The organism is Roseibium sp., from assembly GCF_965229775.1.
In the GTDB taxonomy this organism is placed as follows: domain Bacteria; phylum Pseudomonadota; class Alphaproteobacteria; order Rhizobiales; family Stappiaceae; genus Roseibium.
Window position 1 is genome coordinate 3,875,889 of sequence record NZ_OZ245929.1, and the last position, 56,662, is coordinate 3,932,550.

The window sequence follows — 56,662 nt, forward strand, 5'->3', positions numbered from 1 at the left end:
GGTCAGGACGGCCCGTATGCGCACCGGGCCGGATATGACTTCATGATCCAGGGCATGGGCGGGATCATGGACCTGACCGGCGAGCCTGAGGGTGCGCCGCAGAAAATCGGTGTCGCGTTCGCCGATATTTTCACCGGGCTCTACGGTGTCATCGGAATACTTGCCGCGCTGCGCAGGCGTGACCGCACGGGCGAGGGCGAGTGGGTCGACATGGCGCTGCTCGACGCGCAGGTGGCTGTTCTGGCGAACCAGGCGCTCAACTACTTCGTCTCCGGAAAGGCTCCGAAACGGCTTGGCAATGCCCATCCGAACATCGTGCCCTACCAGGTCTTTCCGGCAAAGGACGGTCACCTGATCATTGCAGTCGGCAATGACGGCCAGTTCAAGAGGCTGTGCGGAGTGCTGGGATTGCCGGAACTCGCCGGACAACCGAAATTCGCGACCAATGCCGCGCGGGTCGCCGCAAGAACCGAACTCGTGCCGCTGATCAGTGCGGAGACCTCTGTCCGTGCCAGGGACGACCTGCTGGCCGCGCTGGAAATGGAGGGCGTGCCGGCTGGACCCATCAACTCCGTCGCGGATGTTTTCGGCGACCGGCAGGTCGCGCACCGGAACCTGAAGGTCGACTTGCCCGCCGATGGCGTTGCCGGGGGCAGCGTTCCGTCCGTGCGCACGCCGATCGCTTTCAGGAACGGCACCCTTGTGCTGGACCGCGCTGCGCCGTCACTGGGCGAACACACGCTTGAGATATTGAACGAAATCGGGCTTGCAGCCGACAGCACCACCAAAACCTGAACACGTCAATTCGAGGACGTCTCCTTGCCGAACGACACCGACTACCTGCGCTTCATCGATCAAACGCTCCTGTCCGACAACTGGGGCAAGCTGACCCGCTACAGGTTCGACTACCGGCGCAGCGACGGGTCCTGGCAGGAACAGGTCCGTGAGGCCTACGATCGCGGCAACGGCGTGACCTGCCTGCTGCACAATCCGGAGACGGACTGCGTTCTGCTGACGCGCCAGTTCCGGCTGCCCGTGCTGCTGAACGGTAAGGACCCGTTCCTGATCGAAACGCCTGCTGGTCTGCTGGAAGGGGCCAACCCCGAGGAACGCATGCGGTCCGAACTCGTCGAGGAGACGGGATACGAGGTGTCTGCACTCGAACACCTCTTCGACGTGCATATGAGCCCGGGTTCGGTGACCGAATATCTCTCGTTTTACAGGGGCACCTACCACCTCAACGACAAGGTATCGGACGGCGGTGGTGAGGAAAGCGAGGGCGAGGACATCGAGGTGCTGCACGTCCCGCTGCAAGAGGCGCTGGCGATGATCCGCAGCGGTGACATCAGCGACGGGAAAACGATCCTGTTGCTTCAAGAACTCGCATTGCGGCAGCTCACCGGCCAATCCGGGTAACGCAGGATTGGCGAAACCGCGCCTTTATTCTGTCTCAGCCTTAATTTGACGCAAACAGTCTGGCAGGTAAGCTGCTGAAAGCAACGAGAGGATTTGCGCCGGATGGCCAAGGGCAAGCGCCAGGAACGACGGATGAAGCTCCCGCTGACTTCGATTGTCGGTATGGGCTTCGGCGCGTTTGTGGCTTTGGCCATCGGACTGGTGCTCGGACTTTCGGTCAGCGCGAATTTCAGCAACACCTTTTCCCTTTTGAACGACAAGACGATCCTGAGTACGGATGCGCTGGAATCGCAGTTGCGCACGCATTTCACCTCCGTCGAAAACGCGGTTGTCGGCCTCAAACCTTACTTTGATGACGGCACTTTGCGGATCGACGATCCCGAGCGCACGCTTGAGGATCTGTCGATTGCGCTGAAGTCCAACAGCGACATAACCACGCTCGCCGTTACAGCGCCGGACGGAAAACGCCTCGGCATCTACCGCGCGCCCTCCGGAAAACTGTGGCGTATCGAGACCGACGTGCCGACGCCGGGGATGACCCCGGCCAGCCTGCCGATGCTGGAACCGGAGAGCCCGCCGACCTGGGGCCCGCTCGTCGAACACGAGGTCGGGCTTTTTGCAAATGTGTCCGTACCGCTCGTAAGGGAAGGTGAGTTAATCGGCACGCTGACGGCGGCCAGTTCGATGGAAGACCTGTCGCATATCGTCAGGGCGCAGGATGAGGGCCAGGACAACACCGTGTTCATCCTCGACGGATCCGGCCGTGTCATCATGCATTCGGATGCCGGAAGCCTGCAGACCGGCGGCGCGATCAAGAATAAGCTCCCCGAGGCCTGGCAGAAGATCGGTGATCCCGTGCTTGCCGCGATGGCGAGCGAACAGCCGATAGAAGAGTTTCAGAAGGCCGCCGATCTCGGCATTGACGTGTCGTTCGTCGAGGCGGAAGACGAAGAATACATCATGATGAAGGCATCGCTGGACGGCTTCAGCGATCAGCCCTGGACAATCGGCCAGTACTATCAGAGCGCAACCGTGTCGCGGGAAGTCCGCCGGCTGGCCGGGTCGATGTTCGTCGGTTTCGGGGCGCTGGTGATTTCGGTTCTGATCGCGTTCTGGCTCGGCCGCAGGGTCGCAAGGCCACTGCGCAATCTCGCGGTCCAGTCAGAACGGGTCGGCAGCCTCTCGCTGAACGAGGTGGAACCGATGCCGCGCAGCAGGGTCGCGGAAATCGATCAGGTCGCTCTCGCATTCAATTCCATGGTCGAGGGGCTGAAGGCGATGAACACCTACGTGCCGCGGTCTCTTTTCATCAAGCTGATGCGGCTGGGCGGCGGCGAGGCGGCACAGGCTCGGGAAGCGGAACTGACCATCCTGTTCACCGACATTGTCGGCTTCACGGCCCTGTCAGAGCACCTGAGTGCCGAAGAAACGGCCCGCCTGCTGAATGATCACTTCGCCATCCTGGTGGAAGCCGTTGAATCGGAAGGCGGAACGGTGGACAAGTTCCTTGGCGACGGCATGCTTGCCTTCTGGGGCGCTCCGGATGAACGGCCCGACCATGCCGAGGCGGCCGTCAGGACCGCGCGGCGCATCGCGTGTGCGCTGAAAGAGTCCAATTTGCGGTCCAGATCCGAGGGACGGCCGGTGATCAATACGAGGATCGGCATTCACACGGGACGCGCCGTTGTCGGCAATGTCGGCGCGCTGGACCGCTGGAACTATACGGTCGTGGGGGACACGGTGAATGCGGCGGAACGCCTTCAAACGCTCGGCAAGGAAGTCGACGGTGAACCTGAACTGACGATCCTGGCCAGCGCCGACACGGTCTCCAGGCTGCCACGGGAACACAACAAGCGTCCCGTCGGCGCCCATCATCTGCGCGGGCGCAGCGGGTTGATGGAGGTCTACTGGATCGATCCCTATCCGGAGACGGTCGCGGATACGCCGGCGACCCGAAAGCTTCCCGTTTCGGCAGCCGAATAACCGCGCCAAATCACCTTTTCATTCAGCACTTGCACGCAAGATTCTGAAAAAAAGACAGGATTCTGATCAAAGTGATGAATATCGCAGCGCATTTCGCTGCATTTCTGCATTGCTAATCAACGGCGAATTTGGTTGTCTTTCTATTGCAAAAAAGGCTTATTAAGGCTCTCGCAGACAATCCTTGCCGGGGAGGAAACGCGCGGTGAATGTTCTCTCGATCGAGGGACTGACGGTTGATTTTGATACGGCGGAAGGCCGTGTTCGGGCAGTTGACGACGTTTCCTTTGTCGTCCCCGAAAACCGAACGGTCGCGCTTGTTGGCGAATCCGGCTCCGGAAAGACGGTAATTTCACAGACGATCATGGGTCTGCTGCCCCAGGCAGCGTCGATCTCTTCCGGCAAGGTGATCCTTGCCGACCCGACCGGTGCGGAGCCGCCGGTGGACATTGCCGGGCTTGAACGCAAAGGTCCGGAAATGCGGCATCTGCGCGGCAACAGGGTCGCGATCATCTTCCAGGAACCGATGACGTCCCTGTCCCCCTTGCACACGATCGGGGATCAGATCGGCGAGGCTGCCCTCCTGCACAGAAATGTCTCGGGCGCGGAGGCACGGGAGCTGACCTCGGAAATGCTGCGCCTTGTGCAGTTTCCCGACCCCGAGCGTGCCCTGGATACCTATCCCTTCGAATTGTCGGGCGGTCTTCGTCAGCGCGCCATGATTGCCATGGCGATGATTTGCCATCCGGCTCTTCTGATCGCCGACGAGCCGACCACGGCGCTGGACGTGACGATCCAGGCCGAAATCCTGAAACTCATTCGAGAAGTGCAGTCCGAACTGCGCATGTCCGTCCTGATGATCACGCACGATTTCGGCGTCGTCGCGAACATGGCCGACGAAATCGCTGTCATCTACCATGGCCGGATCATGGAAAAGGGCACGGCCGAGCAGCTCTTCTCAAATCCGCAGCACGACTATCTGAAGGCGCTTCTGAACGCCGTTCCGAGTTTCCACATGGACAAGGACGAGCGCCTCGTCCCCATTCGCCCGATCGAGCTGAAGGCCGAAGACCTGACCAGCAACCGGCCGCATTGCGATGTCGCACCGGGTGAGCCTCTGGTCGAGATGCGCAATGTCACCAAGCAGTTTTCGTTGCGCAAAGGGTCGCTCCTGAGTGCCAAAATCAGGACCATGACCGCGCTCGACAACATCAGCCTGACGATCCGCCGGGGCGAATGCCTTGGCCTCGTGGGCGAGTCCGGCTCCGGCAAGACCACCGCCGCGAAAGCCATATTGCGCGCTCTCAGCATCGAGGGTGGCGAGGTTCTCTACAATCGTGGCAAGGGACTGGAAGACGTCGCCAATCTCAAGGGCGCGGACCTCATGGATTACCGCCGCCGGGTTCAGCTCATCTTCCAGGACCCGTTCTCCTCGCTCAATCCGCGCATGACCATCAACGATACGTTGCTGGAGCCATTTGAAGTGCACGGGATCGGGACGCAGCAGGAGCGCTCGGAACGGGTCCGCAACCTGATGAGCCTGGTTGGTCTCGACCCGAGATTCCTGCGCCGCTATCCGCATTCCTTCTCCGGTGGGCAACGCCAGCGCATCGGCATCGCGCGCGCCCTTGCGCTCAACCCGGAGTTCATCCTGTGCGATGAACCGACATCGGCGCTCGATGTCTCGGTACAGGCGCAGATCCTGAACCTGCTTCAGGATCTGAAACGGGATCTCAATCTGACCTATCTGTTCGTCAGCCATAACCTGGCCGTCGTTGATTACGTCGCCGACCGCATAGCGGTCATGTGCCGTGGCCGCCTCGTGGAGATGGGGGAAACGCGCACCGTCGTCGGCAACCCGCTCCATCCGTACACGAAGGCGCTTCTGTCGGCCGTGCCGGAGCCGGATCTGTCGACACCCTTGGATTTCGCCGCGCTCGACGCCAACAGGGCAAGCGAGCCGCATTTGTGGCCGGAACCGTTCCGGATATCCGACGGCACTGTGCCGTTGCTGGTGGAAATGGAGCCAGATCATTTTGTTTGCGCACCCGGACTGAAGAATCCCGGGGCACTTGAGGGGACTGCAGCATGAAATTGTTACATCTGAAAAGGGCAGGGTTGCTGTTAGGTGCAGCCTTGGCCGCGACGCCGCTGGCGGCGCTGGAACTGAAGGAGACGCCTGGTCTCGACGCTTCGCTTCCGCCGATCGCCGAGCGCATTCCTTCCGAACCGCTCATCGTCGACCTGAAAGCCAAGGGCCGCGAGGTCGGCAAGCACGGCGGGTCTCTGGACACGCTGATCGGCCGCGCCAAGGACGTGCGCCTGATCAACGTGTGGGGATATGCGCGCCTGGTCGGCTACAACGACAAGCTCGAACTGGTTCCGGACATCCTCGCGGCCGTCGACGTCGAAGACGGCAGGATCTTCACGCTGCACACCCGCGAAGGCCACAAGTGGTCCGACGGCGACCCCTTCGACGCCGAAGACATCCGGTATTACTTCGAGGATATCGTCAGCGACGAGAACCTGACCCCGTCCGGCCTGCCGCCGTTTCTTCTGGTCAACGGCAAGGGGCCGAAGTTCGAGGTGATCGACGACACGACCGTGCGCTTCACATGGGAAGAGCCCAATCCGCTGTTCCTGCCGGAACTGGCGAAGTCCCGGCCGCCCTTTATCTACCGGCCGTCCCACTATCTGCGGCAATTCCACGAAAAGTACGGCGATCCTGATTTCATCGCCAAGGAAGCGGAGAAGGTGAAGGCGCGCAGCTGGGCGCCGCTGCACAACAAGAAGGACGACATGTACAACGCACGCAATGTCGACCTGCCGACATTGCAGCCCTGGGTGCGCAAGCGCGACGACAGCGATCTGCGCTTCATCCTGGAACGCAATCCCTACTATCACCGTGTCGACAGCACCGGCCAGCAGCTGCCCTATATCGACGAGGTCATCATGACGGTGGCCGACGGCAAGCTGATCCCGGCAAAGGCGCAGGCCGGTGAAAGCAATCTTCAGGCGCGGAACCTGAGTTTCTCCGACATCACGGTCCTGAAGAAGGGGGAAAAGCAGAACGACTACAAGACGGCGCTCTGGTCCAACAGCAAGGGATCGGAGATCGCGATCAAGCCGAACCTGACGGTCAAGGATCCGGTATGGCGCAAGCTTCTGCGCGACTCGCGTTTCCGTCATGCCCTGTCGCTGGGGATTGACCGCAACCTGCTCAATCGCGTGCTGTTTTTCGGCCTCGGCACGCCGGGCAATGACACCGTCCTCGCGGCCAGCCCGCTCTACAAGCCGGAACTCACGAGCAAGTGGGCGGAATACGATCCGGACAAGGCAAACGCGCTTCTGGACGAAATCGGCCTGACCGAGCGCAACGACAAGGGTATAAGATTGCTCCCGGACGGTCGCCCGCTTGAGATCATCGTCGAGACCGCCGGAGAGGCCCAGGTCCAGGAAGATGCCCTCGAACTGGTGACGGAAATGTGGGCTGAGATCGGCGTCAAGCTGTTTGCCAAGCCGAGCCAGCGGGACAACATGCGCGAGCGCGCCATCTCAGGCGATCTGCTGATGTCCGTCTGGTGGGGCTTTGAAAACGGCATCCCAACATCCGAGATGCCGCCGTCGGACTACGTCCCCGTGCGCGGCGACGAACTGTCCTGGCACTCCTGGGGCGACCACTATGAAACCCGCGGTGAGGGCGGCGAGAAACCGGATTGGGCACCCGCCGAGCGGTTGATGGAACTCTACCGGGCGTGGCTCGTGTCCAAGACGCCGGAAGAGCGCACGAAGATCTGGGACGAGATCCTTCAGATCCACGCCGAAGAGACCATCCATATCGGCCTGGTGTCCGGCGTTCGCCAGCCGGTCGTCATCAAGGATGTCAAGAATGTCCCGCTGGAAGGCATCTACGGCTGGGACCCCGGCGCGCATTTCGGCATTCACCGGATGGATGAGTTCTTTCTGAGTGAATAGGCTGACCGGCATCCTTGGCAAGAACGCGCGGCAAACCGAAAACGGCTCCATCAGGGCACAAATCGGATTGCCGCGCGCATGGTCTTCCGCACGTGTTGACTTGCCATTGCGCGGGAAGACATGCTGAGCTTGCGAGAAACGCGAACCGGTTTTCCGGTTCGTTGCGTTGCGGACGCAACTGGAATGGGATTTGAAGGGACGGGCTGCCGGGGATGTGCCGGATAAGTCCCGGACTGCAGGACGGAAGTCGCCGCCATGCGCGTGAGGTTTAAGTGGCGGCGCTGCGGCGGTCGCGTCGGGGTGAGGGGAGTATAGGTGCTCTATTACATTATTCGCCGGGTTTTCATGATGGTCCCGACCTTGTTGGTGATCAGTCTTCTGACGTTCTTCATCATCGAACTTCCTGCCGGCGACTACATCTCCAATCAGATCGCCGCGTTGAAATCCTCCGGCGAGCAGTCCTCGGTCGCCAAGCTGGAATTCCTGCGCAAGGAGTTCTCGCTCGACAGGCCGTTCTTCGAGCGATACCTCATCTGGATCGGTCTGTGGCCCGGGCCGCATGGATTTGACGGCCTGATCCAGGGGAACTGGGGCTGGTCATTCGAATTCGACAAACCGGTTGAACAGGTCGTCGGGCCGACGCTGCCGCTGACGATCGTGCTCAATTTTGCGACCATTCTCTTCGTCTACGTGGTCTCGTTTCCGATCGGCATCTTTTCGGCGACGCGGCAATATTCCTGGGCCGACTACGGTTTCACGTTTCTGGGCTATATCGGCCTGGCGACACCCAACTTCCTGCTCGCGCTGATCCTGCTTTACCTGTTCAATCAGTGGTTCGGCCTGTCGGTCGGGGGGCTGATGGCGCCCGAGTACATCGACCAGCCCTGGAGCTTCGACAAGGCCATGTCGGTGCTCGCCCACCTGATCGTGCCGACCATCGTGATCGGAACCTCCGGCACCGCTGCCATGATCAGGCGATTGCGAGCGAACCTCCTGGACGAACTGCACAAGCAATATGTTACGACAGGCCGCGCGAAGGGGCTCAAGGAAAACCAGCTTCTGGTCAAGTATCCCCTGCGCATGGCGATCAACCCGTTCATTGCCGACATCGGCAACCTGATCCCTTCCATGGTTTCCGGTTCCGTCATCGTTTCCGTCGTCATGAGCCTGCCGACCGTCGGGCCGATCCTGCTGTCGGCGCTGCAGTCGCAGGACCAGTTCCTGTCCGGGTTCATCCTTCTGTTCGTGGCGGTCCTGACCCTGATCGGGATGCTGATATCCGACCTCCTGCTCGCGGTGCTTGATCCGCGCATTCGGCTTGGCGGGAGGGCATCGTCGTGACCATGGACGCAAGAGACGGGACGCCGCCCCGCAACGTCGAGCATTACGTCGATCCGACGCCGTTCAATCCGGCTGTCACGGAGGAAATGACGGCAGAGCAGGAGCGCTTCTACCAAGCCTCCCAGTGGCAGATCATGTGGTGGAAGTTCAAGCGCCACAAGATCGCCGTCTGGTCCGGCGTCGTGCTTATCCTGTTTTACCTCTGCGTGCCCTTCGCCGAAGTGATCGCGCCCTACGGCCCGAATTCCCGCGACAGCCAGCACCTGTTCGCGCCGCCCCAGTCGGTGCACTTGTTCCACGAGGGCTCCTTCGTCGGCCCGTTCGTCTACGGAATGACCTCCGAGATCGACATGGAGACGCTGCAATGGGTGTTCACCGAGAACACCGAGGATGTTCAGCGCATCCGTTTTTTCTGTCGTGGCGCGTCCTACGAATTCTGGGGGCTCTTTGACGCGGATTTCCACCTGTTCTGCCCTGCGGAAGGCGGCACGCTGTTCCTGATCGGCACCGACCGTCTCGGACGTGACCAGTTTTCCGGTCTTGTCTACGGCGCTCGGCTGTCACTCACGGTCGGTCTTGTCGGCGTCACGATCTCTATCGTGCTCGGTCTTTTCTTCGGTGGGATCGCGGGCTATTTCGGCGGCATTCTGGACAGCATGATCCAGCGCATGATCGAGATCATCCGTTCGCTCCCCGAACTCCCGCTCTGGATGGCCCTGTCGGCGGCTCTCCCCGTTACCTGGGGCCCGATCTGGATCTATTTCGGGCTGACCATCATTCTCGGATTGCTTGACTGGCCCGGGCTTGCACGTGCGGTGCGGTCCAAGCTTCTGTCTCTGCGCGAGGAGGAGTACGCCAAGGCGGCGGTGCTCATGGGAGCCAAGCCGAAACGCGTGATCACGCGGCATCTGCTGCCCGGATTCACCAGTCACATCATTGCCTCCGCCACCCTGTCGATCCCGGCCATGATCCTGGGGGAAACGGCGCTGTCCTTCCTGAACCTCGGACTGCGCCGGCCGGCAATCTCCTGGGGCGTTCTCCTGAACGAGGCGCAGAACATATCCGTGGTCACCGTCTACCCGTGGCTGATGGCGCCGGTCATCCCGATCATTATCGTGGTTCTTGCGTTCAATTTCCTTGGCGATGGTTTGCGCGACGCGGCAGATCCCTATAAGTGATGCTTTGAATTTTGAAACTCTCCGGCGGGCCGTAGCGGCCCGCCTTTGCTGTCAGGAAGCCGTCATGTCGAAAAACGCCACCACCGCCGAGGGCTGGGACGAGGAATACGAAGCCGGGCGCTGGGCCTTTCTGCGCTCGCTTCCGGAAAGCGGCCGCTATGGCATCATCGGTATGTGGCTGTCCCTGACCGGATCCATGGACGAGGTTCTGGACATCGGCTGCGGCGAGGGGCTCCTTTACGAACGCCTCCAGCCGATGGGCATCAAGCGCTATGTCGGCATGGACCTCTCCCCGGCATCGCTGGAGATCGCCAATGTCGATCCCTCGATCGCGTCTCTCAGGGCCGGCGACATGCATTCCTTCGAGCCGCAGGCGGGCGAATCCTTCTCCGCGATCGTCTTCAACGAAGTGCTCCACTTCGCCGACGATCCGGCTGCCGTCGTCAGCCGCTACGTGCCGTTCCTGAAAAAGGACGGCGTCATCGCGCTGTCAATGTATTCGCCGAAGCGGCCGGAATCAGGAGCCAACAGGCTGATCAACAACCTGTGGGCAGCAACTGACGATCCGGCAAAATGGGAAGTCCTCGACGACTACCGCCTCGTCTCCGACAAGAAAGGCGTCTCCTGGCGCATGCGGCTGGTGAAACCGGCGGCTTAGCCGCCAGCCAACCGCGCCGCGTTCCCCCCTCATCCTGAGGCGCGGAGCGCAGCAGAACCTAGAAGGATGGGCGAAGGGTTCGTGCCTCGCCGCCATCCTTCGAGACGGACCATCCGGTCCTCCTCACGATGAGGGAGCGGTTCAAACACCGGGAAATGCTCTAATGGTGCGTCATCCCGGACGCAGCACAGCGGAGATCCTGGATCCACTCATATCCAGAACGGTCGTCGTGCGAACGAGACGTCTCCCAGGTTCCGGTCCTTGGCGCATCCGAGTGGTCAAACGAGGATTGGATCCCCGGTCGAGCAGGGGATAACATTAGAGGGATGTTGCTGGCTGGCGCGACAAGTCAAGGCCGCGCCATTGAGTGCTTCCGGACGAATGGTGCACCAGAGAACGCCGATCCGGATTCCGGACATCAGCGCGAGCGCATCACTGTCGCACGGTTACCCCGGCAGAACCACGATCGTCGACTTGCCGCCCTTGTTGCGAAGGGCATGGATGTCGGCAAGGGACGGATCTTCGCGCCAGGCCTTTGCGGCTTCAACGCTCGGAAAGGACAGCAGTGCGGCGATGTTCGGCGCGTCTCCGGCGGCTTCAAGAACCGTGACCTCCGGGTCTGCGGCCACGACACTGCCACCGTGCTTTGCAAGGGCATCGGCGGCCTTTTCACGGTAGGCCCCGAGGGTCTCCCGGTCGGTCACGGTGATCATGGCAAGGGCTTGTACGGTCATCTGAGGTCTCCCTGTTGAAGTGACGCCGACGCTATCCCGGAATGAAGCCGCGAAAAATTCATCAATTTTCAAACAGGGCTGTGCAAAAATGCACCGCCATGAAAAAATCGTTTGAATCTTGCCGTATGAAAGTGATCGATACCTCATGGACAACTGGGATGACTTGAAATTCGTGCTGGCCATCGCCAGCGCGGGCAACGTGACCAAGGCGGCAAAGGGGCTCGGCGTTACCCATTCCACGGTGTCGCGGCGTTTGTCCGCCCTTGAGGACCGAATGGCGACACGGCTGTTCGAGCGCTTGCCCGAGGGCTTCGTGCCGACGGCGGCCGGGGAGGAAGCCGTGGCCACAGCCAGACGGATGGAAGCCGAAGTGCTGGCGCTGGACACGCGCATCACCGCGCAGGATACCGAACTTGAAGGCCCGCTGCGCGTGACGGCCGCGCAGCTCTTGTTTCAGGTGCAGCTGGCGGAAATCATGCAGCAATTCGCAGAGCGGCATCCGCGTATCGAACTGCAGATGATCGCGGCCAACGAAAAACTCAGCCTGCATCGGCGCGAAGCGGATATTGCGGTGAGAGTGACGGACAATCCGGGAGAAACGCTTTTCGGCCGCCTGGCGACAGGTCAGAACCGCTGCTACTACATGTCCCGTTCCTTCGCGCGCAAGCACCGGCAGGTCATGGAAACGCAACATGGCAGCGTCTCTTTGCCCTGCGTGACTTTCAAGTGGTGGGGCAAGGGCGTTCCGAAGGAAATCAGAGCCCGCTATCCGTCCGCCTTCATCAGTCTCGTCGCCGACGACATGATTGCCCTGCTGGCAGCCGTGAAGGCGGGCATGGGCATTGGCCGGTTGCCGTGCTTCCTCGGCGATCCGGACCCGGATCTGGTCCGGCTGCCGGGCATGGAACCATCCCGCTATCTCGATATCTGGGTCCTGACCCATCCCGACCTGAAAAACGTTGCGCGGATCAGGGCGTTCCTGCGCTTTGCCGCTGATGCCTTCAAGGAACGCGGCGGGCTCTACATGGGCACCTGAATCCCGGCTTCAGACCCACCGGCGAACCTTCTTCATATAGGCTTCGTAGGCGTCTCCGAAGACGCGTTTCAGGCTTTCCTCTTCGGGCTTGATCTGGAATTCCGTCAGGTACCAGATGAAAGCCGGAATGATCAGGATCGACAGGAAACTGCTGAAATAGAGCGATGCGGCGACAAGCAGAAACAGCAGCCCCAGATACATCGGGTTCCGGCTGATGCGGTAGATCCCGTCCGTCACCAGTGTCGTCGACTTGTCCGGGGTCATAGGGTTCACGGTGGTCTTCTTGCGAAAGAAGGTCAGCAGCGCGAGCGCATCCGGTATCAGGCCGAGGAAAAACAGGATCGCCGCCAGGACGAACTGTCCGGGGAATTTGAAGGTCAGCCCCGGGAACCAGGACGCGGCGGCGTATGTCATCGTCACCGCAACGATTAGGACCAGGGGGGGAGGGACCTTCAGCTTCATCTCGGTCTGGTCACCTTTTCAGCTCGATCGGCGCGCCATGCGGGGTCGCCTTCGCAGCTTCGTCCCACGCCTGCCGAAGCTCTCCCAGTTGCCCGGCACCCGCAACGCCCTTCGCATGCAGGATCTTCTCAAAGGCGCTCAGCCAGTGATCGTAGTAACCGGGCGTTTGACCGCTGCCGTCTCCGTCCCCGGCAAGTTCCGCTCCGAGGGTTTCGGCCCACTCGGTCCACTCGAACATCCCGGCCTCATGGGCCTGCAAGGTCATGGCAAAGACCCGTGCCTGCCAAGGCGCTTCGAAAACCGGTCCGTCGTCCTCGTCAAGCGGAAGGCGAGGCGTTGCCTTGAGTGCATCATGCAAGGTCAAGATAAGGCTCCCAGAGATCGAGGCGGAGGGTGAGGGTCGGATCGCTGTCCGCGCCCCAGATATCCGTGCCCTTGAAGACGATGCCGTAAAGCCAGGTCGGCTGCTCGCCGAGACCGCGCGCATTGGTGTCCGGGAAGACGTGGACGCCGTGCACCGTTTCCACCGTGCCGACGGCATCGCGGGCGTAGCGGGGCAGGCGCGTGTGGTGTTCCGGGTTCATGCGCCTGGTCCGGACCCTGTCGCCCACCTTGTAGCGCGCCGGTTGCGTTTCCGGACGGTCGGCGGGGCCGCCCTTTTTCAAGGTCGCTGCAACACTTTCAGCCTTCAGGACACGATTGAGCGGCTGGCTCGGCCCAAGCGGTTTTCCCGCGTCCAGCTCCTCGGCGCTTACGAGGCTATTGTCGACCAGGAGTTTCTCCAGCCCGAGCGTCCAGATCTTGTAATAGCTCGACGTCAGGTAGACCGGCGGTGGCAGGGATTCGCGTGCAAAGCGGGAACTGTCGATATTCCAGGTCCCGGTCGCCCCCATTGCGAGAGTGAGCGCAAAGGCGCGTTCTTCCCATTTGGCATGAAAGTTCGGTTCGTTGTCTTCAAGTTCGAGCGGGCCAAAGCCCATCTGGCCGCCAAGATCCTGTGCCCCGTTCACGCTGCGCTCTCCTTTTGGGCCGGATCAAGCGCCAGTCCCGTTCCGATCATGCTGTCGCGGGTGACGAGGTCGGCCAGGTCTTCTTCGGACCAGCCGTCCGTTCCCCGGGGCCGTTCCGGGACGACCAGGTAACGGACTTCTGCGGTCGAATCCCAGACCTTGATCTCTTTGTCCGCCGGAAGCGTCACACCGAATTCCGCCAGGACGCCGCGCGGGTCGCGCACGGCACGGGACCGGTAGGGCGCCGATTTGTACCAGACGGGAGGCAGGCCGAGCACGGTCCAGGGATAACAGGAGCACAAGGTGCACACGACCATGTTGTGTGCCGTGCCGGTGTTCTCGACGGCCACCATGTGTTCGCCCTGGCGGCCGACAAAGCCGAGCTCGGCGATCGCGGCCGTCGCGTCTGCCATCAGCCGGTCGCGGTAGTCCGGATTGGCCCAGGCTTTGGCCACCACCTTCGCCCCATTCTTCGGACCGACCTTGGTTTCGTAGGTCTCGATCAGCGCGTCGAGTGCCGGCGGGTCGATGTACCCCTTGTCGGTCAGGAGGGTTTCCAGAGCGCGAACACGCAGTTCGATCTCCGATAACTCGGAATGCTCGTGATCGTGATGATGCGGCATGGAGGGCTCCATTGGCGGAAGGATGATGCGATCCTAAATTGCGACGGACGCAACGCCAAGGGGCCGCATCTGAAATTCATGTGAAACTGCTCTGGGGGAATCTCCGCCAAGGCGTTTTCCGGAAAATACATTCTTTGGCAGACTGGAAAGACAAGACATGTCAGTGGAGGCGGAATTGAAAATCGGGCTGGGCGGCGGCTGCCATTGGTGCACCGAAGCGGTCTTTCAGGCGCTTGAAGGCGTCTCGAGCGTGGAGCAGGGCTTCATCCGCTCCGATCCGCCGGAGGATCACTGGTCGGAAGCCGTCATCGTGACCTTCGATCCGGTCGTCCTGCCGCTGGAGAGCCTGATCGAGATCCATCTGCGCACGCATTCCAGCACCTCGCGCCACAAGATGCGCGGCAAGTACCGTTCGGCGATCTATGTCTACGACGCGGGAACCGGCGTCAAGGCCGGCCGTACGCTGCGCGCGCTTCAGGCGCAATTCGAGGAACCTTTGGTGACATGCGTTCTCACGCTTGCCGGCTTCAAGGCCTCCGACGAGCGTTTCCGGAACTACTACGCCAAGGGCCCCGACCGGCCGTTCTGCAAGACCTATATCGACCCGAAGCTGGCGCTGCTCAGAAAACTGTACGGCAAGGTTCTGAAGGAGACTGTTGCGGCGGCGGAGTGAGGGAGCTTGTCCCGTCAACGGGCGGCGATCGCAGCCGGTGACATTTTCTTTACGTCATTCCAGACAAGTAAGGCGAAGCCGAACGCTGATCTGAAATCCAGAAGTCAGCGTGAGCACAGCGAACCCAAACATCGTTGCTACCGAAGGTGCCGCGCCTCCGGCGCGAAAGATGTCTGGTTTCCGGATCGGCGCTCGGCTTTGCCTCCCTTATCCGGAATGACGATTGGCGACAGGTGGATCCGGAACCCGTTACCACCGGACCCGGCCCGTCACTCAGCCGAACAATGCCTTCACGGACGGCCAGTCTGCGCCCTCGTGATGAGCGGCGATGGCGAGGAACTTTTCCAGGAACTCGAAACTCGGCTCGTCATGGGCGAGGTGATGGCTCAGGAGACCGAGCGGTTCTCCGCCCGTGTTGCGCCGCCGGGTCAGCTGCAGGTCGAAGCGCAGGCGCGCGCATTCCCAGCCGATGAAACGGACCGGTTTCTTCCACTTCAGGATGTCGATATGCGACTGGACCTGATGATCGCGCGGGAAATTGTGAAAGGTGAAGGTGGACAGGCCGGGAAGACCGAGACCGGGCAGGCGTCTTGAAATCTCCGGAGCGATCCGGTTCCAGGGCGGCACGATGGCGGGAATGAATTTGTCGCCGAAAAGCGTTTCGAGCCGCGCCTTTCCTGCCTGCAACTGGTCCATGAGCTCGTCGGGGTCCCGGCGCGAGCCCAGCTCGGCAGCCTTTTCGCCCTTTGCCTTGAGCTGGAAATTCTTGTGCTGCCAGCCGTGCTGCAGCACGACGGCATGCGGTTCTTCGGCAAGGCGCCGGGCGAGCGCTTCCGTTGCGTCCTTCGGAATGACCGCAAGGGCAAGATCGACCCGGTGTTCATTGGCAAGCGCAAGCATCCTGTCGAGGGCCGGACTGGGTTCGATCGCATCGTCATCGCGCCACCAGAACGAGACCTTGCGCCCGCGATCTGCAAACCAGTCGAGGTGACGGACGAGTTCGTCACGGAATACCTGAAAGTCGGTGGTGCGGTTGTCTGGGATCACGGTGCGGTCAGGGGGCGGTTGCGGTGAAAAGAAAATAGCCGATCGTGGCGAACACTTGGTCCTTGTCTCTCAGCCTGTCAATATCGTCCTGCCATTCCGTCAGCTCCACGCCGGAAATCACGCCGGCTTCCTGTGCATGAACGCCGATGCTCTTGAAATAGGTTGCGCCAAGCTCCTGCGGAAAGATCAGCACCCGCGTTGCGATCTCGATGTCGTTGAAACCGATACCGGAAAGAGCAACCGCAAGCGGGCCGGGCAGCCAGCTCTGTTCGACGGCGACGGCTGTCTCGTGATCCACGATCCGCCGCATCAGCCGGCGGTTGCCGATATTGATCGTGTTCGTCGAAAAGTCCGGTTCGATCAGGGCGAGGCGGCCTCCCGGTTTCAGAACCCGCTTCATCTCGGCAAGCGCACCGGAAACGTCTTTCAGGTAGATGAGCATGCGCTCGGCCCGCACGCTGTCGAAGGAGGCGGCTGCAAAGGGAAGATCATGCGCATCGCCGACGCGGTAGTCGATCGCGGCCTCTGCCTGTTCGGCGCGGCTGCGGGCCTCGGCGATGAAGTCCGGGCTGATATCGACGCCGGAAACCATTCCCGATGGGCCGATCTCATTGGCAAGGCGCAACGTTTCCAGTCCGAAACCGCAGCCGATATCCAGTACGGAGCCGCCGGGCACGATCCCGCCGCGTTGACGGGCCAGCACCTTGAGTTCCCGAAGCTGGGGAATGCTGTCGAAGGCTTCGAGGGCCGTAACATATCCGGAGGTGTCATGAACTTTGTTCATGGCTTTGAAATGTCGCAGTTCCATGGGCATTTCCTCCGGCAATGGACGAGGTCAAGAAGCCGATCCGCGCCGGTTGTCGTTGATGTCCCGGATCAGGATGTCCGCGCTTCGATCCGCGCCGCCCAGGAGAACCTTGTGCGGATGATGCGCAAGCGCCAGTGCGTCGTCAATCGCGGCTGCAAGGCGTTCGGGAGACAGGAGGCTTTCCTCCACGACGACCGCGCGGCCGTGGCGTTCAAGAGCATGCGCCCTCTGGGTCTGTTCCGTTTCGTTCTCCTGCGAAAAGGGAACGAAGACGGCGGCGACATCTGCAATCAGGACGTCCAGAACGGTGTTGTATCCCGCCTGGCTGACAGACAGGCGCGCGCGCTTCAGGAGTTCGGGAAAGTCCCGCCGGGCGCGTTCCACGAGGATGCCGTCCGGAGCCCGGCGCCGGTATTCCTGATAGGCGTCCTCCGGGACGTCATGCCCGATCAGGATGCGCCAGGTGGTGTCTTCCGCCCTGCGCGAAAGCGGCCTGGCGACAAGGGCGGCTGACAGCAGGCCCTCGGCCACGGCACCGCCGCCGCAGGACACAATGACTTCATCTTCTCCATCCGCGTTCCTGGCGGGCGCGCGCTTGTCGCCGCCGACATATCCGGTGTAGCGGACCAGATGCTCGACCTTGTCGGCAAAGGGAAAACTGTCGCCAAGTCGAACGAAGTCCGGATCGGCGTGGATAAGCACACGGTCATAGTATGTCAGCGCCTGATCCGCCATCCACTGTTCCTTCCACAATTCCTTCTTGCGCACCAGAATGTCGCGGATGGATGTGGCGATCACCGGCGGCCGCTTTTTTGCCCTGGCGTGGCTGAGAAGCGGCGTCAGTTCAAAGTCGAGCTGGCGGCGTCCGAACGGATAGGTCTCGGTGAGCAGCAGGTTGAATTCGGCCGTGTCAAACGCTTGAATCGATGCTTTAACCCGGCCGGATTTCCATTGTTCGTCAATGTCTTCTCCATCCAGGGTGACAAGGCGCTTGAATGCAGCATCCGGGCTTTTGCAGGCAGGCAGCTCCACGACGTTGAGCGCCGACGTGTCAAGTGTCGGCGGTATCGTGTTGCCGCTTGCCAGCGTGACCTCGACACCTCTGTCCGCCAAGGCCCGGCCGATGGCGGCCGCACGCACGACATGTCCGGTCCCCAGCAGGTGTTGCACGTGAATGAAGGCCTTTGGCGTCACCGTTTCGATGCCCTTTGCAGATGATTGTCGATGGCCCGCTGCAGCAGGGCATCCAGTCTGGCCGCCCCGGCGGCAAGCGTGTGGTTGTCTGCAATATGCACGCTTGCCGTATGGCCCAGGCGGTCCGCCAGGGCGGGGTCTTCGATCGCGCGCCTGAGATTTGCAGCAAAGGCAGCCGCGTCACCCTCCGCCGACAGAAGTCCCGTTTCCCCGTTGCGGACGATATCGGGAACCCCGAACGTATCACCCGCGATCACACCTGTGCCGCTGGCCTGAGCCTCCAGAAGGGCAAGGCCGAAGGCTTCGCGAATGGCGGGCCAGACGAGCAGGTCATGCGCGGCGTATTCTGCCGGAAGCCGGTCCGGCGGCAGGGCGCCGAGCCAGGTTGTCCTGTCCGCGGGAAACAGACCGAGGACGTGATCCCTGGCCGGACCGTCGCCGACCAGTGTCAGGCGCCAGGGCAGGGCAGCGACGTCATCAAGCGCTTCGGCGAGCACTTCGAACGAGCGTTGCTTGTCTCCTTCGCGCATCATGCCGACAGCAAGAAGCTTTAGCGGTGGCGAAGCCGGAGGACGGCCGGTTTCGGACGCCGCCTGAAACGGGGTGGCATCGAGGAATGGCAGCAGAACCTGCAGCCTCCCTGGGGAAACGACCGGCTCCAGGCATCCCAGGTCCGCATTGTGGATTGCGGCCACCGCGTCCGCCCGCTTGAGCGCCTGATCTGCGGCCGCGAAGCCGAGCGCCCAGTTGCCGGTCTGCCGTTTCGGGGCACGGCTTGCCTCCACGACGGCATAGGGCAGGTCGAAGCGGTCGCTCAAGGCCGGTCCGATCCAGTCAGGTGCCTTATGGTAGAGGTGATAGGTCAGAAAAACGTCCGGCCGGTAGCCCGCTGCTTCCCACTCGGATGAAATGCGGTCGGCTTCCTTAAGTGCTTCGCACCGGACCTGTGCCTGGATGGCGTCTGCGCCGTCCTTGCGCCAGGACCGGAACGTGCTTGCGATGCGAAGATCGTGGCCCCTGCTTTCAAGTGCCTTGACGATGAGCCGTCCCATTGTCCGGTCGCCTGACGGCACCGGGTGATCCAACGGCTTCATCGGTGCTGTGAAGGCGATTTTCATTCAGGTCGGCCCGGCGTTTGTCGTCACACCACTTTACGAAACTTTGCAGCCAGCCGGTCAAGACCCGGATCTGTCGAAAAATGTGACCGGACGCGCTGTGCCGCCGCAAGACCGAGGTCGCGGCGCAGTTGCGGGTTTCGGATCAGTTTTTCCAGCGCTGCGGACAATTGCCCGGGTGCGCCCGGATCAACCAGGACGCCTGTCTCGTCCTCGACGATCAATTCCGGGATCGCGGAAACCCGGGTCGACAGGCAGCACAGTCCCATCGACTGGGCTTCCATCAGGACGTTCGGCAGCCCGTCGCGGTCGCCGCTCCTGGCTAGCTTCGAGGGAAGGATGAAGAGATCGGAACGCCGGCAGGTCGCGATCACCTCTTCGCGCGGCTGCGCCCCCCGCCAGGTTATCCGGTCAGCCAGTCCCAGGGATTGAGCCGCCGATTTCAGGCTTTCGGAGAGCTCTCCGCCGCCGATATGCGTGAACCGCCAGTTCAGCTCTTGCGGCAGCCCGGCAAGGGCCTGGAGCAGGTCGTCATAGCCTTTCTTTTCAACCGCGCGTCCGACCGACACCAGTTGAACCGGTTCCGCGTCGCCCGCGCGCATCGGATACGGCTCTTGCGGTGTCGGAAAACCCGAGAAATCAAGACCGTGATAAAGCAGCTCGACCTTGCCGGGATCGTCAGCGAGCGCGCTCAGGTGGTCCGCATTGACACGCGTGCACGTGACACCCCAGTCCGCGTCGTTGATCTTGGTCCTCAAATCCCATTCCGGGCTTGTCCAGATGTCCTTTGCATGGGCGGAGAAGGACCATTTGCGGCCGGACAGATGTGCCGCGTAGCGTGCCGCGGAGCAGGGCGTATGGAGATAGTGGGTGTAGATCCAGCTGACATCGTCCGGCAATTCATGCGCAAAGACACATCCCTGTGCCCAGCGGCGCCGGCGGTCGGCATTCGGCTGCCTCCGGAAGTCGGTTTCGAAGAGGTTCTTCGCGGCCTCAAATGTCGGTTGTTTGCGGGCCCAGTTCTTGGCGCGGGCAACCCGCGCCGGATCGTCTTTGACATATTCCGGCAAGTACAGGATCTCCGCCGAGATCTGCCGGTGCAGTTCGTGGATGTAAGGATCGTAAGGCTTCCGGAGGGCAACGATCAGCAACTCGATCCCGCGGCGTTCCAGGCCGAGCATTTCCTGGGCGATAAAGGTTTCGGACAGACGCGGATAGCCTTTGACCACGACGGCGATACGGGACATGTGCGGTAGTTTCCAGGTGTGGTGGGCGCGGCGTTCTAGAAGTTGACCAGCTTCCGCGCGTCCGCAGCGTGGTTCATGTCAAAGATCTCGCCAACGCGCGCGGAGATGACATCCAGTCCGTCCAGGAGCCGGTCGACATTGGCCGACGAGGGCGGCTTGAGCGAGGGCAGGTCGGACAGGGCCTTGGCCATCAGATCGGAATCCGGATAGCGGTCGATCGGCAGCACCTTGAGCAGGCCGCCCTGTTCCGCGCGTTCCGCGCGGATTGCCTGTTCCCGCCTCGGAAGAACACGCGGGACCATCAGGGTCGGTTTATCGAAGGAAAGGATTTCGCAAAATGTGTTGTATCCGCCCATGCCGACGATGGCTGTCGCGTTTGCCAGGTAGGGTTCGATCTGGGGCGTGAACCGGATGATCTCGACGTCGCGCAGGTGTTCGGCGCGCTCGCTGAACTGCGTCGCCGCCGCCGCAGGCATGAACGGGCCGAGTACGATCAGTGCCGGAAAGAGCGGGCGCTGACGCGTTTCGTAGGCGCGCATGACCCAGTCGACCATCTCGACACCGTCCCCGCCGCCGCCGGGGGTGACCAGCACATAGGGCTCTTCTCCGAAAGGCGCCGCGACGGGCTGCTCCAGCGAGGAGGTCGACAGCTCGCGCCTGAGATATCCCGTGTATCTGAGTTTCTCGGTGACGCTGTCGGGAACGTCGATACCTTCGAGCGGATCGCAGATGTCCTTCGGGCCGTAGACCCAGATTTCGTCATAAAGATCCCGGAGCGCGGGATAGACATTCTTGCGGTCCCACTCTTCCTTCAGGACCTGGGTATCGTCCATCACGTCCCTGAGCCCCAGCACAAGCCGCGTGTCGGTGTGCTTCAGCGCTTCGAGCGTTCCCAGAACCTCGCCCCGCAGACCCAGCGGTTCCTTGTCGACGATGAAGATATCCGGCTCGAAGACCTTCGCCGTGTGCTCGATGATTGACGACCGGATGGCGAGCGTCTGGTCGATATTGATATGGAGCGAGAGCGGGGTGTATTCGCCGTTCCGCAGCTTGATCACGCCGGGAATCCGGACAAAGTCGACGCGTGAGCGAAACTCGAAACTTCCGATGATCGGTGACCCGGACAGGATCAGAACGGACAGGGTGTCGAAATCTCCAACGAGGGAATGCGCGATCGCGCGGCATCGTCTCAGGTGACCCAGTCCGAACGAGTCGTGGCTGTAGATCAGAATTTTCGGCGTCTTGGAACTCATACTGCCCCTGATTTGTAATGCTGCCCCTGGGAGCTTATGTCTCATATCATCAACTGTTGTCACGTCCGGATGTTCACGAACATGAGATTTTCGGCATCGGACGGATTTAAACTGCTTGTGGCAAATGCTAATCCTGGCTGGCGCATCGATCTTGGGTCGCTAATATACCAATATGATCACAATGAACATAATTGATCCATAAGTGTTTGGACGAGCGAATGGAAAAAAGCCTATTTGGATTCATTTGGAAGTACAGTGCTCGCCAGCAGATATTTATCCTCATGGTCACCGTACTTACGTATCCGGTGGTCTATTTCCTGCTAGAATTACCTAAGCTGATCGTCAACGATGCGGTTCAGGGAGACAATTTCCCGCGCAACGTATTTGGTTTCGACTTCGATCAGATCCCGTACCTGGTCCTGCTCTGCTTTACCTTTCTCGGGCTCGTCGTGGTTTCGAACGGGCTCAAGTTCTACCTCAACGTCTACAAGGGGCGGCTGGGCGAGCGGATGCTGCGCAGGCTGCGCTTTGAGCTTTTTCAGCGTGTTCTGAGGTTTCGCCTGCCGCATTTCCGGAAAGTGAGTTCGGGTGAGATCATCCCGATGATCACTTCCGAGGTCGAGGATGTGGGCGGTTATATCGGCGAGGCATTCGCGCTTCCGGCCTATCAGGGCGGCATGCTGATCGTCCAGCTCGGGTTCATCTTCATGCAGGATCCGCTGCTCGGTCTTGCAGCCGTCAGTTCCTACCCGATCCAGGGCTACGTCATCCCGATGCTGCAGAAGAAGGTCATTCTTCTGTCGCGCAAGCGGGTCAAGAACGTACGTGTCATCGCCGACAAGGTGGGCGAGAGTATTACCGGCGTTGCGGAGATACACGCCAATGACGCCGCAGCCTGGCATTCGGCGGACATTTCCGACCGTCTCTATGAGAACTTCAAGATCCGTTACGAGATCTTCAACCGGAAGTTCCTCATCAAGTTCCTGAACAATTTCATGAACCAGCTGACGCCGTTCTTTTTCTACCTGATCGGCGGGTATCTGGTCATCCAGGGCAATCTCAGCATCGGCGCGCTGCTCGCCGTCATCGCGGCCTACAAGGATCTTGCCGGTCCCTGGAAGCTGCTTCTGTCCTTCTACCAGATGACCGCGGATGTCAGCGTCAAGTACCAGACCGTTGTCGAGAATTTCGACCCGCCGGACATCTACGACACCGAACGGCTGACCGCAGACGACGATGTCAGGCTCGACGGTGACGTGAAGTTTGAGCGCGTCAGCTTTTCGGGAGGCGCGGCCGGCCAGGAAGTGATGGACATCTCGCTGACCGTGCCGGCGCAAAGCGAGTGCGCGATCGTGGGGCCGGACGGGTCCGGCCGATCCGAGGTGCTCCAGCTGGCTGCGGGTCTGGTGTCCGCCGCGTCGGGCAAGGTGCTGATCGGCGATCACGATCTGGACAAGTTGAACGACAGCACGCTCGGGCGCGAAATCGCCTATGTCGGAGGCGCCGTTCATGTCTGGACCGGAACGATCAGGGACAATCTCTATTATGGCCTGCGCCACCGTCCGTTGATACCGCCGGACCGGGACAGCGACGAGGAGAAGAAATACAAACGCCGCGTGAACGAGGCGAACCAGACCATGAACCCGGTTTATGACCTGGCGGCGGACTGGAACGACTTCGATGCCGCTGGGGTCAGCAACGACGAGGAACTCGACGAAAAGGCGCTTGCCCTGCTTGAGACGGTCCGGCTCGACAATGACATCTACCGCCTGGGTCTTCAGTCGCGGTTGGATCCGTCCATGAACGACGCGTTTGCCGAGAAAATTCTCAACGTCCGCAAGAGCCTCGCCGGACGGATTGCCAACGAGCCCAAACTCGCCGGGCTGGTCGAGCTTTGGCACGCGGACAGTTTCAACGCGAGCGCGAGCCTGGCGGAAAATCTGTTCTTCGCCGTGCCGTCCGATCCGGACATAACCATGGATCAGGTGCCGGAACTCGAAGAGGTCAAGAAGTTCCTGTCCGAGACGGGCTTCGACAAGAAACTGCAGGAGATCGGTCTCAAGATCGCCGAGACCATGCTCGAACTGTTCGCCAACGTTTCGGGCGACAGCGGCTTGCTGGGATCCTACTCCTTCATCAATCAGGACGACCTGCCGGAATTTGAACGCATAGTCCGTATCGCGAAATCGGAACAGCAACGGCCCGGATTGTCCGATGCCGACCGCATGAAACTGACAGGACTTGCCTTCAAGCTCGTTCCGGCCCGGCATCGCCTAGGCGTCATGACCGACGAACTTCGCGATGAGGTCATTGCGGCCCGCAAGAAATTCCTGGATGGCGTCGTCAGCGGCAGCGACAGTTTCGTGGCGTTCGATCCGGATGTCTATCTGCCGCCATTGACCATTGAAGACAACCTGTTGTTCGGGCGCGCGCGTGTCGACCGGCGCGATGCCCGCCGCCGGATCGACGACGTCATCCGGACGATTGTCGAGGAAACCGGGCTGCGGCATCCGATCATCTATGCCGGGTTCGGATATCATGTCGGCGTGTCCGGTTCGCGCCTTTCGGCCAACCAGCGTCGCCGGATCGCGTTGGTGCGCGGTCTCTTGAAGAACGCAAAGATTACGATCTTGGATGATATTGCGACCGGATTGACCGAGGAGGACAAGACGTTGCGTGATGCCCTGCGGGACTTCCTCTCCGGAAAAACCTTCCTGTATGGCACTGCGAATGCGGAAATTGCAGCTGAGTTCGACCGGCGCTTCGTTTTGGATCAGGGCCGGATTTCGGATAAAGGGTAGAAAAATGCCGTTTTATGTGGGAAGGCATGGAAACCGCAGCATCCGATTGCATGCCAACAAAAGAATAAGCGGGAACAACAATGAAGGCGGGAGCAAGCGATGACGCTAGAAACAGAAGTTGAAGCCCTTCGAAAGGTACCCTTGTTTCATGGCATTGATGAAACCAAGTTGCGTCTTCTGGCTTTCATAAGCGAACGGACCGAATATACGTCAGGTGAACGCCTCTGTTCCCAGGGAGAGGAAGGCGATTGCGCCTTTATCATTCTGTCCGGTGCCGCGGATGTTCTTGTTGATACGCCGGAGGGCGAGAAGAAGGTCGCTCAGGTTGCGGAAAATTCGATCGTCGGCGAAATTGCGATCCTGTGTGACGTTCCACGGACGGCAACGCTGGTCGCCGCCAACAACATGGATGTGTTGACAGTCTCCAAGGATGATTTCTTGAAACTATTGAAAGAATTTCCGGATATTTCATTGGAAGTCATGCGAACATTGGCATTGAGGCTTGAGCGGACAACCCGCGATCTTGCAGATGCCCGCCGGGGGGCTTCCGGTGGTTAGGGAGTGAAACGTGGCAGAAGATTTTTTACTCCGCTGCTGGGGCGTCAGAGGGTCGACACCCACACCGGGGTCAAGCACGCTGCGATACGGGGGAGAAACCTCCTGCTTTGAAATCCGTGCCGGGGACGCGCTGATCCTGGTCGATTGCGGGTCCGGTGCCCGCAATTTCGGCATGGAACTTTGCAAGGCGAAAGCGCGCAAGTTCGATCTTCTGTTCACGCATACGCATCTCGACCACATTTGCGGTTTGCCGTTCTTCAAGCCGGCTTATGATCCGAATTTCGAAGTTACGGCCTGGGCCGGGCACTTTCAGGACGGTACAAAGCTTGTCGACATTGTCAGCCGCATCATGTCTCCACCGATATTTCCGGTTGCGGCCAAGACGCTGAAAGCAGTGGAATTCAGGTCCTTCACCGCCGGAGACAATATTCCGCGCGACGACGATCTCGTCATCCGCACGACACGCCTCAACCACCCCGGAGGCGCTTGCGGTTACCGGTTCGACTATCACGGCAAATCCATCTGCATCATCACCGATCACGAACATGGCGATCCCGAAGTGGACGACGTCCTTCCCGGATTCGTGCAGGGTGCCGACATCATGATTTACGACGCCATGTTCACCGACGACGAATACGAGAGTTTCAAGGGGTGGGGTCATTCCACCTGGCAGAAGGCCGTGCAGCTCGCCCGTGTCGGCAATGTCAGGACACCGGTGCTGTTCCATCACGATCCGCGCCGTTCCGACGATGAACTTGACGAGATCGGGCTGGCCGCACAGGCGGCGTATCCCGGCACGCTGGTCGCCAGCGAGGGCATGGTTCTGAGACCCTAGGTACAGCCTCATTAATGGGTCCGTACCTGGATCCAGCGATGCCGCCTGCTGCGCTTGCGCCAATCTGAGCAAGATCTTGCCCTGCAATACGTTTTTGGTCGGCCTGTGCAGGGGATGTCGCAATCCTGCGGCAATCTCGCAGAGGTGACTGGCAAAATGGTTAACATTGACTTGTGGTAATTTTAACAATGTGTTAATCGCGTAAGGTGCTTAGAAGAAAATTTTTGAGGAAGACAATGCAAAAACTGGGACTGGGCGGCGTGCTGCTAATTGCGAGCATGAGCGCTGCCACTGCTGCGCCGGCGACTTTCAATCTTTGGAAACATCCTGGCGATTCAACCAACCATGCCAATCTCTCCAAATCGTTCTCGCTCACCGTCAACGGCCTGACAGGGACCTTTACGGCGGGCGCGTTCACCAATGATCTGGATGCTTCCGGAAGCGGCCGGAACATCGTCAACAACAACGTGAATGGCTATACGATCGGCGGCCCGAACAACACGTTGAATGCCACCAATGACGCGCGCATCGGCCGGTACTACGGCGGCGCCAGCGTAACCAACAGCCCCGGCGACAACAGCCACCAGGTGGACAGCAGCGGCTGGAGCGATTTCATAACGGCGTCGTTCTCCTACAACGGCAAAGCCGTCGACGTCGCCATGTCCTCGGTTTCCTTCAGCTTTTTCGGTGACCGGGACGACTTCCGCTGGGGATATGACCTGAGCGGCGATGGCGCATACGGAGACGGCGATTTTCTGAGCTACCGGCAGGATTCGAACCCGTTCTCTGCCTTCGGTAGTGTCACGAGTTCGCTCTTCATGTTTGGCGCTTTCGATTCCTTCAAAAAGAAGGAGTACGACTTCTGGAAGCTGAAAAGCGTGACGGTTCATTTCGATCCGCCGACCAACGTTCCGCTTCCGGCCGGCGGCGTGCTTCTGCTCAGCGGCATCGGCTTATTTGCTGTGGCGCGCAGGCGCCTGAAAGCCTGACGGCAGTCTGACGCAAACCAGGTTCAAGGCGGTTCCCGTTCGGGAGCCGCTTTTGCTTTTGGAATGTCGTGAACGCGGCTCGCGAACATGGGCCGTATTAAAAAAAACGGCGGCCCAAAATGGCCGCCCAAAAAAACAACACTGCTTTAAAAATTGACCGCTCGCCGATTGCGGGAATGCGGGAATTCCCATGTTGCAAACGAATTACGGTAACGACAGCAAAATTCACGCTGCCTGAAACCGAACAACACGATCAACATCTGTTTACTAGACCTAAGTATTAAACGCATGGTCCATATGGACTATATCAGCCTGTAATTTTGAGTTGTGACATGGTTGCAGAGGTAGGCTAGGCAAAAACGTTATCGATACCACCAATGGGGGAAGCGTGGTCGTAACTTCAAAGAAAATCATTGAATTGTCCAACCTGGCAATGGCGGCCGCCATGGATCCGGCCCTTTGGGAGGCGTTTCTCGCCGCCATGTCCGGGGCCTTGAGGACACGTGTCTGCACCCAGCTTATCGGCTACGACCAGATGACCAACGCAGCGCCACTGGCCTGTTCCTCCGGATACGATCCGTCGATCCTGACGCTCTACGAGGAGCATTTCGCGGACAAGAACCCGTATGCGGCAAATTTTCGGAAATGCGGTATCGGAGAGGCCATCACGTCGCATGAACTATGCGCGCCCGAGCAGCTCAAGCAAACGCAATTTTACGCCGACATACTCCACCCCCTTGAGGATCTTTGCGCCGGCGGCGGTTCCATGCTGGCATATGACACAAGCCGCATGTTTCTGATCGGCGGCAACATGCGCGCGAAGGACAAGGAAGGCCACGAAGACGACTGGCTGGATCTTTGCGTCGCACTAGCCCCGGCCATCCGGCAGTCGCTTGAAATCAATCGCATGATCAACGGGTTGAAGTTTGAGAAATGGGCATCGGAACGGCATCTTCTCGGCGCGGGGACCGCGCTGCTCGTTGTCGACGCCGACTGGGTGCTCCACTATGCCTGTCCCGAAGCGCAGCGCTTGCTGGCCTCAGGCAGTCTTGTCCGGAGCGACATGTTCAGGCGACTGAATTTTTCATCGCGTGATGTTCACGAGCGTCTGAAGAATGCGACGGGAAAACAGACAGCGGGAAATCCGCAGCGGTTCGCAAACATCGCGCTTTCCGATCTTGCCGGTAGGGAGTGGATTTGCCGGACGATCGGAATGCGCCTTGGAGATCTCGATCAGTCTCCCTTCGGGGCTTTCCTGAATGGCGGCATGGCCGCGACACTCCTGGCGCTCAAGCCTGCAGGTTGCCAGCTCTCTGTGGTCGAAGCGCTGCGAAAGTCGTTGTCGCTCAGCCATGCCGAAGCCCAGTCGGTGGTGATGCTCCCCGAGGGGTTCACGCCGGCGGAGGTTGCGGAACAAAGGCAGGTCAGCATTCACACCGTTCGCAACCAGATCAAGTCCGCGCTGTCCAAGTCCGGGTGCCGGCGGCAAAGTGAGCTCGTGCAGAAGGTGGAGCAACTGCGGCATTTGGGAGATTTTTGAGGTGCGGCATCACGGTCGGTCACATTCACGCGTCCCTTGTTGCGAAATCCGCGCCGAAAGTGGACACTCCGGTCTGTTTTTGAAGCTGGATCGACATGAGTTCACTTTCGCAATCACTTCGCTACATCGTTCAGGGCGGACCTCCTGAGACAGGCATGCCCGAAAGGGTCCGTCTGGAGATCAGGGCGCGGGAAGCATCGTCGGAGCGCCTGATAAGTTGGGTGCAGCTCGGGCTGGTCCTGTTTTTTTCGGTGCTCTACGCGCTCGCCCCGCGAGCCGAGGGAACCGCCGGCTTCAACTTCGTGCCGGTCGCGCTCGGCGCCTACTTCCTGTTTACGGTGCTGCGTCTCGCATTGTCATACAGGTTCGAATTGCCGCAGTGGTATCTCCTGATATCGATCGGCGTCGACATGGCGCTTCTCGTCGGACTGATATTTTCGTTTCACATCCAGTACGACCAGCATCCGGCGTTTTATCTCAAAGCACCGACGCTGATGTACGTGTTTATCTTCATCGGGCTGCGCGCGCTCAGGTTCGACCCGCGTTTCGTTCTGACGACAGGGCTTGTCGCCGTTGCCGGCTGGCTGGGACTGGTCTTCTACGCCGCTTTTGCCGACATGGATTCCATGCGCGTCACGCGGAACTATGTTGAATACCTGACCGGCAACTCCATCCTGATCGGTGCCGAGCTTGACAAGACGATGGTGATCTTTGCCGTTACCATCATCCTGTCGGTCGCCCTCTACCGTGGCCGCTCGATGCTGTTCGAGGCAACGCGCGGACAGGCAGCGGCGAAAGACCTGCGCCGCTTCTTTGCGCCGGAGGTTGCCGCCTCGATCACCGACGCGGACACGTCTCTGGAGGCCGGTGAGGGCAGCTTGCGTGAGGCCGCGATCCTTTACGCCGACATCCGCTCCTTCACGTCCACGTCTGCAACGCTCCCGCCTGAAGTCGTTTTGGCTGTTCTGGCCGAATATCAGAACATTGCCGTTGAAGTGATCAATCAGGAAGGCGGCCGGGTGGACAAGTTTCTGGGCGACGGGATCCTGGCGACCTTCGGCGCTGTTCACCCGTCGGAGACCTATGCCGCGGACGCGCTCAGGGCGGCGGAAAAACTTGTCGGCAGCGTTGCCGAAGCGCAGCAGCGGTTCCGCGATGCCGGTTGGCCCGGAGAACTGAAGATAGGAACGGCCGCGGCTGCAGGAACAGTCACGGTCGGTGTCATCGGATCGAAGAACCGGCTGGAATTCACGGTGATCGGGGATGCGGTCAACCGCGCCGCGAAGCTGGAGGACGCCAACAAGGCCCAGAAATCGGCGTCGCTGACAGACCAGCCCACATGGGACCTTGCGCTCAGGCAGGGCTACCCGGCCACCCTGTTGGAGGTCAGGCCATGCATGAGCGTGCCCGGCATGAGCCAGCCGGTCGATCTGGTCGTCCTTGCCGATCTATAGTGTGGCCTCAAAAAATGCCTCTGCTGGTTTGAAAGTTCCACGTGACAGTTTGACCGAGATTGGGCTTGACGCTCGGGCTCTTCTGAGCGAGTTTAATTCCGAAAATTGACGTTTTCGTCAAAGGAAATAAAAAAATATAATAAAAACAGATATATAAAGCAAAGGATAGGCGCTTGATACTGGATTCCACACTTTCGGCAATCGTCACCGGCGGCGCATCGGGTCTGGGAGCCGCCACCGCAAGAATGCTGGCTCAGGAGGGCGTCAAGGTCACGATTTTCGACCTCAATGCGGAGCAGGGACGTGAAACCGCCTTCGAGATCGGCGGGGTCTTCGCCGATGTCGACGTCACCAGTCAGTCCAGCGTGGAAGCAGGTTTCGAACTCGCGAGAAAGTCTCATGGCCAGGAGCGGATCCTTGTCAACTGCGCGGGCATTGCACCGGTTGCAAAAACCACCTCGCGCGGAGAGCCGCACCCGATGGACATGTTCGAGAAGGTGATCGCGGTCAATCTGGTCGGCTCCTTCAGATGCATCGCGATTGCAGCGACAGGGATGGCTGAACTTGCGCCCGTGACCCCCGACGGCGGGCGCGGCGTCATCGTGTCCACCGCCTCCGTCGCAGCCTTCGACGGACAGATCGGACAGGTTGCCTATGCCGCATCAAAGGCAGGTGTCGCCGGCATGACACTTCCCGTGGCGCGCGACCTGTCGAAGTCGGGGATCCGGGTCATGACGATCGCGCCGGGCATATTCGAGACACCCATGCTGCTGGGCCTTTCGCCGGAAGTGCAGGAATCGCTTGGCCAGCAGGTACCATTTCCTTCGCGCCTCGGAAAAGCGCACGAATATGCAGGTCTCGTCCGCGCAATCTGCGAGAACGACATGCTGAACGGCGAGACGATCAGGCTTGATGGCGCCATCCGGATGGCGCCCCGCTGAAGACTGCGATTTCCGCACCATCGCCACCGCGTCCAGCGCGGATATCGGCGTCTGCGCGCCGCTTCGGCCCGCCCGACCGGCACGCCCGTCCAGTCCTCGCGACTGCCATTCTTTTCGTTTGACGCAGCGTTGATAGTGGAACAGGTTGTGCGGACCTGTTGATTTACGGATTTGAAAATGACTGAGAAAATGCACGAGCTGGCGCCTCATCATTTGCCTTTTTTCATTCCCAAGGCAGACGGCAGCGACCAGATGATGCTGACGGTGCTGATCGCGCTGATCGTGATCATTCTGCTGCTGGGCACCTTCTATCTCTACCTGCATTCCCTGCCCGAACGGCTGGCCCACAAACACGGACGAATTCAGTTCGAGCTGGTCGCGGTTCTGGGGCTTCTTGCGCTGTTCACGCATAACCAGATCTTCTGGGTTGCCGCCCTGGTGCTGGCGTTCATTCAATTGCCTGATTTCATGTCGCCCCTGGACACGATTGCCAATTCTGCCAACCGGATCGCGAAAAAGTTCGATGGTAAAGGCGAAGTATCAGCCGATGCCTACCTGGAGGCACAGGAGACGTTGAGTGCCGACGCCGGGGAGGAGCAGGCGACAGCCGGTCCGCCACAGGAGGGTGGCGCGGAGAGCCCGGCCTCCGAAACCCGCACCGGCGAAAAAGTCGAGGGGGACCGGACACATGTTTGAGACCCTGTTCTGTTCCATGATCACGATCCTGCCGGACTATCTCTTCCGCAGATACGTCCAGGGCAAACGGATCGGCCACGAGATCACGCTTTATTCCGTCTGGTACGAATTGCGCTACGGCATCGTCTCCTGCCTGATGCTGACGATTTCGCTGATCACGCTCATCTTCTATTTCCATCCCTCTTCCACGAGCGCGGTGTCTACGTTCCGTGTCCTGCCGATCCTGCCGGAAGGCTCGGGGCGGGTGGCTGAAGTGTTCGTTCCCTTGTCGCTCGATACGGAGGTGAAGGCGGGCGATGCGCTGTTCAAGCTGGACAGCAGCCGCCAGGAAGCCGACGTCACCACCGCGAAGCAGCAGGTTGCCGAAATCGAGGGTGAAATCGCGCTCGCGCAGGGCGAACTTGCCGTCGCCAGCGCGCAGGTCGAGCAGGCGGAAGCTGCCTTGAAACAGGCACAGGATGAACTCGACACCAAGCAGGAACTGTTTGAACGCAATGCCAATGTCGTCAGTGAGCGCGACATAGAGAAATTGCAGACAACGGTGGATTCCAGGCAAGGTGCGCTCGCCGCCGCGCAGGCCAACAAGGAGCTTGTAGAAACGAAGATCAATGTTGCCCTGCCGGCAAGCCTGGAAAGCGCGCGGGCAAGGCTGCAGGAAGCGGAAGTCGAGCTGTCGAAGATGACCGTCTATGCGGGTGTCGACGGCACGGTGAGCCAGTTCGTTCTCAGACCGGGCGATATCGTCAATCCGCTGATGCGCCCGGCAGGTGTGCTGATCCCGGCGGATTCGCAGCAGGAGCGCATTGTTGCGGGGTTCAGTCAGATCGAAGCGCAGGTGATGAAGCCGGGGATGGTCGCGGAAGCCTTCTGCCCCTCTGTGCCATTTACGATCATTCCCCTCGTCGTAACGGACGTTCAGAACGTGATTGCATCCGGTCAGGTGACCGCCGGCAGCCAGCTGTTCGATACGTCGCAGGCTGCAACGAAACAGGGAACCGTCACGGCGATCCTTGAGCCGTTGTACGAAGGCGGCCTCGACGAGCTTCCTCCCGGAGCCAGCTGTTCGGTCAATGCCTATACCAGCAATCATGACAGGCTGACTTCCGACGAAAACCTCGGGACGGGAGAATTCGTGTTCCTCCACGTCATCGACACGGTCGGCATTGTCCATGCAATCATGATCCGCGGGCAGGCGCTCAGATACCCGATCACGGCGCTCGTGCTGACCGGACACTGACGCTCACCCGAGCCTGGGCACACGTTGTGCGGCTACGCGCTGAGGGCGCGCGGTCTTCCCGCGTGAGTTCGTAACCTAGGGTACGGACCCATAAATGAAGCCGATTTGGCGGCAGAAATGGCAAAACCTCGCGAGGAAGCGTGTGCAGAGCGGGCTTTATGCCCGGTCAAGCGCGGTGACGCTGCGAGGTGAAGCCATTTTGCCGTCCTTCGGATTTGGCCGTTTTGGCCATCTGCTGCGTCGCGAAAGGCTTGAAAATGAACCACATTTCCTGCGCTTTCGCTCCTCGCAGTTGGTCAAAACGATCCAAACCAAATTCTCTTCATTTATGGGTCCGTACCCTAGAGCGCCGGTCGATCGCACCAGAAAATATCGTTGTCGACGACGTTGGTTTTGAAAACGACATAAGTGAATGGAAAATCGTGAGGGTTCTCGGTGCTGTGCACCTCGAGCGGTTCGCAGGTCAGGGTCTGGCCCGGTTCAAGGTTGAACTCCCGGCCTTCGATCCGGAAGGTTCCCTTGCCGGACAGGACGTGAAACACCTCCGTACACGACTTGTGAAAATGCTCATTCACCAGAGTGTGCGGCGGAATTTCGACAATCTGGACAAGGCCGCCGTCCATGTTGATGTCCGTGTCCCGCAGCAGGATCTTCTTCCTGTATCCGGGGCCGTTGGCCCAGGCGATGTCTTCGTTTCGCACCAGCTTCATGCGTCCCTCCCGTTGGTTTCCCCCTGTCCTTCGATGCCCGTATTGGGCCATTTGGACATTGGAAATTCTACCCAATGAGGGAGTGTCTCAGAAGAAAGTGCCAAAATAGGGCCGTGCAACCCTCACCGCATTTTACTGGCCGGGGCGCAACAGGGGCCCGGTTCTCAATGGTTTTCAAGGGTATGTCCGAACCCATCGCCGTCCTGTTTGGAAAGCACGATCGACCTTTGTCGCTGGAACAGCGGCCCGCGTCCGTCCGTCTCCAGGTCAGGATACGGAATTCATCCCCGGATTTGTCATCCCGGTTTGCCGCGCAGGCGGCAAGCCCGTGACCCGGTAACCCGTGGGGAGAGCGACCAAACGAAGACGCGGAACAAGAGTTTACTTGGTTCCGGCCTTCCGCTGCGCTTCAGCCGGAATGACACGTCAGTTGACCTGAGGTCTCATCAAGAAACCAGTTTCGGGGTCAACCGGACAAAGGTGGACCGGGTTGCGGAAGCAAGTTTCCCCGAACCCGGCCAGCCCGGTCACTTGTAGCTCACCACTTCGAACTCGATGCCGTCGTCATCGTCGAAATAAAAACGCCGGCCGGGCTCGTAGTCCTGGTGGTTGTGTGTTTCGTAGCCACCGGCCTTGATCCGCGCCTCTGTCGCGTCGAGATCGTCGACAACCACCGCGATATGATTCAGGCCGCCGTGATGGCTGTAGCTTTCGCCGTTCACGGGTGTTGTGTCAGTGGACGGAGAGTAGGCCGCGACATAGCTTGTCTCGTTGCCGATATGGTAGGTCACGCCCCCGTTTATGGCGGCTCCCTGCCATCTTATCTTCCAGCCGAACCATTGCTCCAGCCGCTTTGCAGTCGCCGCCGGATCGGTGACCGTCACGTTGACATGTTCCAGGAAGGCAGTGCTCATGGTGTTGTCCTTTCGGGGTTTGACTCCTCGTGGACACATGAGATAATTCCTCAAGTAAACTTGAGGTCAAGAGTAAAAAGGAATTTATTTGAATAAGGTTATGAAGGGGACGGATCTTCTCTCGATCGGCGAGCTTGCGGACAGGACTGGCCTGTCAGTGTCGGCGATCCGCTTCTACGAGGAAAAGGGACTCGTTCATCCCGTCAGGAACAGCGGTGGCCAGCGACGGTTTCTGCGTGCGGACATCCGTCGTCTTTCGTTCGCGCTCGTCGCCCAGGAGTTCGGTTTCACGATCTCGGAGATCGCCACCCGGCTCGCGCAACTGCCGGAGGGCAGGGCACCGAACAAGGCGGACTGGAGCAGAATGAGCAGGGAATTCCGGAAACACCTGGACGACCGGATCGAGAGAATGACCGCGCTGCGCGACAAACTGGATGCCTGCATCGGTTGCGGATGCCTGTCCATGAAGTCCTGCCGGCTCTACAACGCGGGCGACGCGGCGGCGCGCCATGGGCGCGGCCCCAGGTATCTGCTCGGCGACCTTCCCGACATTGCAAGCGCAGACGAGGGGGGCTAGCCATCCCGATCGAACGCATGTCACGGGTTTCCCCGTGGCAGCAGGGAATAGTCTCAAATGTACCAACTCTGCCCCATGCACCTTGCGGTGCGGCTACACCGCCGTCCATGCCCCGTTTGCAGGAGGGGCAGAGAAGAGATGCGCGAAACGCGGCGAAAAAAGATGCGCTCCGGAAAAACCGGTGCGCATCTTTCGGGTTCAAGACAGCCAGCCCGGTATCATCTGTTGTCCAGTTGGGGACGGACGCGTTTCAGTCCGAGCTGGGTAATCCGGTACGGACCGCTGTTTTTTGAGGCGATCAATCGTTTGTACCTGAGTTTTCGAAACAGTCTCAGCGAGCATCCGCCCCAGTACCATCCGTCACGCGTAATGGTTTCCTGATTGATGATGCGGCCATCTTCGTCTTTCTCGACGATTATGCAGCCACCTTGCGCCAGCAGGTGAAGAACCCGCTGTTCGGCTTTTGATATGTCCATTTTTGAAGTGCCTGAGAAATCGATGCAGGTCTACGGTCGCTGCGGCCAGTCGCACGCAACGCCGGTATGCACTGTCCGGCTTTCATTTAGCCGGGACTTATCGGGACTCCAGTTGTCCGGACATAAAACCTCGCTATCGGATGGTCCGCGTATCACGGCGAGGGAGCGCGATCAATCTCTGTCAGCGCATTGGAAGGAAACGGAAGACTGTTCTGGCCACCTGTTGCGAAATTGCCGCAAAAGTCAGCTGCTTTCCGCGGGCCAGTACCCGTTCTCCGGGTTGCGTGAGACGGCAATCGCCTTCACGTCCCGCGACCTGCAGGACGAACACACAAGCGTTTCACTGAGAGCCGAGACTTTCTGTTCCTGTGAGAACCGGGACCCGTTCATGTACCTGAACCGCCCGCAATTGTGGCAGATGATACCAAGCCGCCGGTCGGATTTTCCCAGAGCTTCGATGGTTGGATCGTCAGTAGGGGCAGCTGAGGCTAAAGACATGATTAAATGGTGTGCAAATAGAATGGATTTCCGAGAGATCTCGGAAATTTAACTTATGTTCCCTAATAGTATATCACAACAAATTTAAAAGTAAAATAGCGAAAAACACACATGAATGATCGTTCATGTTACGAGAAAATATCATTTATCATCGAATTGATTGGTAAAATCGCCAGTATTTCAAAGAAATATTTGACCGGATAGAAAAAAATAATCGGACAGCCTCTGAATTGCGTCACGAAAGGTCTCGCCATTCGACGGACGTGCCGCTATGAGAGGGGAATGAACCTGCTTTCTGATACTTGGATAGATCTTCTCGGACTTTCGGGACTTTTGAATCCGTTTGCGCTGCTGATCGGCGGTTACTTGGGCTGGCGTGCTGACACGCTTCAAAAGCTCTGGATCGTCGGCTTCGCAGCTGCTGCGCTTTCCCTCATGCTCGAAGCTGCAGTCGGCATGCTTCAGATACCGCAACCGATCTCGCAGGACGCGGGCGCGCTGGCAATGTTCCCGTTTCGATTTGTCGGGGGCGCGGCGTTGGGTGGCGCGATGTTCTGGCTGCGCAGGCAGCGCAAGCGGACCTGAAACTGGGTCAGTCTTGCAGCCAGCTGTCGAAAAGCTCGGCGTTCGGACAATTCTTCATGGGACTCTGCGCCCCGTCCGGATGCGCTTCGAGCCATTTCTTGCAGGCTTCGGCATTGCCACAGTTGATGCATCTCAGGGCAGCCGACCGCAACTCGGCATCCGATCTGATCCCCGTCGGAATTTTTTCCATGGCACCGATGGTGTCGAGCATTCTGCCCATCAAGCCGGCGCGCTCGTTCAGGCGGTCCATCCAGTTCACGCTGTTTCTCCCTTCACAGCCTTCAGTCCAGGTCAGCCCAGGTTGTCCGCGAGCAAATCGAGTGGCCAAGTCGGTTTCTCAAGTCATGCAGGCCCGCACAATGAACCGTTAAGGCTCCGGTGGCATTGATCAGGGTCAAGTCTGTGCAGGTCGGGAATATGCGGTCATACTGCGAGCTTGCGAATCTCTGCGACTGCGAATGCGAGAGGCGTTGCGATGGTCGAAACGGTAAGCGCGCAACCACTCGCCCTGGCCCAGGGAAGCTCGGTGGCGGCAGTGCGGCTTGAGCCTGGAACCGAACTGAAAGCCAGGGTTGAGGCCAATTTGCCCGGTGGTGTCGTCCGGCTTGCGACTGACGATGCGAAAATTGATCTCAAGATCCCGGTCAAGCTGCCTCCGGGAAGCGATGTGACGGTTTCCGTTTCCGGCAACAGGGCCAGTCCGGTGATCAAGGTGACAACGGCGCAGGCTTTGCCCGCGGATCCCGCGGCACCGGTTCAGTCACAACAACCGCAACAGGCCGCGCCACCGCCACAACAACTACTGCCCGGCAGGCCGGTAACCAGCGACGTGCCGCTACCGGCCCGGGGTGGAACGGCACAGCCGCCAGTAACCCGGGGCGCGCCGGGTTCGCAGCTTGCGCAGGTCGTACAAGCCGCACCGGCCCGGGGAAATCTCCCCCCGCAGAACGCTCCGGCGCAACAGGTGCCGCCCAATCCTGGGACTCCCGGGCAAACGCCGGCAAGTCCGGTGCAGCGACCCGGATCTCCGGCAACAGTCACGCCTCAAGCCGCCCCACCTTCTGCTGAACCGGCCGCGCAGGGCTCGCGGACCGATCCGGGCGCGTCCGGTCCACGGCCGCCAACGGCTTCCGGTTCAGCTCCGCTTCCCGCTGCTGCCAGAGCCGGTGCTGGCGCAGCGGCAACCGTCGGCGCGCCGGTAAGCGGCAATGCCAGTCCGCAGAGCCCGCAGGCGTTGCCTCCGCGGGGTTCGGCGCCACCTCCCGCACAGGTATCGGCGACGGCGCCAGCCGCGGGCGCAACCTCTGCGTCGCCCACTGGTTCAGCCCCGACGGTGCCGGGGGCGCCTGCAGCGCCGCAACAGGGGGTGGATGGCATCCGGCAGGCACCTGTGGCGACACCGGCCAGTCCGGCGTCGGCAGGCACCGCTTTGGGGCCCCTTCAGTCCGGAGAAGCAGTGCCCGGACCGGCACGCCCCGCTGCGCAGACACGTCCGGATGCAGGCGGGAAGGACCCGTCAATTCAACAGGCACCGACGCGATCGGCTCCCGGATCGCCCGGCGCGGCTGGAACGGCACCGGCGCAGGCGTCGGGCGGCACGGTACCGACGACCGCTCACACGCAGCAGGTACCTTCCGCTCCGGTATCCGGTCCCGTCCCTGCGCAAACGGCGCCGGGCCGGCCTGTGGCCAGTTCAACGCATCCGGTACCGGAAAGGGCCGTGCCGGCCCAGGCAGCAACCCAGACAAACGCCCAGACAAACGCCCAGACAACTGGCCAGACACTTGGGCGGGCGCCAACCCAGACACAGGTTTCGGCGGCTGGTCCTTTGCCCGCCGGGCAGGGCAGCTCGGCGGCGGATGCCGCAGCACCTCAGGTCCGTCCTGCTGCAAGCGCGTCAAGTTCAGTTGCGCAGCAGCCGCCGGCCGCAAATCCTGGGGGCGGGGGATTGCCGCAAGCGGGAGACAGCCTGCGTGTTGCGCAACACCAGCCCTACCAGACGCCGAGATCGGGATCTGCGCTGCAGCCGGGAGGGGCTCCGGACTTGAACGCGAGGACGGAGACCAGGCCTGCACATCAGGTTGCACGTCAGGCATTTCAGGCACTCGGCGAACAGCAGTCCGGCCTGGCAAGCGTCTTTGCGCAGGCGGGAAATCTGGTGTCCTTGCAGGCGGCCGGCAAGGTTTCCCTGCCGGACCCCGTCGTGAAGGCGATGCAGCAGATCCTCGGTTTGCGCCTGAATGCGGGACAGAATCTAACCGCCGGGGATATGCAGCAGTCCGTGCGCCTGTCGGGCCAGTTCAGGGAGGCGAACGCCGCCTTTCCGCGCGGCGGCATGCCGGGCGCGCAGCCGGATCTCAAGTCGGTCCTGCTGTCCTTCCGGTCGCTGTTGCAGCAGTTCGGCGCCGATGCGCAGGTCACGCGGCCCGCCGCGCAGCCCAAACCGCCTTCGCGGCAGGACCCGCCGCAGGGGCAAACCCAGCCGGGTTCGAGAGGCTTCCTGCCGGGAAGCACGCCTCAGATCCTGCAGGCCATGCTGAAGGAAACCGACGCGGCTCTGGCGCGCGTCCGGATGACCCAGCTCGTCAACACGGGACTTGCCGGAGACGAGCGTGCCCAGGCGGCGTCCCGCCCCATGGATCTTGTGCTTGAATTGCCGCTGGCCCTTGGTCAGGAAACGGGAATTTTGCAGCTGCAGGTCGGCCGCGATGGTGGCGGGCAGTCCGAAGACGGGGAGAACGAGGCTGCCTGGCGGCTCCGGTTCGCGATGGATCTCACGGCGACCGGGCCGGTGGAGGCTGCCGTCAGCCTGAGAGGCGGCGGCACTTATGTCAGCCTTTGGGTCGATCGACCGGCCACCTTCGACGGTCTGAAGGCTCTCGAGGAGACCATGATGGCGTCCTTTGCCGATGCCGGGCTTGATTTGCAGGAGTTTCGGCTGGTGCGCGGGTTGCCCCCGAGGTCGGCCGCCAGCTACGGCACACTTGTCGACAGGCAATCCTGAGGAGGGAACGATGGAACCGGGAGAAAAGCCTGAAAAGAAACTTGCCGTCGCGCTTCGATACGAAAACGAGGGAGCGCCCGTCGTCACCGCGAAGGGGGGCGGCACGATTGCCGAGCAGATCGAAAAGCTCGCACGCGAGGCCGGGGTGCCGATTGAACAGAACCCGATGATGGCCGAGGCGCTTTCGCAGATCGAAATCGACCAGGAAATCCCTGTCGAACTCTATCAGGCGGTTGCCGTATTGATCGGCTTCATAATGCGCACCGGCAAAGCGTCCGGCTAGAAGTCACATTGGACTGAACGACTGTCCGGGCCTGTCGGTTCAGCAGACAACGCAGGGTGCTGATCTGCAGGCTGACTATGTCGCGGGTTCGAGCTGCATTTGCCAATATCGGAGAAGCAATTCTTCAATCGGGCCACACGTCAGGCACTGAAAAAAACCTACACAAGTTGCAAAATACAACCTTAAATTATAAGCAGGGTAGTATGTTCTGAGTTATGAAGTAAATTGAATTATTCGTCAAATTGAGTTAGTCTATTTTTTAACTGCTGGGTTGTTCAGGGGTTAATTGCCCATGAGTTATCTAAATAATTTTTTGAAAATAATCGGATTGATTGTTTCCGCTGTATTGATAATTGAGCCCTCTATCGTGAAGAGCCGAGAGGATTTGCTCGTCTATCATTTTGTTTTTGAGTTCAAGTTCATCATTGTGTCACTCGTTTTGGCATTGGTTTTTGCAGACAAAATATTCTTGCTTGTTAAGTGGTTCCTGGAGAAGTTCCCGAAATTTATTTTTTCAATTCAGGTACTTTTTAGAAGAAAGAAATATGGAGATTACGTTTTTGTCGTTATTTCTTGTTTCCTTTTTGCAGCTGCCTCGGGAGTCATGATTTCTGGTTTGGCTCAAATATTCTTCGTCGAAGTCAGATCTGCCAGTTATTTGTATGCTGGGAACAACGAAATAGTCAGACAGAAAATCGTTTTCAGAATAAACGAAAACTTGCAGGAAGGCAGGCTGCGGGAAGCGATCCACAAAATCGACGAACTCGTCAAACTATTCCCGAATGACTACAGAGTCAGGTATTCGCGAAAGCTGGCGGATGAACTGCAAGTGATAACCGAAATTTCAGAACACCTGACCGAAAAGGGGATGGCGCACCGAAGCAAGGGGCAACTTCGGTCCGCCGCGAAAAATCTTCAGTTCGCCTATTTGCTTAACCCGGGAAATAATCTCGCCAACGACGAGTACAGCCGCATCCTGGATACTCTGGATCGTCCGGAATTCTCGGAAATGATCGAAACACTGATCGCCGAGTGCAACGGCACCATCGCCGAATTTCTGGTGGCAGGTGAACGGCAAAGAACCGAACCGGTCATTCAGGTCTATACCGACACAAGCGAACTGAAACGCGCGATGCTTCACAAGATTCTTTGCGAACGCGGAATTTTTGAGGATCCGTACGCGGTTTCCTTGCAGGACCCGGGTCCTCCGGTGGACCAATGGGGCTACGTCATTGAAGACCGTACGGATCCTGCATCCTTGCCTCCGCGGAAAATAGTCAAAGGATTGAAGTATTACTCCGATGTAGAGGAGGTGAGAGCCGATCTCCGCCTCTCCATGGATTATAGGGGGCAGCATGATTAAGTCAGCGCAAAAGCCCCAGCGGGTGGCGCTCTATTTCGTTTTTTTTGTTTCTGTCAGCATCGCAGTGTCCGTCGCGATCGGCTTCAAGCCGAGCGGGTTTTTGCTAAAGATTTTCAAGAATCTTTTTGGCGTCACTGACGGCTAGGTTCGGAGGATGCAAATGGCGTCGAAGTCTCTTTCGGCATCAAATCTGCAATCAGCGTGCCGGACGAGCGCTGGATGGATACTGGCAGGTGCGGTGCTCATTGCGATACTGGGCTGCGGCCTGTTGTATGTCGCCGACCGTACTTACGATCGGCAGAACCGATACCTGAACACCAGCTTACCGTTCAATTTCGCAGACACCAAAAGCTTCGCTCTCAGATCATCATCAGAAGCAAATATACTGTTTGAAAACAGGTTTTTCTCTGAACGCGTGCGGCAGTCCAGGCATGTCATGGAGTCTTCCAAGATAATAGAGGAACACGGGCATGTGGTCAGCAACAGGTTTTTTTCCAATCTGTGGCAGCTGCTGTCCTACCTCCATGCAGTGTCCAACACCGATGCGGCTGCAATAATAGAAGTCCATCATGCCGATTCAGGAGCGCTGTGGTCCTTGCCGGAATGTGAGAATTTCGAACTCACCAGTTCACGGTGCAACTCCGAATACGTGAACCAGACAAACATGTCCGCCTTTTTTGAACATGTCGTGCAATTCTACATTAAGCCCGCCCTGGTCAGCTTTCAGACCGGTCAACTCGCACAAGGTTATTCCAAGATCAGAACTGCGGATGAAATCATAAGAAATGTTGATATTGGCGCACATGATGAGTTTGACTATGGGAATTTAAACAAAGCATATATACTCAACTCTATTGTTATGGACATTTATCATGGTGTTCTGGATTTTGGTTGGCAAGATCTTTATAGCGTGAGTGATGTCCTGGAATACACTAGCTTTGAAGACTATCAGATCGAAATTTCCGATCCCTTTTTGTCAAGATACATGGCGGGACTTCACGCGCTACAAAATAACTGCTTCATGAAAGCATCGCGTGAATTTGCGGCAGGCTATCAAGAACTGAGCGAACAAGACAAAAGAGGAAGACTGTCCGAGCTTTTCGCATTCATGACGATCAGGTCGATGGTCAAGCCACTTACCGATATGCGAAAGCAGTCGCTGAACCTGCAGTCGGTGAACATGGAAGCACCTGATCTACAATCATATGCAGGCAGTCTTTTGATCGAAGACTGCGGCGAGGTCAGAAGCCAGAAAGACAGCAGGCGCCTCGCGCTCAAGGCTATCGAGCGGTTTAGCCGTGTCGTCGAACATGTAGGATTGAAGCGCGACATAAAGGAATATCGGGACAGGCTCACAAGCAGCGGCGGCGCTGACCCCGAGTCGATCAAGGCGCACATGAATTTCATGTGTTCGGAAGACAATCTGTCCTCTGGCAGAAAGTACTTTCTTGCGCGCAACGCGACGAGCGAGGATCGGCTGGAACCCTATTGTGAGCGACTGCTTCGCAGATACGGGAGCCAGGACGCCGACGGAGAAGAGTTTTTCGAAGATCCGAATGACGGGGGATACCTCGATGAGTTCACTGACGATGAACCGGAGCAGGACGCAGATCGGTTGGGCGGATTGCCAGTAGACCAGGGGCGAGACACGGGGCTTGGAGACGAACAGCAGCCTGAGGCCACGAGAACGGATGTTCCTTTGCCCGTGCTTGGCAGCTGGATTCAGGTGCATTCCAAGCGCGCATATTCGGAAGCAGAGGCTGCGGCTCGCCAATACCAACGTGAGCTGGAAACCGATGTTTCGGTTTTCGAACACCGCAGCGGATGGTTTGTCGTTGCGATTGGCCCGTTCGGTGAGGGAGGCGCCGAAAAATGGCGCGACGTCCTTTCGCGCGAAGGCCGGATACCGGAGGACAGCAAGGTCAAGAACGGAACCGTCTTGGGAGACCTTGTCTGGGGGAAAGACGCCGTACTCGTGATCAATATTCAGTCGGAGTTGGAAAGACTTGGGTGTCGCCCAGGCGTTCTGGATGGTGACTGGGGCCCAAAAACGAAACAGGCGCTGGAAACCGTCTTTGGGCGATCGTCGTTTCAAAGCGAAAACGCAGTGCCGTCTCTTGAGATTCTGGACTTGCTGAAAGCCAAGAACGGGCGCTATTGCTGAAACCGTCGGTGGGCTGACCAAGGCTTGGTCTTCCTTGTTTGTTGCACCGGGCCGCGTTATGCCGAAAGGCCACGACCGGACCCTCCAGGTAAGTCTCATCGCACGTGAACGTGGTCTCCGGTTCGAAACAAGCAGGTCTGGGCAAGGAAACCCTTGCAGCCGGCGCAATTCCCGAATAGGTCATCAGGCAGCTAGAAATTCGCGCCGCAGCATTCCTGCCGACCTGCCTGACCGCGCGCGCGAAATCGAACAGAACAGGAATTTTGACGAAGATGACGATTGTCGACGTACGCACACCCGACCCGAAGAAATTCATCAAGGGCGCGACCGGCGATTGGGAGATCGTGATCGGCATGGAAGTCCATGCGCAGGTCACGTCCGAAGCCAAGCTCTTTTCCGGCGCCTCGACAGAATTCGGCAAGGACCCAAACGACAATGTCAGCCTTGTCGACGCGGCCATGCCCGGAATGCTGCCGGTCATCAACGAGGAGTGCGTGCGCCAGGCGATCCGCACCGGCCTTGGCCTCAAGGCGCAGATCAACCTGAAGTCCGTGTTCGACCGCAAGAACTATTTCTATCCCGATCTTCCTCAGGGCTATCAGATATCCCAGTTCAAGCAGCCGATCGTCGGCGAGGGCAAGATTCTGCTCGACATGCCGGACGAGCAGGTTGAGATCGGGGTCGAACGCCTGCATCTGGAACAGGACGCGGGCAAGTCCCTGCACGATCAGCATCCGAGCATGTCCTTCGTCGATCTCAACAGGTCCGGTGTCGCGCTGATGGAGATTGTCTCCAAGCCGGATCTCAGGTCCTCCGACGAGGCCAAGGCCTATCTGACGAAACTGCGCACGATCCTGCGCTACCTCGGCACGTGCGACGGCAACATGGATCAGGGCTCCATGCGCGCGGACGTCAACGTTTCGGTGCGCCGCCCGGGCGGTGACTTCGGCACGCGCTGCGAGATCAAGAACGTCAACTCGATCCGTTTCGTCGGCCAGGCAATCGAATATGAAGCGCGCCGTCAGGTAGGCATCCTGGAAGACGGCGGCGAGATCGACCAGGAGACCCGTCTCTTTGACGCGGTAAAGGGCGAGACACGGTCCATGCGCTCCAAGGAAGAGGCGCACGACTACCGCTACTTCCCGGATCCCGACCTGCTGCCGCTGGAATTCACACAGGCATTCGTCGACGGTCTGTCCGGTCATCTGCCGGAACTGCCGGACGACAAGAAGGCACGGTTCATCAGCGACTACGGCCTGACCGCATATGACGCCGACATTCTGGTCGTCGAAAAGGCGTCAGCTGATTTCTTCGAGGATGTCGCCAAGGGACGCGATGCGAAGCTGTCTGCCAACTGGGTCATCAACGAATTGTTCGGGCGGCTCAACAAGGAAGGCAAGGACCTTTCCGAAAGCCCGGTTTCTGCCGATCAGCTCGGTTCGATCATCGACCTCATCAAGGCGGGAACGATTTCCGGCAAGATCGCCAAGGACCTGTTCGAAATCGTCTGGACCGAAGGCGGCGACCCGGCGCAGATCGTGGAAGATCGCGGCATGAAACAGGTCACGGACCTTGGCGCGATCGAAGCGGTGGTAGACGAAATCCTGGCGGCCAACCCGGACAAGGTCGAGCAGGCCAAGGAAAAGCCGAACCTTGTCGGCTGGTTCGTCGGACAGGTCATGAAGGCCTCCAAGGGCAAAGCCAATCCGCAGGCCGTGAACGATCTTCTGAAACAGAAAATCGGTCTGGAATAGTCCATGACCGGCGCAGGGGATCCATCCGCGGTGGCGCTTCCCATCAAAGGGGCCTGCCACTGTGGTGCGGTGACCTTCGAAATGTCGGTGCAGCCCCGCCATGCGGTCGCGTGCAATTGTTCGATCTGCCGGAGCCTCGGCACGGTGTGGGGTCATGGCGGCCCGGGGACCATTGTCATCAGCGCTGAACCGGACGCCACGATCAGGTACTCATGGGGCGATCGTCAGCTTGCCTTTCACACCTGCAAGGTCTGTGGGTCGACAACCCATTGGGAAGCCATCGCCGGCGAAGCGAAAGGGCGCATGGCGGTCAACCTGCGCCTCGCACCGCCCGGAACGGTCGAAGCCATCGGTCTGCGTCATTTCGATGGCGCGGAAACCTGGTCGTTTCTGGACTGAAACAGCTTCGAACCGGTCATCAAACTCCTGCGCATCTGGCAAAAACTTGGCTAATTGTTTAGCTGGCTGCCCTTTTTCTGAGCGATGTAGCAGCTGAGATCGCCTCGGATAGACGTTTGGCGGCGCAAACCACTCTCTTTCCTGTTTGGCACGCGCGTTGCAAAGCAACCCCAAAACCATAGAGGGTTGGGGGCGTCCTTGACGACATGCGAATTGCCGGATCGGTCGCAGTGGCCGATCTGAGATTCTTTGAGATCTATCGGAATCCGGAATACCTCTGGCTGCTTTTTCAGGGCGCGCTGGTCAGTGGGCTTCTGACCATCGGCGGAGGACTTTTCGGCTTCATTGCCGCGCTTCTTCTCGCCGCATGCCGGCATTACCGGATCCCCGTTCTGATGCAGCTGGCAACGGCATGGGTCGAGTTCATCCGCAACACCCCGCTTATCGTTCAGATGTTTTTCATCGCGTTCGGATTGCCGCTTCTGTTCGGCTACCAGTGGCCCTTCTGGGGACATGCCCTGCTGGCGCTGTCCGTGAACTTCTCCGCCTATTTTGCCGAAATCCTGCGGGCCGGCCTGGCATCGGTCGATGCCGGGCAGGGGGAAGCTGCCGACTCGCTCGGCATACCGAGATGGCTGAGCTTCATCAAGGTCAGCCTTCCGCAGGCCGTGGCAGCGATGTACCCGTCGCTCAACAGCCAGTTCATCTTCCTGTTTCTGACGACGGGGGTCATCTCGGAAATCGGCGTCACCGACCTGACCTGGGCCGGTGTCTTCATCGACAGCCGCAGCTTCCGCTCCTTCGAGGTCTTCTTCACCCTGACCGTGATCTACGTGCTCATGTCACTGATGTTCAAAAGCGCGCTGCGTCTTCTGCATGACCGTCTGTTCAAGTGGAAGGTGGTGCGATGAAGGACCTGTTTGCCGAGGTCTTGGGAAAACCGTTCGGGATCGTCCTCTACCAGCTGTTGGATGCGACGCAGTTCACCATCTACCTGTCGCTGATCGCCTTCCTGGGCGGTGGTGCCATCGCCATGATCGTTACCGCCGCGCGGGTCGCACCCGGGCGCTTTCTTTCCGGGCTGTCGACGGCCTACACCTGGCTGTTTCAATCCGTTCCGTTGCTGATGCTCCTGTTTCTATTGGGGCTCGGCGTTCCGCATCTTTTTTCTCTCAGGATCGACCCCTGGACCGCTGCCGGAGTGGCACTGACGCTTTATACCAGCGCCTATCTGGCAGAGGTCTGGTGCGGCGCCATCTTCGCGGTTCCAGGTTCGCAGCACGAGGGCGGCAAGGCGCTCGGCCTGACGCTGTTCCAGATCATGATCCTCATTATCCTGCCGCAGGCCGTCCGCCTGGCGATCGCGCCGACGATCGGTTTCATGGTGCAGATCATCAAGGGCACGTCGCTGGCCTATATCATCGGCTTTCATGACCTGATGACGGTTGGCAAACGCTGGGCGAATTCGCCCGTTCCGGGCACGCAGCCATTCGTCATCTACCCGCTGATGGCAATCATCTATTTCAGTCTCTGTTTTCCGTTGTCCGTCTGGTCGCGCCGCCTGGAAAAGCGGCTCGGCTCGGCATCTTCAAAGAGCGGGGGCAACGTCGCCGCCTGAAAAATCGCGCTTGTTCAACCAAAAAGGAGGGTCGCGAAATGTGGAAGAAACTAACTGGTCTTGGAGGAGCCCTGCTGTCGGCTGCTCTGGTCTTCGCCAGTCCGGCAACGGCTGAGCTGAAGGACATTCTGCAGTCCGGAACGATCAAGATCGCAACACCGGAAAACTTCCCGCCATTCGGGTCGCTCGGCGCGGACGGCGAATACGAGGGATACGACATCGACGTCGCCAAGATGATCGCGGAAGACCTGGGTGTCGAGCTTGAACTGGTGCCGGTGACCTCGAAGCAGAGGATACCGTTCCTGGAGACCGACCGGGTCGATCTCGTGATCTCGACCCTCGGCGCCAATCCGGAACGGGCCAAGTCCATCTGGTTCTCGCATGCCTATGCGCCGTTCTTCTCCGGTGCCTTCGCAAAGCCGGATGTGTCCGTTGCATCGATAGCCGACTTTGCCGGCAAGAAGATTGCCGTCACCGGCGGCACGCTGGAAGATCTTGCGATCACCGAGGATGCGCCGGAAGGGTCTGAAATCATCCGTTTCGGTGACAACGCCGCAACCATCGCCGCCTACGTGTCAGGTCAGGCCGATGTCATCGTGACGGGCAACATGGTCGCGCTCGGAATTGCGAATGACAATCCGGATTTCAATCTCCAGACCAAGTTCATCATCGCGAACTCCCCGTCCTATATCGGGGTGAAGACCGGAAACATCGACCTCCTGCAGTGGGTGAACGTGTTCGTGCTGCACAAGAAGCTCAACGGCAAGCTCGACGAGCTCTCCAAAAAGTGGCTGAAGACACCCCTGCCGCCGCTGCCCGCGCTCTGACGCCGAGTAAAGACAACGGAGAGCGCGGTTTTCGCCCGCGCTCTCCGGCCTTCAGGTCCGTTTGAAGGGTTACACGCAACCGGAAATCATGTATCCCGCTTGCCATGGCTGTATTGCAATCCTCTCATCGCGAGACCGACATCCCCTTCTATGCGACGCCGCTCGGCGTCTGGGGCATCGTCGCCTTGTGGGGTGCCCTGCATCTCCTGTTGCGGGCTTTGTCGACGCCGGTTCTCGGCACCGACGACATGTTCGAAAACGTCCTGGTTCAAACCCTTGAACCCGGCTACATGCTGCGCCAGCCGCCACTCTACGAATGGCTCCTCTGGTCTGCGCAACAGGTGTTCGGCCCGACCATCTGGGCCGCGCTTTTCGTCAAGTACAGCCTGATCTCCGTCGCCGCCCTGTTTCTGTTCCTGATCGCCCGAAAGGCGATCCGGGCACTGCGCCTGGCTGCTCTGTGTGCCTTTTGCTATTCGCTCTACTACCAATTCGGCTGGAACCTGCATGAAGGTGTCACGCACACGGTGGTGCTGACGACGGCCTGCGCGGCAAGCGCCTATTTCTTTATCAGGGCGCTGGAGACCGGCCGCCTGTTATTTTACGTGTTGTTCGGCGTAGCGGCCGGCGCAGGGCTGATTGGCAAGCATTCTTATCCGATATTTGCGCTCGCCCTGCTTCTGGCTGCCGTCAGTGACAGGGTTTGGCGGCCGCAGATCCGGCTAGCGGGTCTGGTGCTCGTGCCCGTCGCCGCGGCAATCGTCTACAGCCCCTATGCGTTCTGGATCCTGACGGAAGGCCTGCAACTCTTCGCGTCGGTCTCCAAGACGATGGGTGTCGCCTCCGAAACATCGCACGCGGCACGGGCCGGCGAAGGTCTGGGCAAGCTTGCATTCGGCCTCATCGGCTTTTCCGTGCTCCTTGTGCCCGTTTTGCTGCTGCTTTTCTGGCCGCGCTATTTGGGAAGAATGGAGGCCGCATCTCCGGCGGTGAGTGACGTGGCCCGGCTTTGCGGGCGCACCGTTGTCGCCATGATCCTGTTGACCGCGGTCATGATCACCATCACCGGTGCGACCTATGTCAAGGAGCGGCACATGCATCCCCTGATGCTGCTGTTGCCGATCTACCTGTTCGCGGATCTTGAGCGGTTCGGATTCCAGCGGCAATGGCGCTGGCTGGCAACCATCGCCGCCGTAACGGTTGCCGTCGTGTTTCTTGCCCGCATTCCCGGCCTTGTCGCTCCTGACCGGTTCTGGTGCGGTGGCAAGTGCCGGCACATGAAACCCTACGCGGATATCAGGCAGCCGCTGGCCGGGCTTGGCGCGGACAGAGCGACGCTTGTCGCGGACAACGGCTACACGGGCGGCAATCTTCGGGTGCTCTTTCCGGACGCACGGGTCGTCACGGCTGCGATCCCGGCGCGGGTGCCGCCGCGCGAAAAATGCTTCTTTGTCTGGGAACACGGCGACCGGGAACCGGAGACACCTGCAGATCGACGTTTTTCGGAAATCGCCTTCGGTAGTCCCGGGGCACCCGTTTCTGCGACTTACCTTACAGGCTCCTGGCCACACCTTTGGAAGGAGAACGGCTGGCGCACCACCTGGTGGGGCGTTGCGGAACTGGACCCGCAGGAACCGCTCTGCCGATAGTTCCGGGCGTCAGTTTTGTCTGACCAGAAGCATTTCGGCCTTCATGTCCAAGAACCGGCCGAGATCCTTGTGACCATTCTGGAAACTGGAACACCAGATGCGGCCGATCCCGGAAACTTCGAGAAAATTGACCTGAAACGCGTTTGAATGCCCAACATGTTCGAGGTCGTCCCAGCCGACCTTCTTGTTCCGCATGAACGGGCTGTCGAAGTAGATCGCGTTCCTGTCATATCCGAAGCGGACGAAAAACACCTGATAGACGACAAACAGCGTCAGCGCGAGAAACACCGTGGTGACGACGAAGGCCAGGGCGATGTGTTTGGCCGGCGCGTGCGCCATTGCATAGACAACAAGCAGCGACAGCGGCACGAGCGCGGCTGCGATCCACTTGCTGGCAAGGCTGTAGGTCAGAAAGCTGACATGGCCCCTGGTGTGTCCGTCCGGGCGCGCGACCGCGGACAGGCCCCAGACGGAGGCCGCGCTTACCACACCGCTTCCGATAGGTATTGCCCAACCGCCCAAGTCAAACATGTGAGGCCATATCCCCGTGAAAGGTTCCGGTAGCCGGGTCTTGTCTCCCGCGATCCGGCTTGTTGCGATGAAACACTATGGATGCGGCTTTAAATCTTGGTACATCAGGTAGGACGAATTTGATTCAAATCTTAGCGAAAAGGCACGGCGGTGCATCCGGCCCGTGAAACGCCTGCCGGACCTTTTCCGGACGTCATCGGAGACACGGGGAAAGTGGACACTGACATAAAGATCGAGAAGGCGGATCCCGGCCATCTGCAGGCCATCGTCGCCATCATCAACGCGGGTGCGACGAGCATCCGCCGGGACAAGGAATTCGACGGCTGGCAGGACTACCGGCCGGCATTTGACGCGCTCGTCGGGGCTCCCGAGGTTGATATCTATGTTGCCCTAAATGGCGCCGGCGAGGTGGTCGGCACCTACCAGATCCACTTCCTGAAAGGTCTTGCTTTCCGGGGGCGCTCCAGGGCGGAGCTTGAATCGGTGCACGTGCGGTCGGATCAGCGGGGCAGGGGCGTAGGCCGCCTGATGATGGCGCATGCCGAAGATCTGGCGCGGGCACAAAAGGCCTGCATGGTCCAACTCACGTCCAATCGGGAGCGCGAGGGATCTCATCACTTCTATCGCCGGCTCGGTTATGACCAGAGCCATCTCGGCTACAAGAAGATGCTGATCTGACAGTTTCAGGAGGCGGCGTGGAACGTGCGCCAAGGCCGTTTCGGCCCCGCCATATCGCACGCACCGATGCGCCACACAGTCGGAAAAACGAGATGGCGGGGCAGCCAGATCACGGAGATCTGGCAATCTGCTCCTGCATGCTGACTGTCTGGGGTCAGAAAAGCTCTAGAGCATTTTCCGACCAATTTGGATCATTTGATGAGGATATCCGGTTCACTCGGCCAGGCGGGTCACGAAGCGCGATGCGGTGCATCGTGCAAGTGGCACAACGCAGCCGATGGGCTGGATATCCTCACCGGTTGTGAAACGCATTCAAGCGTCAAACATCAAGATTGGCCGGGCCCTTTTTCGCTCTGGCATCGTTGGTCCACCCTTGCGGTGGGAAACACCGCGGCGGGCGAACCGCCTCGCCAGCGCGAAAAAGGGCCTCGGTCAAATGACCCAAATTGGTCGGAAAATGCTCTAGTTGCTTCGGGTCCAGGTTTCACCCTTGCAGATCAGGCCGCCCATGACACAGCCTTCGAGCTTGAGCTTGTTGGCCGAGGTCAGCTCTATGAAGCCGGTATAGGTCTTGCCGTCTTCCGCGTTGTAAACCTTGCCCTTCCACTGATTGGCCTGCTTGGTCGGCTTCATGGACTGCACGATCTGCACCCCGACGAGCGGGCGGCCGCGCTTGGACGCGTCAGGGTTGGCAGTGTCGTTCCGCGGTGATTTCAGCCAGATCAGGTTGCCGCACAGCGCATTTCCGCATGACGTGATGCGGATCTTGGACGCGCCATTGGGTCTGACCCAGTCTCCCTTTGCATCGGCAGCCAGCGCAGCGGTAGCGCTCACCGGGATTGTCATCACCGCGCACAGCGCCGCGATCAGAAGTGGTCTTCGCATCGTTCCTCCCTTACGTTTACGAAAACGTAAACTAGATGCACTGTGCCGGGTTGAAAACCCGTCACCCTAGGTCATGTGAGGAACTTTTTTTATGCTTGGCGTGAACCAATTTTGGCTTGAGCCATGCCGACAAGGCGTTTCACAAGGAGCGGATCCAGTCGAGGCTGCGCTGCGCTAGCGTCTCATGGTCGTCTTCGAGCTGCATGTAGTGGCACCGGCCGGGCACTTCGATGAAGGTCGCGAACGGGCCGTACCGGTCTGCCATCGTTTTCGCGGTGGATGGAGGGACAACCTTGTCTTCCGATCCTGACAGGAACAGGAGGGGGGTGTTGACGCGGTTGAAATCGATCCAGGTGGTCTGGTTGACGTCATACATCCAGAAAAACAGCTCGAACAGCACCTGGCCGGACTCGGTGCTCAATCGGTCGCAGATCTCGTGTTGCTGCTCGACCGGCATCGTGTTCAGGCCGTAGGTTGCCAGAAGATCAAAATCCTGCCCCGGGACTTCGGTCCAGAATGGACCGGCACCCATGAACATCTTGCCGAGCGCGCGTTCCATTTCGGTGGTCGGCACGGTGCCGTTGATAATGCTGCTGTTGATTAACACGCCCGCGGCGATCAGTCCGCGCGCGGCAAGCAGCTGCGCGATCAGGCCGCCGAGCGAGTGGCCGATGACCACGGGCTTCTTATCCAGAGTTGCGAGGAACCCGGCAATGTCCGCGACATAATCGGCAATGCTCGCGCCCCGCAGCGCCTCGGTGCGCTTCTCTCCGTCCGGCAGATCGTGATGGCGGTATGTCGGCGAATGGCAGGTATATCCCTTTTCCTCGAAGAAGCGGCGGAAGGGCTCCATCGTCCAGGGAGATGCATTTGTGCCGTGAAGAAAGACGATTGTCGGCTCTGACATGAGATCCCGGTTCCCTTTGGTGATGGTTGACGCTTCGAGCGGATCTAAAAAATACCCAAACTCGAAGCGTGGTGAACAGAGAGTTTATGCGACTTCTGAATTTCAGGGGTAAATTCGTTGAAAAATAACATGGAATCGGCTGTGCATGATTACCGGCGGGTAAATTTCAGACTTGTTTAAACTTTTGTTCTGTTTGCGTTAAACCTGTTTTTTTACGAGCCATTTAACTGCTCCTGCTGAAGTAGACCTCAAGAAACGCCGGGGAAAAATTCGCAAATACTTGCGTTTCGGGGAAGTCTGAACAGAGGACGAAAAGGGGAGCATCATGGCTCGTTTTGAAATGCATTCGGCGGATATGGCCGCCATGGGCGAAAAGTCCGTAACTGCCGACATTCTTTTCCAGATGGGTCTGGACAGCGCGTGCGGCCGCAATGGCGAAACCGATCTGGTGACCGCGCACAAGTGGTTCAACATCGCTGCCTTGAAAGGCAACAAGGACGCCGTTCAGTACCGTAAGGAAATCTCCGGTGAAATGAGCCCGTCTCAGATTGCCGAAGCACAGCGCTCTGCGCGTGAATGGCTGTCAATGCATTGATCACGAGGAAGGCTGCCGGCCAAACGGCACCTGAACCTGATATCTTTTTCTGACGCGGCAGAAAGTGTTTCTGCCGCGTTTTGTTTTGAGTGTTGCTCGGGAGGCGTTCAGGGTTTCAATGGACAGGCGCAAGACCGTGTTCGTCCCAGAGCGAACGGTCTATCTGATCCCCCAGTGCGAATTCGAATTCGATGACTGCGTTGCCGCTGGCCGAGAGACGGCACCTGTAGGCGATGCCGTACCACGTCCTGTTGCTTCTGACCGCCGCGGCGGACGCAATGATTTCAGTGTCCCGTTGAACGGAATTCCGGAACGCGTGCGGAGCCAGCCGTGTCGGCCGGAATTGCGGATCTGCATGCCTGAGCTGCTCCATGGCCTCCAGCGCGCAAAGCTGTTCGAGCCTGTCACCGCTTACCAGTGTGGCCAGCGCCAGACGTGCCTGCGCCGACCGAGGATCACTGAGTACGTCCGCGGCGTAAAACGACGTCGCCCGTTGCCAGTCCGTTCTGGACCGGAAGACGGCGCTCCCCGGAAGCGGCAATTCTGCATCCGGTAGTGAAGCAGGATCAGCTGCGGTGTCCTGCTTGGTGTCTGGTTGAGGCAAGGGCGAGGGCACGACCGGGCGCACGAAGTCCCGGAAGGGCAGAATTTCGACGGCGAGCGGGACGGAGACAGGTGTGCCGGGGTGCTCGCTGAAATCGGATCCCGCAAGGACTGTCAAAAGCAGAACATGCACCCAGACGGCAACGAGCCAGGAGAACCGGTCCGCGACCAGACGATGTATGCCCTGCTGTTCGACAACACTCATTGCGCGGTGCGCCTCACCCCGGCCTCAACTCAGGATGGCATAACGATCCGATGAAAGTGACCAAAATCGGGAATGGGGCAATCCGCGATAGCCGCGGCGGCCGATTTCCACACCTGTGTCTTTCGGAGCGGAAAAGCGCGTCTTGCAGCTCAAAGCACCAGGGCGCGCGAACAGTCGGTGACCGCATCACGCAGCCACCGGTGGGCCGGGTCGTTGGTCGACCTTTCGTGCCAGACCATGAAGACGGTGAGCGTTTCAGCCTCGAAGGGGAGCGGTACCATGTCCAGGTCGCGCAGCGAGGTCTGGTGCATGAACTCGATTTCGGTCGCAAGCATGTCCGTTCCGCGAACGAACGGCGTGATCCCGGAGAAATTCGAGACGGTCACGGTCGGCTTGGGGATGTAGGGCAGGTCGGGGGCTTTCAGGACATCGTTGGACCCGCCCCCCAGGACGAACTGAACCGTAACATGGTGGGCCGACAGGTAATCCTCGACGGATGCGGGCGGCTGCGTACAGGCGCGATCGTAGAAGCACATCATCTCACCCGAGAAAAGCTTGTACTGGATCATGTCCGGTGCATCGGGCGGGAGCGGCGTCAACAGCAGGTCGCAACGCGCATCTCGCAGGAGGGACACGCTCGGGACGCCGGAGGGTTTGAATTCCAGCGTCAGGTTCACGCCGTCCTGAAGCGACTGCCGGACCAGTTGCGGAAAAAGCAGATCCCGCTGCATGTCGTTGGCAGCGACCACGAAATGCATGTCTTCGGATCTGGGGTCGAACGGGCGCTGCTCGGTCAGGGCTTTCAGGCCGTCCAGAACCTGTAACACCGGAGCTTTCAGCGACAGCGCCGTTTCCGTGGGGGTCAGTCCTTGTCCGGATCTGACGAAAAGCGGATCTCCCAGGATCTGCCGAAGCTTTGCAAGCGTGTGGCTGACGGCGGACTGGGTCACTTCCAGGCGTTCCGCCGCGCGCGAGACCGAAGATTCTTCAAGGATCACCAGGAAAGTACGCAGGATCTGGCCGTCCAGATTCAAAAAATCGATCTTGCTCATATCTATTATGAATAAGCATGAATGGTTTCGATGTCCATCTCTGCGTAGTGTCCCGTCGACATTCTGGGAGGAAGCCATGAAATCGAAATCGCTGTTTGGCGCAGCCGCCTTTGCGCTCGCGTCGATGATACCGCTCACGCTTTCCGCGGAAGAACTTTCCGTCGCGAATTTCGTGCCGCCGCAGCATCACACCAACTCGGTCCTGTTCAAATGGTTCGGTGAAGAAGTCGAGAAACGCTCCGGCGGGTCCCTGACGATCAAGGTCTACCCGGCTGGCCAGCTCGGGGCAGGGCCGGTTCAGCAATACAAGCGGGCTGTCGAGGGTGTCGCCGACATCACATTCGGACTCCAGGCCTATACGCCCGCGATCTTCCCGAAAACGATGCTGATCATCCCGCCGGGCAAGGCCACCACAGCCCTGGAGGCGACCGAACGGCTTCTCTCGGTATATGACGATCACCTTGCCGACGAATATGAGGACGTGAAGCTGCTCGGCGTGTTCACAGTCGCCGGCAACGCCTGGGCGGCAACCGGGGACTATTCCACGCTGGATTCCCTCAAGGGCACGAAAATGGTGCCCTATGCCGCCATGACGACGCCGCTCGTCGAGGCTCTCGGCGCCGTGCCGGTGCAGATGCCCGTCACGGAGATGTATACCGGCCTCAGCACCGGAACCATCGACAGCACGACCGCCACCTACAACAACATGACGCCACCCTGGAACTTCTGGGATGTGTCGACCCATTTCATCGAAAACGTGCCGGTCCAGTTCGCCGTGTTCTTCGTTGCGATGAACAAGGAGCGGTATCTGGAGCTTTCCGACGAGCACCGGGCAATCATCGATGACCTGGCCGGTGAAACCTTTTCCATGATGGGGGCGCAGAGTTTCCACGGAGCGGATGAGCGCTCGCTCGAGGCCATGAAAAGCGCACCGCAGATGGAGAAGGTCAGCTGGGTCAAGGTGTCCGATGACGAGCGTGCCAGGATGGACGCGGCGGTCGCCGAAGGCATGAAAGCCATCTTCGCGGACTATGCCGAGCGCGGCATCGAAAATGCCGAAGAGATCTACGACGCGATCAACAAGTGAGGGATCGGGCGGTCACTGACCGCCCGTTTGTCTGGGAGGATCACCGTGTCCGGTCATTTGTGGCTCAAGGCGTTGGACAGGCTGCTGACGTGGCTCGCCTTCGGTGTCGGAGGCACCATGCTGGCCTTCATGACGCTGTTCGGAACCTGGAACGTGCTTGTCATGCGCAAGGTCCTGAACGCGCCGGTCAGGGGTGCCGAGGATCTCATGATCCTGTCCCTGGTGATCCTCGTCGCCATTGCCATTCCGTTTGGCGGGCGGTGCGGCGCGCATATCGAGATCGAGGTGATGGAAAGCCGCATGTCCCCCGGGTTCGCGCGCTGGTCGATGTTCGCGCTGCGGCTCGTCGGCGGTGGCTTGATGCTCCTCATGGCCTACGAACTTGTCGAGGCCGGCAAAAAGGCGACCAAGTTCGGCGAGACGACGCAGCAGCTGCTGATCTCCTATGAACCCTTCTATTTCCTGCTCGCGCTCTGCGTTGCCGTTTATGCCCTCGT

Annotated in this window: 57 protein-coding genes (2 of these 57 only partly in view); 35 read left to right on the top strand and 22 right to left on the bottom strand. The window is 59.5% G+C overall.

From position 1 onward, the window contains the following. From ACO07N_RS17545 to ACO07N_RS17580, 8 genes are all read left to right on the top strand, one after another. Positions 1–795, top strand: partial view of a CaiB/BaiF CoA transferase family protein gene (locus ACO07N_RS17545; protein WP_421982259.1) — the 3' portion only. Its footprint begins 396 nt before the window's first position; 795 of the gene's 1,191 nt are visible here — the last part of the coding sequence; its start codon lies beyond the left edge, outside the window; its stop codon occupies positions 793–795. A 24-nt stretch (positions 796–819) separates the two neighbouring features. Then, entirely contained in the window at positions 820–1,416 is a 597-nt protein-coding gene (locus ACO07N_RS17550) for an NUDIX domain-containing protein (RefSeq protein ID WP_421982260.1), read from the top strand. A gap of 132 nt (positions 1,417–1,548) precedes the next feature. Beyond that, positions 1,549–3,399: an adenylate/guanylate cyclase domain-containing protein gene (locus ACO07N_RS17555; RefSeq protein WP_421982261.1), complete on the top strand. Its 1,851-nt coding sequence runs from the start codon at positions 1,549–1,551 to the stop codon at positions 3,397–3,399. 202 nt (positions 3,400–3,601) lie between these two features. Further along, positions 3,602–5,488 carry a dipeptide ABC transporter ATP-binding protein gene (locus ACO07N_RS17560; protein WP_421982262.1) on the top strand — a complete coding sequence of 629 codons (1,887 nt, stop codon included), beginning with the start codon at positions 3,602–3,604 and terminating at the stop codon, positions 5,486–5,488. Then, on the top strand, positions 5,485–7,371 hold the full coding sequence (locus tag ACO07N_RS17565) for an ABC transporter substrate-binding protein (protein WP_421982263.1): 1,887 nt from the start codon (positions 5,485–5,487) through the stop codon (positions 7,369–7,371). The genes ACO07N_RS17560 and ACO07N_RS17565 overlap by 4 nt, the downstream gene beginning before the upstream one ends. 315 nt (positions 7,372–7,686) lie before the next feature. Continuing rightward, positions 7,687–8,712, top strand: coding sequence for an ABC transporter permease (locus ACO07N_RS17570; RefSeq protein WP_421982264.1), 1,026 nt, complete (start codon positions 7,687–7,689; stop codon positions 8,710–8,712). Positions 8,713–8,714: 2 nt separating this feature from the next. Continuing rightward, positions 8,715–9,890 (top strand): ABC transporter permease, encoded by a 1,176-nt coding sequence (locus ACO07N_RS17575; RefSeq protein WP_421984445.1) that lies wholly within the window; start codon positions 8,715–8,717, stop codon positions 9,888–9,890. A gap of 64 nt (positions 9,891–9,954) precedes the next feature. Beyond that, positions 9,955–10,548: a class I SAM-dependent methyltransferase gene (locus ACO07N_RS17580; protein ID WP_421982265.1), complete on the top strand. Its 594-nt coding sequence runs from the start codon at positions 9,955–9,957 to the stop codon at positions 10,546–10,548. A 446-nt stretch (positions 10,549–10,994) separates the two neighbouring features. Here ACO07N_RS17580 and ACO07N_RS17585 read toward each other — a convergent pair whose 3' ends face one another. Next, the gene (locus ACO07N_RS17585) at positions 10,995–11,282 is read right to left on the bottom strand and encodes a DUF1330 domain-containing protein (RefSeq protein ID WP_421982266.1); all 288 of its coding nucleotides are present in this window, start codon (positions 11,280–11,282) and stop codon (positions 10,995–10,997) included. Between the two features lie 145 nt (positions 11,283–11,427). Between ACO07N_RS17585 and ACO07N_RS17590 the strand changes: the two genes are divergently transcribed. Beyond that, positions 11,428–12,318: a LysR family transcriptional regulator gene (locus ACO07N_RS17590; RefSeq protein ID WP_421982267.1), complete on the top strand. Its 891-nt coding sequence runs from the start codon at positions 11,428–11,430 to the stop codon at positions 12,316–12,318. 9 nt (positions 12,319–12,327) lie between these two features. On the opposite strand, the gene ACO07N_RS17595 is transcribed toward ACO07N_RS17590, so the two are convergent. Genes ACO07N_RS17595 through nthA form a run of 4 tightly spaced genes read right to left on the bottom strand, consistent with a single transcriptional unit; the run spans position 12,328 to position 14,413 of the window. Then, positions 12,328–12,780 (bottom strand): methyltransferase family protein, encoded by a 453-nt coding sequence (locus ACO07N_RS17595; RefSeq protein WP_421982268.1) that lies wholly within the window; start codon positions 12,778–12,780, stop codon positions 12,328–12,330. 10 nt (positions 12,781–12,790) lie between these two features. Beyond that, a complete protein-coding gene (locus ACO07N_RS17600; protein ID WP_421982269.1) occupies positions 12,791–13,144 on the bottom strand; it encodes a nitrile hydratase accessory protein in 354 nt (117 codons plus the stop codon). Beyond that, positions 13,131–13,790 carry a nitrile hydratase subunit beta gene (gene nthB / locus ACO07N_RS17605; RefSeq protein ID WP_421982270.1) on the bottom strand — a complete coding sequence of 220 codons (660 nt, stop codon included), beginning with the start codon at positions 13,788–13,790 and terminating at the stop codon, positions 13,131–13,133. The genes ACO07N_RS17600 and nthB overlap by 14 nt, the downstream gene beginning before the upstream one ends. Further along, on the bottom strand, positions 13,787–14,413 hold the full coding sequence (gene nthA / locus ACO07N_RS17610; RefSeq protein WP_421982271.1) for a nitrile hydratase subunit alpha: 627 nt from the start codon (positions 14,411–14,413) through the stop codon (positions 13,787–13,789). Before nthA ends, nthB begins: the two co-directional genes overlap by 4 nt. A gap of 157 nt (positions 14,414–14,570) precedes the next feature. Here nthA and ACO07N_RS17615 point away from each other — a divergent pair, with 157 nt between their 5' ends. After that, positions 14,571–15,086 (top strand): peptide-methionine (S)-S-oxide reductase, encoded by a 516-nt coding sequence (locus ACO07N_RS17615; RefSeq protein ID WP_421982272.1) that lies wholly within the window; start codon positions 14,571–14,573, stop codon positions 15,084–15,086. Positions 15,087–15,359: 273 nt separating this feature from the next. On the opposite strand, the gene ACO07N_RS17620 is transcribed toward ACO07N_RS17615, so the two are convergent. The 6 genes from ACO07N_RS17620 to ACO07N_RS17645 are packed head-to-tail and all read right to left on the bottom strand — an operon-like array spanning position 15,360 to position 21,750. Next, positions 15,360–16,133: a polysaccharide deacetylase family protein gene (locus ACO07N_RS17620; protein ID WP_421982273.1), complete on the bottom strand. Its 774-nt coding sequence runs from the start codon at positions 16,131–16,133 to the stop codon at positions 15,360–15,362. 7 nt (positions 16,134–16,140) lie between these two features. After that, positions 16,141–16,941, bottom strand: coding sequence for a methyltransferase domain-containing protein (locus ACO07N_RS17625; RefSeq protein WP_421982274.1), 801 nt, complete (start codon positions 16,939–16,941; stop codon positions 16,141–16,143). Between the two features lie 27 nt (positions 16,942–16,968). Next, entirely contained in the window at positions 16,969–18,135 is a 1,167-nt protein-coding gene (locus ACO07N_RS17630) for a glycosyltransferase family protein (RefSeq protein ID WP_421982275.1), read from the bottom strand. Continuing rightward, complete coding sequence (locus ACO07N_RS17635; protein ID WP_421982276.1) at positions 18,132–19,253, bottom strand: glycosyltransferase family 4 protein; 1,122 nt, start codon at positions 19,251–19,253, stop codon at positions 18,132–18,134. The genes ACO07N_RS17630 and ACO07N_RS17635 overlap by 4 nt, the downstream gene beginning before the upstream one ends. A gap of 23 nt (positions 19,254–19,276) precedes the next feature. Then, positions 19,277–20,497 carry a glycosyltransferase family 4 protein gene (locus ACO07N_RS17640; RefSeq protein WP_421982277.1) on the bottom strand — a complete coding sequence of 407 codons (1,221 nt, stop codon included), beginning with the start codon at positions 20,495–20,497 and terminating at the stop codon, positions 19,277–19,279. Positions 20,498–20,532: 35 nt separating this feature from the next. Next, entirely contained in the window at positions 20,533–21,750 is a 1,218-nt protein-coding gene (locus ACO07N_RS17645; RefSeq protein ID WP_421982278.1) for a glycosyltransferase family protein, read from the bottom strand. A 281-nt stretch (positions 21,751–22,031) separates the two neighbouring features. Between ACO07N_RS17645 and ACO07N_RS17650 the strand changes: the two genes are divergently transcribed. The 9 genes from ACO07N_RS17650 to ACO07N_RS17690 all read left to right on the top strand — a co-directional run bounded on the left by ACO07N_RS17650 (position 22,032) and on the right by ACO07N_RS17690 (position 32,801). Next, positions 22,032–24,551 carry an ABC transporter transmembrane domain-containing protein gene (locus ACO07N_RS17650; protein ID WP_421982279.1) on the top strand — a complete coding sequence of 840 codons (2,520 nt, stop codon included), beginning with the start codon at positions 22,032–22,034 and terminating at the stop codon, positions 24,549–24,551. 99 nt (positions 24,552–24,650) lie between these two features. Continuing rightward, entirely contained in the window at positions 24,651–25,109 is a 459-nt protein-coding gene (locus ACO07N_RS17655) for a cyclic nucleotide-binding domain-containing protein (RefSeq protein WP_421982280.1), read from the top strand. Positions 25,110–25,119: 10 nt separating this feature from the next. After that, positions 25,120–25,944, top strand: coding sequence for an MBL fold metallo-hydrolase (locus ACO07N_RS17660; RefSeq protein ID WP_421982281.1), 825 nt, complete (start codon positions 25,120–25,122; stop codon positions 25,942–25,944). A 236-nt stretch (positions 25,945–26,180) separates the two neighbouring features. Continuing rightward, the gene (locus tag ACO07N_RS17665) at positions 26,181–26,933 is read left to right on the top strand and encodes a VPLPA-CTERM sorting domain-containing protein (protein WP_421982282.1); all 753 of its coding nucleotides are present in this window, start codon (positions 26,181–26,183) and stop codon (positions 26,931–26,933) included. A 388-nt stretch (positions 26,934–27,321) separates the two neighbouring features. Next, positions 27,322–28,473: a helix-turn-helix transcriptional regulator gene (locus ACO07N_RS17670; RefSeq protein ID WP_421982283.1), complete on the top strand. Its 1,152-nt coding sequence runs from the start codon at positions 27,322–27,324 to the stop codon at positions 28,471–28,473. A 155-nt stretch (positions 28,474–28,628) separates the two neighbouring features. Next, positions 28,629–29,927 (top strand): adenylate/guanylate cyclase domain-containing protein, encoded by a 1,299-nt coding sequence (locus ACO07N_RS17675; RefSeq protein ID WP_421982284.1) that lies wholly within the window; start codon positions 28,629–28,631, stop codon positions 29,925–29,927. 173 nt (positions 29,928–30,100) lie between these two features. Continuing rightward, a complete protein-coding gene (locus ACO07N_RS17680) occupies positions 30,101–30,868 on the top strand; it encodes an SDR family NAD(P)-dependent oxidoreductase (protein ID WP_421982285.1) in 768 nt (255 codons plus the stop codon). Positions 30,869–31,045: 177 nt separating this feature from the next. Next, positions 31,046–31,564: a hypothetical protein gene (locus ACO07N_RS17685; protein ID WP_421982286.1), complete on the top strand. Its 519-nt coding sequence runs from the start codon at positions 31,046–31,048 to the stop codon at positions 31,562–31,564. Beyond that, positions 31,557–32,801, top strand: a complete 1,245-nt coding sequence (locus ACO07N_RS17690) for an HlyD family secretion protein (protein ID WP_421982287.1) — start codon at positions 31,557–31,559, stop codon at positions 32,799–32,801. Before ACO07N_RS17685 ends, ACO07N_RS17690 begins: the two co-directional genes overlap by 8 nt. Before the next feature lie 166 nt (positions 32,802–32,967). On the opposite strand, the gene ACO07N_RS17695 is transcribed toward ACO07N_RS17690, so the two are convergent. The 3 genes from ACO07N_RS17695 to ACO07N_RS17705 form a co-directional block, all read right to left on the bottom strand. Continuing rightward, positions 32,968–33,111: a hypothetical protein gene (locus ACO07N_RS17695; protein WP_319385646.1), complete on the bottom strand. Its 144-nt coding sequence runs from the start codon at positions 33,109–33,111 to the stop codon at positions 32,968–32,970. A gap of 31 nt (positions 33,112–33,142) precedes the next feature. Continuing rightward, complete coding sequence (locus tag ACO07N_RS17700; protein ID WP_421982288.1) at positions 33,143–33,511, bottom strand: cupin domain-containing protein; 369 nt, start codon at positions 33,509–33,511, stop codon at positions 33,143–33,145. Between the two features lie 527 nt (positions 33,512–34,038). Then, entirely contained in the window at positions 34,039–34,425 is a 387-nt protein-coding gene (locus tag ACO07N_RS17705) for a VOC family protein (RefSeq protein ID WP_421982289.1), read from the bottom strand. Between the two features lie 100 nt (positions 34,426–34,525). On the opposite strand from ACO07N_RS17705, the gene soxR reads away from it, so the two are divergent. Next, a complete protein-coding gene (gene soxR / locus ACO07N_RS17710; protein ID WP_421984446.1) occupies positions 34,526–35,002 on the top strand; it encodes a redox-sensitive transcriptional activator SoxR in 477 nt (158 codons plus the stop codon). A 218-nt stretch (positions 35,003–35,220) separates the two neighbouring features. Here the strand turns inward: soxR and ACO07N_RS17715 are convergent, their stop codons facing one another. Both ACO07N_RS17715 and ACO07N_RS17720 read right to left on the bottom strand, forming a co-directional pair. Beyond that, positions 35,221–35,478 carry a YjhX family toxin gene (locus tag ACO07N_RS17715; RefSeq protein ID WP_421982290.1) on the bottom strand — a complete coding sequence of 86 codons (258 nt, stop codon included), beginning with the start codon at positions 35,476–35,478 and terminating at the stop codon, positions 35,221–35,223. 243 nt (positions 35,479–35,721) lie between these two features. Then, the gene (locus ACO07N_RS17720; RefSeq protein WP_421982291.1) at positions 35,722–35,976 is read right to left on the bottom strand and encodes a hypothetical protein; all 255 of its coding nucleotides are present in this window, start codon (positions 35,974–35,976) and stop codon (positions 35,722–35,724) included. A gap of 282 nt (positions 35,977–36,258) precedes the next feature. On the opposite strand from ACO07N_RS17720, the gene ACO07N_RS17725 reads away from it, so the two are divergent. Further along, positions 36,259–36,561 (top strand): phosphatidylglycerophosphatase, encoded by a 303-nt coding sequence (locus tag ACO07N_RS17725; RefSeq protein ID WP_421982292.1) that lies wholly within the window; start codon positions 36,259–36,261, stop codon positions 36,559–36,561. 7 nt (positions 36,562–36,568) lie between these two features. Here ACO07N_RS17725 and ACO07N_RS17730 read toward each other — a convergent pair whose 3' ends face one another. Next, on the bottom strand, positions 36,569–36,811 hold the full coding sequence (locus ACO07N_RS17730) for a DUF6455 family protein (protein WP_421984447.1): 243 nt from the start codon (positions 36,809–36,811) through the stop codon (positions 36,569–36,571). A gap of 1,794 nt (positions 36,812–38,605) precedes the next feature. On the opposite strand from ACO07N_RS17730, the gene ACO07N_RS17735 reads away from it, so the two are divergent. From ACO07N_RS17735 to ACO07N_RS17780, 10 genes are all read left to right on the top strand, one after another. After that, positions 38,606–39,565 carry a flagellar hook-length control protein FliK gene (locus ACO07N_RS17735; protein ID WP_421982293.1) on the top strand — a complete coding sequence of 320 codons (960 nt, stop codon included), beginning with the start codon at positions 38,606–38,608 and terminating at the stop codon, positions 39,563–39,565. A gap of 10 nt (positions 39,566–39,575) precedes the next feature. After that, positions 39,576–39,848: an EscU/YscU/HrcU family type III secretion system export apparatus switch protein gene (locus ACO07N_RS17740; RefSeq protein ID WP_421982294.1), complete on the top strand. Its 273-nt coding sequence runs from the start codon at positions 39,576–39,578 to the stop codon at positions 39,846–39,848. Positions 39,849–40,140: 292 nt separating this feature from the next. After that, entirely contained in the window at positions 40,141–41,211 is a 1,071-nt protein-coding gene (locus ACO07N_RS17745) for a tetratricopeptide repeat protein (RefSeq protein ID WP_421982295.1), read from the top strand. 160 nt (positions 41,212–41,371) lie between these two features. Then, positions 41,372–43,375 carry a peptidoglycan-binding domain-containing protein gene (locus ACO07N_RS17750; RefSeq protein WP_421982296.1) on the top strand — a complete coding sequence of 668 codons (2,004 nt, stop codon included), beginning with the start codon at positions 41,372–41,374 and terminating at the stop codon, positions 43,373–43,375. Positions 43,376–43,647: 272 nt separating this feature from the next. After that, positions 43,648–45,129: an Asp-tRNA(Asn)/Glu-tRNA(Gln) amidotransferase subunit GatB gene (gene gatB / locus ACO07N_RS17755; protein ID WP_421982297.1), complete on the top strand. Its 1,482-nt coding sequence runs from the start codon at positions 43,648–43,650 to the stop codon at positions 45,127–45,129. 3 nt (positions 45,130–45,132) lie between these two features. Continuing rightward, the gene (locus tag ACO07N_RS17760) at positions 45,133–45,528 is read left to right on the top strand and encodes a GFA family protein (protein ID WP_421982298.1); all 396 of its coding nucleotides are present in this window, start codon (positions 45,133–45,135) and stop codon (positions 45,526–45,528) included. Between the two features lie 230 nt (positions 45,529–45,758). Continuing rightward, complete coding sequence (locus ACO07N_RS17765; protein ID WP_421982299.1) at positions 45,759–46,439, top strand: amino acid ABC transporter permease; 681 nt, start codon at positions 45,759–45,761, stop codon at positions 46,437–46,439. Further along, complete coding sequence (locus ACO07N_RS17770; protein WP_421982300.1) at positions 46,436–47,146, top strand: amino acid ABC transporter permease; 711 nt, start codon at positions 46,436–46,438, stop codon at positions 47,144–47,146. Before ACO07N_RS17765 ends, ACO07N_RS17770 begins: the two co-directional genes overlap by 4 nt. Positions 47,147–47,184: 38 nt before the next feature. Beyond that, the gene (locus tag ACO07N_RS17775; RefSeq protein ID WP_421982301.1) at positions 47,185–47,973 is read left to right on the top strand and encodes a transporter substrate-binding domain-containing protein; all 789 of its coding nucleotides are present in this window, start codon (positions 47,185–47,187) and stop codon (positions 47,971–47,973) included. 104 nt (positions 47,974–48,077) lie between these two features. Then, positions 48,078–49,622, top strand: coding sequence for an ArnT family glycosyltransferase (locus ACO07N_RS17780; RefSeq protein WP_421982302.1), 1,545 nt, complete (start codon positions 48,078–48,080; stop codon positions 49,620–49,622). A gap of 9 nt (positions 49,623–49,631) precedes the next feature. Here the strand turns inward: ACO07N_RS17780 and ACO07N_RS17785 are convergent, their stop codons facing one another. Then, positions 49,632–50,153: a hypothetical protein gene (locus tag ACO07N_RS17785; RefSeq protein ID WP_421982303.1), complete on the bottom strand. Its 522-nt coding sequence runs from the start codon at positions 50,151–50,153 to the stop codon at positions 49,632–49,634. Positions 50,154–50,366: 213 nt separating this feature from the next. Here ACO07N_RS17785 and ACO07N_RS17790 point away from each other — a divergent pair, with 213 nt between their 5' ends. Next, positions 50,367–50,831: a GNAT family N-acetyltransferase gene (locus tag ACO07N_RS17790; RefSeq protein ID WP_421982304.1), complete on the top strand. Its 465-nt coding sequence runs from the start codon at positions 50,367–50,369 to the stop codon at positions 50,829–50,831. A gap of 462 nt (positions 50,832–51,293) precedes the next feature. Here ACO07N_RS17790 and ACO07N_RS17795 read toward each other — a convergent pair whose 3' ends face one another. Beyond that, positions 51,294–51,716, bottom strand: a complete 423-nt coding sequence (locus ACO07N_RS17795; RefSeq protein ID WP_421982305.1) for a DUF2147 domain-containing protein — start codon at positions 51,714–51,716, stop codon at positions 51,294–51,296. Positions 51,717–51,855: 139 nt separating this feature from the next. Continuing rightward, positions 51,856–52,623: an alpha/beta hydrolase gene (locus ACO07N_RS17800; protein WP_421982306.1), complete on the bottom strand. Its 768-nt coding sequence runs from the start codon at positions 52,621–52,623 to the stop codon at positions 51,856–51,858. A 325-nt stretch (positions 52,624–52,948) separates the two neighbouring features. Here ACO07N_RS17800 and ACO07N_RS17805 point away from each other — a divergent pair, with 325 nt between their 5' ends. Next, a complete protein-coding gene (locus ACO07N_RS17805) occupies positions 52,949–53,218 on the top strand; it encodes a hypothetical protein (RefSeq protein WP_421982307.1) in 270 nt (89 codons plus the stop codon). Between the two features lie 115 nt (positions 53,219–53,333). Here ACO07N_RS17805 and ACO07N_RS17810 read toward each other — a convergent pair whose 3' ends face one another. Beyond that, positions 53,334–54,026, bottom strand: a complete 693-nt coding sequence (locus ACO07N_RS17810) for a DUF930 domain-containing protein (RefSeq protein ID WP_421982308.1) — start codon at positions 54,024–54,026, stop codon at positions 53,334–53,336. Positions 54,027–54,175: 149 nt separating this feature from the next. Further along, positions 54,176–55,078, bottom strand: a complete 903-nt coding sequence (locus tag ACO07N_RS17815; RefSeq protein WP_421982309.1) for a LysR family transcriptional regulator — start codon at positions 55,076–55,078, stop codon at positions 54,176–54,178. Positions 55,079–55,154: 76 nt separating this feature from the next. Between ACO07N_RS17815 and ACO07N_RS17820 the strand changes: the two genes are divergently transcribed. After that, the gene (locus ACO07N_RS17820) at positions 55,155–56,165 is read left to right on the top strand and encodes a TRAP transporter substrate-binding protein (protein ID WP_421982310.1); all 1,011 of its coding nucleotides are present in this window, start codon (positions 55,155–55,157) and stop codon (positions 56,163–56,165) included. Positions 56,166–56,210: 45 nt separating this feature from the next. Then, positions 56,211–56,662: the 5' portion of a TRAP transporter small permease gene (locus tag ACO07N_RS17825; RefSeq protein WP_421982311.1), read on the top strand. 73 nt of this gene lie beyond the right edge of the window; only the first 452 of its 525 coding nucleotides appear in the window; it begins with the start codon at positions 56,211–56,213; its stop codon lies beyond the right edge, outside the window.

Coding starts and splice junctions, on each gene's coding strand:
- ACO07N_RS17815 (WP_421982309.1), bottom strand. CDS start 55,078: ATGAGCAAGATCGATTTTTTGAATCTGGACGGCCAGATCCTGCGTACT.
- ACO07N_RS17665 (WP_421982282.1), top strand. CDS start 26,181: ATGCAAAAACTGGGACTGGGCGGCGTGCTGCTAATTGCGAGCATGAGC.
- ACO07N_RS17780 (WP_421982302.1), top strand. CDS start 48,078: ATGGCTGTATTGCAATCCTCTCATCGCGAGACCGACATCCCCTTCTAT.
- ACO07N_RS17770 (WP_421982300.1), top strand. CDS start 46,436: ATGAAGGACCTGTTTGCCGAGGTCTTGGGAAAACCGTTCGGGATCGTC.
- ACO07N_RS17555 (WP_421982261.1), top strand. CDS start 1,549: ATGAAGCTCCCGCTGACTTCGATTGTCGGTATGGGCTTCGGCGCGTTT.
- ACO07N_RS17565 (WP_421982263.1), top strand. CDS start 5,485: ATGAAATTGTTACATCTGAAAAGGGCAGGGTTGCTGTTAGGTGCAGCC.
- ACO07N_RS17615 (WP_421982272.1), top strand. CDS start 14,571: ATGTCAGTGGAGGCGGAATTGAAAATCGGGCTGGGCGGCGGCTGCCAT.
- ACO07N_RS17820 (WP_421982310.1), top strand. CDS start 55,155: ATGAAATCGAAATCGCTGTTTGGCGCAGCCGCCTTTGCGCTCGCGTCG.
- ACO07N_RS17740 (WP_421982294.1), top strand. CDS start 39,576: ATGGAACCGGGAGAAAAGCCTGAAAAGAAACTTGCCGTCGCGCTTCGA.
- gatB (WP_421982297.1), top strand. CDS start 43,648: ATGACGATTGTCGACGTACGCACACCCGACCCGAAGAAATTCATCAAG.
- ACO07N_RS17805 (WP_421982307.1), top strand. CDS start 52,949: ATGGCTCGTTTTGAAATGCATTCGGCGGATATGGCCGCCATGGGCGAA.
- ACO07N_RS17760 (WP_421982298.1), top strand. CDS start 45,133: ATGACCGGCGCAGGGGATCCATCCGCGGTGGCGCTTCCCATCAAAGGG.
- ACO07N_RS17655 (WP_421982280.1), top strand. CDS start 24,651: ATGACGCTAGAAACAGAAGTTGAAGCCCTTCGAAAGGTACCCTTGTTT.
- ACO07N_RS17640 (WP_421982277.1), bottom strand. CDS start 20,497: ATGTCCCGTATCGCCGTCGTGGTCAAAGGCTATCCGCGTCTGTCCGAA.
- ACO07N_RS17635 (WP_421982276.1), bottom strand. CDS start 19,253: ATGAAAATCGCCTTCACAGCACCGATGAAGCCGTTGGATCACCCGGTG.
- ACO07N_RS17700 (WP_421982288.1), bottom strand. CDS start 33,511: ATGAAGCTGGTGCGAAACGAAGACATCGCCTGGGCCAACGGCCCCGGA.
- ACO07N_RS17725 (WP_421982292.1), top strand. CDS start 36,259: ATGAACCTGCTTTCTGATACTTGGATAGATCTTCTCGGACTTTCGGGA.
- ACO07N_RS17580 (WP_421982265.1), top strand. CDS start 9,955: ATGTCGAAAAACGCCACCACCGCCGAGGGCTGGGACGAGGAATACGAA.
- ACO07N_RS17705 (WP_421982289.1), bottom strand. CDS start 34,425: ATGAGCACTGCCTTCCTGGAACATGTCAACGTGACGGTCACCGATCCG.
- ACO07N_RS17785 (WP_421982303.1), bottom strand. CDS start 50,153: ATGTTTGACTTGGGCGGTTGGGCAATACCTATCGGAAGCGGTGTGGTA.
- ACO07N_RS17795 (WP_421982305.1), bottom strand. CDS start 51,716: ATGCGAAGACCACTTCTGATCGCGGCGCTGTGCGCGGTGATGACAATC.
- ACO07N_RS17720 (WP_421982291.1), bottom strand. CDS start 35,976: ATGTCTTTAGCCTCAGCTGCCCCTACTGACGATCCAACCATCGAAGCT.
- ACO07N_RS17675 (WP_421982284.1), top strand. CDS start 28,629: ATGCCCGAAAGGGTCCGTCTGGAGATCAGGGCGCGGGAAGCATCGTCG.
- ACO07N_RS17775 (WP_421982301.1), top strand. CDS start 47,185: ATGTGGAAGAAACTAACTGGTCTTGGAGGAGCCCTGCTGTCGGCTGCT.
- ACO07N_RS17590 (WP_421982267.1), top strand. CDS start 11,428: ATGGACAACTGGGATGACTTGAAATTCGTGCTGGCCATCGCCAGCGCG.
- soxR (WP_421984446.1), top strand. CDS start 34,526: ATGAAGGGGACGGATCTTCTCTCGATCGGCGAGCTTGCGGACAGGACT.
- ACO07N_RS17810 (WP_421982308.1), bottom strand. CDS start 54,026: ATGAGTGTTGTCGAACAGCAGGGCATACATCGTCTGGTCGCGGACCGG.
- ACO07N_RS17645 (WP_421982278.1), bottom strand. CDS start 21,750: ATGAGTTCCAAGACGCCGAAAATTCTGATCTACAGCCACGACTCGTTC.
- ACO07N_RS17625 (WP_421982274.1), bottom strand. CDS start 16,941: ATGGAACTGCGACATTTCAAAGCCATGAACAAAGTTCATGACACCTCC.
- ACO07N_RS17685 (WP_421982286.1), top strand. CDS start 31,046: ATGACTGAGAAAATGCACGAGCTGGCGCCTCATCATTTGCCTTTTTTC.
- ACO07N_RS17800 (WP_421982306.1), bottom strand. CDS start 52,623: ATGTCAGAGCCGACAATCGTCTTTCTTCACGGCACAAATGCATCTCCC.
- ACO07N_RS17750 (WP_421982296.1), top strand. CDS start 41,372: ATGGCGTCGAAGTCTCTTTCGGCATCAAATCTGCAATCAGCGTGCCGG.
- ACO07N_RS17690 (WP_421982287.1), top strand. CDS start 31,557: ATGTTTGAGACCCTGTTCTGTTCCATGATCACGATCCTGCCGGACTAT.
- ACO07N_RS17595 (WP_421982268.1), bottom strand. CDS start 12,780: ATGAAGCTGAAGGTCCCTCCCCCCCTGGTCCTAATCGTTGCGGTGACG.
- ACO07N_RS17650 (WP_421982279.1), top strand. CDS start 22,032: ATGGTCACCGTACTTACGTATCCGGTGGTCTATTTCCTGCTAGAATTA.
- ACO07N_RS17715 (WP_421982290.1), bottom strand. CDS start 35,478: ATGGACATATCAAAAGCCGAACAGCGGGTTCTTCACCTGCTGGCGCAA.
- ACO07N_RS17745 (WP_421982295.1), top strand. CDS start 40,141: ATGAGTTATCTAAATAATTTTTTGAAAATAATCGGATTGATTGTTTCC.
- ACO07N_RS17585 (WP_421982266.1), bottom strand. CDS start 11,282: ATGACCGTACAAGCCCTTGCCATGATCACCGTGACCGACCGGGAGACC.
- ACO07N_RS17575 (WP_421984445.1), top strand. CDS start 8,715: ATGGACGCAAGAGACGGGACGCCGCCCCGCAACGTCGAGCATTACGTC.
- nthA (WP_421982271.1), bottom strand. CDS start 14,413: ATGCCGCATCATCACGATCACGAGCATTCCGAGTTATCGGAGATCGAA.
- ACO07N_RS17730 (WP_421984447.1), bottom strand. CDS start 36,811: ATGGACCGCCTGAACGAGCGCGCCGGCTTGATGGGCAGAATGCTCGAC.